Annotated in this window: 36 protein-coding genes (1 of these 36 running past the window's edge); 18 read left to right on the forward strand and 18 right to left on the reverse strand. The window is 69.9% G+C overall.

Features of this window, described 5'->3' with window-relative positions; genetic code table 11:
- Positions 1-198: 198 nt before the first annotated feature.
- Positions 199-1143, reverse strand: a complete 945-nt coding sequence (locus IL992_RS39470; protein WP_193208414.1) for an endonuclease domain-containing protein — start codon at positions 1141-1143, stop codon at positions 199-201.
- Between the two features lie 123 nt (positions 1144-1266).
- Here IL992_RS39470 and IL992_RS39475 point away from each other — a divergent pair, with 123 nt between their 5' ends.
- A complete protein-coding gene (locus tag IL992_RS39475) occupies positions 1267-1719 on the forward strand; it encodes a hypothetical protein (RefSeq protein ID WP_193208415.1) in 453 nt (150 codons plus the stop codon).
- Positions 1720-2443: 724 nt separating this feature from the next.
- On the opposite strand, the gene IL992_RS39480 is transcribed toward IL992_RS39475, so the two are convergent.
- Positions 2444-3610 (reverse strand): tyrosine-type recombinase/integrase, encoded by a 1167-nt coding sequence (locus tag IL992_RS39480; protein ID WP_193208416.1) that lies wholly within the window; start codon positions 3608-3610, stop codon positions 2444-2446.
- A 64-nt stretch (positions 3611-3674) separates the two neighbouring features.
- Here IL992_RS39480 and IL992_RS47120 point away from each other — a divergent pair, with 64 nt between their 5' ends.
- Complete coding sequence (locus tag IL992_RS47120; protein ID WP_404804817.1) at positions 3675-4037, forward strand: transposase; 363 nt, start codon at positions 3675-3677, stop codon at positions 4035-4037.
- A 335-nt stretch (positions 4038-4372) separates the two neighbouring features.
- Here IL992_RS47120 and IL992_RS39490 read toward each other — a convergent pair whose 3' ends face one another.
- Positions 4373-5821, reverse strand: coding sequence for a methyltransferase domain-containing protein (locus tag IL992_RS39490; protein WP_193208417.1), 1449 nt, complete (start codon positions 5819-5821; stop codon positions 4373-4375).
- A 588-nt stretch (positions 5822-6409) separates the two neighbouring features.
- On the opposite strand from IL992_RS39490, the gene IL992_RS39495 reads away from it, so the two are divergent.
- Genes IL992_RS39495 through IL992_RS39505 form a run of 3 tightly spaced genes read left to right on the forward strand, consistent with a single transcriptional unit; the run spans position 6410 to position 8762 of the window.
- On the forward strand, positions 6410-7900 hold the full coding sequence (locus IL992_RS39495; RefSeq protein ID WP_226874647.1) for a PKD domain-containing protein: 1491 nt from the start codon (positions 6410-6412) through the stop codon (positions 7898-7900).
- Positions 7897-8370 (forward strand): PKD domain-containing protein, encoded by a 474-nt coding sequence (locus IL992_RS39500; protein ID WP_193208419.1) that lies wholly within the window; start codon positions 7897-7899, stop codon positions 8368-8370. The genes IL992_RS39495 and IL992_RS39500 overlap by 4 nt, the downstream gene beginning before the upstream one ends.
- The gene (locus IL992_RS39505; protein ID WP_193208420.1) at positions 8340-8762 is read left to right on the forward strand and encodes a hypothetical protein; all 423 of its coding nucleotides are present in this window, start codon (positions 8340-8342) and stop codon (positions 8760-8762) included. Before IL992_RS39500 ends, IL992_RS39505 begins: the two co-directional genes overlap by 31 nt.
- 616 nt (positions 8763-9378) lie before the next feature.
- Here IL992_RS39505 and IL992_RS48735 read toward each other — a convergent pair.
- The 3 genes from IL992_RS48735 to IL992_RS39520 form a co-directional block, all read right to left on the reverse strand.
- The gene (locus tag IL992_RS48735) at positions 9379-12072 is read right to left on the reverse strand and encodes an RICIN domain-containing protein (RefSeq protein ID WP_319019116.1); all 2694 of its coding nucleotides are present in this window, start codon (positions 12070-12072) and stop codon (positions 9379-9381) included.
- A 933-nt stretch (positions 12073-13005) separates the two neighbouring features.
- A complete protein-coding gene (locus IL992_RS39515; protein WP_193208422.1) occupies positions 13006-15891 on the reverse strand; it encodes a glycosyl hydrolase family 95 catalytic domain-containing protein in 2886 nt (961 codons plus the stop codon).
- A gap of 463 nt (positions 15892-16354) precedes the next feature.
- Positions 16355-16768 carry an RNA-binding S4 domain-containing protein gene (locus IL992_RS39520; protein ID WP_193208423.1) on the reverse strand — a complete coding sequence of 138 codons (414 nt, stop codon included), beginning with the start codon at positions 16766-16768 and terminating at the stop codon, positions 16355-16357.
- Positions 16769-17064: 296 nt separating this feature from the next.
- On the opposite strand from IL992_RS39520, the gene IL992_RS39525 reads away from it, so the two are divergent.
- The 4 genes from IL992_RS39525 to IL992_RS39540 all read left to right on the forward strand — a co-directional run bounded on the left by IL992_RS39525 (position 17065) and on the right by IL992_RS39540 (position 20625).
- Positions 17065-17805 (forward strand): VOC family protein, encoded by a 741-nt coding sequence (locus tag IL992_RS39525; RefSeq protein WP_193208424.1) that lies wholly within the window; start codon positions 17065-17067, stop codon positions 17803-17805.
- A gap of 614 nt (positions 17806-18419) precedes the next feature.
- A complete protein-coding gene (rox, locus tag IL992_RS39530) occupies positions 18420-19844 on the forward strand; it encodes a rifampin monooxygenase (RefSeq protein ID WP_226874651.1) in 1425 nt (474 codons plus the stop codon).
- Positions 19845-20017: 173 nt separating this feature from the next.
- Positions 20018-20176 (forward strand): hypothetical protein, encoded by a 159-nt coding sequence (locus tag IL992_RS39535; RefSeq protein WP_193208426.1) that lies wholly within the window; start codon positions 20018-20020, stop codon positions 20174-20176.
- On the forward strand, positions 20173-20625 hold the full coding sequence (locus IL992_RS39540) for a hypothetical protein (RefSeq protein ID WP_193208427.1): 453 nt from the start codon (positions 20173-20175) through the stop codon (positions 20623-20625). Before IL992_RS39535 ends, IL992_RS39540 begins: the two co-directional genes overlap by 4 nt.
- A gap of 63 nt (positions 20626-20688) precedes the next feature.
- Here IL992_RS39540 and IL992_RS39545 read toward each other — a convergent pair whose 3' ends face one another.
- From IL992_RS39545 to fxlM, 7 genes are all read right to left on the reverse strand, one after another.
- Entirely contained in the window at positions 20689-21363 is a 675-nt protein-coding gene (locus tag IL992_RS39545; RefSeq protein WP_226874639.1) for a hypothetical protein, read from the reverse strand.
- Between the two features lie 107 nt (positions 21364-21470).
- The gene (locus tag IL992_RS39550) at positions 21471-23429 is read right to left on the reverse strand and encodes a hypothetical protein (protein WP_193208428.1); all 1959 of its coding nucleotides are present in this window, start codon (positions 23427-23429) and stop codon (positions 21471-21473) included.
- The gene (locus tag IL992_RS39555) at positions 23426-24544 is read right to left on the reverse strand and encodes a VWA domain-containing protein (protein WP_193208429.1); all 1119 of its coding nucleotides are present in this window, start codon (positions 24542-24544) and stop codon (positions 23426-23428) included. The genes IL992_RS39550 and IL992_RS39555 overlap by 4 nt, the downstream gene beginning before the upstream one ends.
- Positions 24541-26784, reverse strand: a complete 2244-nt coding sequence (locus IL992_RS39560) for a DUF5682 family protein (protein WP_193208430.1) — start codon at positions 26782-26784, stop codon at positions 24541-24543. Before IL992_RS39560 ends, IL992_RS39555 begins: the two co-directional genes overlap by 4 nt.
- A 2-nt stretch (positions 26785-26786) precedes the next feature.
- Positions 26787-27863: an ATP-binding protein gene (locus tag IL992_RS39565; protein WP_193208431.1), complete on the reverse strand. Its 1077-nt coding sequence runs from the start codon at positions 27861-27863 to the stop codon at positions 26787-26789.
- Positions 27860-31363 (reverse strand): DUF4132 domain-containing protein, encoded by a 3504-nt coding sequence (locus IL992_RS39570; RefSeq protein WP_193208432.1) that lies wholly within the window; start codon positions 31361-31363, stop codon positions 27860-27862. Before IL992_RS39570 ends, IL992_RS39565 begins: the two co-directional genes overlap by 4 nt.
- Positions 31364-31552: 189 nt before the next feature.
- A complete protein-coding gene (fxlM, locus tag IL992_RS39575) occupies positions 31553-32773 on the reverse strand; it encodes a methyltransferase, FxLD system (protein WP_319019117.1) in 1221 nt (406 codons plus the stop codon).
- Positions 32774-32917: 144 nt separating this feature from the next.
- Here fxlM and IL992_RS39580 point away from each other — a divergent pair, with 144 nt between their 5' ends.
- Both IL992_RS39580 and IL992_RS39585 read left to right on the forward strand, forming a co-directional pair.
- Positions 32918-34390: a M48 family metallopeptidase gene (locus IL992_RS39580; protein WP_193208433.1), complete on the forward strand. Its 1473-nt coding sequence runs from the start codon at positions 32918-32920 to the stop codon at positions 34388-34390.
- Positions 34391-34585: 195 nt separating this feature from the next.
- Entirely contained in the window at positions 34586-35080 is a 495-nt protein-coding gene (locus IL992_RS39585; protein ID WP_193208434.1) for an NUDIX domain-containing protein, read from the forward strand.
- Between the two features lie 160 nt (positions 35081-35240).
- Here IL992_RS39585 and IL992_RS39590 read toward each other — a convergent pair whose 3' ends face one another.
- From IL992_RS39590 to IL992_RS39610, 5 genes are all read right to left on the reverse strand, one after another.
- Positions 35241-35699, reverse strand: coding sequence for a hypothetical protein (locus IL992_RS39590; protein WP_193208435.1), 459 nt, complete (start codon positions 35697-35699; stop codon positions 35241-35243).
- Between the two features lie 545 nt (positions 35700-36244).
- Positions 36245-38152, reverse strand: a complete 1908-nt coding sequence (locus IL992_RS39595; protein ID WP_193208436.1) for a N,N-dimethylformamidase beta subunit family domain-containing protein — start codon at positions 38150-38152, stop codon at positions 36245-36247.
- Positions 38149-39477: a condensation domain-containing protein gene (locus IL992_RS39600; RefSeq protein WP_193208437.1), complete on the reverse strand. Its 1329-nt coding sequence runs from the start codon at positions 39475-39477 to the stop codon at positions 38149-38151. Before IL992_RS39600 ends, IL992_RS39595 begins: the two co-directional genes overlap by 4 nt.
- A gap of 2 nt (positions 39478-39479) precedes the next feature.
- Positions 39480-39725, reverse strand: a complete 246-nt coding sequence (locus IL992_RS39605; protein ID WP_193208438.1) for an acyl carrier protein — start codon at positions 39723-39725, stop codon at positions 39480-39482.
- A complete protein-coding gene (locus tag IL992_RS39610; protein WP_193208439.1) occupies positions 39722-45823 on the reverse strand; it encodes a non-ribosomal peptide synthetase in 6102 nt (2033 codons plus the stop codon). Before IL992_RS39610 ends, IL992_RS39605 begins: the two co-directional genes overlap by 4 nt.
- A gap of 291 nt (positions 45824-46114) precedes the next feature.
- Between IL992_RS39610 and IL992_RS39615 the strand changes: the two genes are divergently transcribed.
- The 7 genes in view from IL992_RS39615 to IL992_RS39645 are tightly spaced (at most 18 nt apart) and all read left to right on the forward strand, a layout consistent with a single transcriptional unit that may run on beyond the window.
- Positions 46115-47515 carry a class I adenylate-forming enzyme family protein gene (locus tag IL992_RS39615; protein ID WP_193208476.1) on the forward strand — a complete coding sequence of 467 codons (1401 nt, stop codon included), beginning with the start codon at positions 46115-46117 and terminating at the stop codon, positions 47513-47515.
- Positions 47512-49017 carry a condensation domain-containing protein gene (locus tag IL992_RS39620; protein WP_193208440.1) on the forward strand — a complete coding sequence of 502 codons (1506 nt, stop codon included), beginning with the start codon at positions 47512-47514 and terminating at the stop codon, positions 49015-49017. The genes IL992_RS39615 and IL992_RS39620 overlap by 4 nt, the downstream gene beginning before the upstream one ends.
- A complete protein-coding gene (locus tag IL992_RS39625; RefSeq protein WP_193208441.1) occupies positions 49014-49967 on the forward strand; it encodes a thiamine pyrophosphate-dependent dehydrogenase E1 component subunit alpha in 954 nt (317 codons plus the stop codon). The genes IL992_RS39620 and IL992_RS39625 overlap by 4 nt, the downstream gene beginning before the upstream one ends.
- Positions 49964-50947: an alpha-ketoacid dehydrogenase subunit beta gene (locus tag IL992_RS39630; protein WP_319019118.1), complete on the forward strand. Its 984-nt coding sequence runs from the start codon at positions 49964-49966 to the stop codon at positions 50945-50947. The genes IL992_RS39625 and IL992_RS39630 overlap by 4 nt, the downstream gene beginning before the upstream one ends.
- A complete protein-coding gene (locus IL992_RS48740; RefSeq protein WP_193208443.1) occupies positions 50940-52091 on the forward strand; it encodes a 2-oxo acid dehydrogenase subunit E2 in 1152 nt (383 codons plus the stop codon). The genes IL992_RS39630 and IL992_RS48740 overlap by 8 nt, the downstream gene beginning before the upstream one ends.
- Positions 52091-57532 carry a non-ribosomal peptide synthetase/MFS transporter gene (locus tag IL992_RS39640; RefSeq protein ID WP_193208444.1) on the forward strand — a complete coding sequence of 1814 codons (5442 nt, stop codon included), beginning with the start codon at positions 52091-52093 and terminating at the stop codon, positions 57530-57532. Before IL992_RS48740 ends, IL992_RS39640 begins: the two co-directional genes overlap by 1 nt.
- Before the next feature lie 18 nt (positions 57533-57550).
- A protein-coding gene (locus IL992_RS39645) for a hypothetical protein (protein ID WP_193208445.1) crosses the window boundary here: on the forward strand, positions 57551-57671 show its 5' portion. Its footprint extends 107 nt past the window's final position; the window shows 121 of its 228 coding nt (coding positions 1-121); it begins with the start codon at positions 57551-57553; its stop codon lies off the right edge, out of view.

Genomic DNA, 57671 nt, shown 5'->3' on the forward strand with positions numbered 1-57671 from the left:
GGACGGCCCATCCGCCCGGAGGGGAGAAGAACCTGCAGCTTCTCCCACTCTTCATCGGTCAACTCGTACCGGCGAATCACGCCAAGTCATGATCCAACACCTAGATCACATTGAAGACACGGCCTAGGTCTGGAGCTGACGGACGGGGAACCAATAGAAAGCGCCCCCACCAAGGAGAGGGGGCGCCTGGCGTTGTGGCTACTTGTTTGCGAGGACGTAGTCGATCATCCTGCGCATAGTGTCGACGTTCTCGTACAGGAGGCCTAAGGCCCTATTGCACTGCTGACAGAGAATGCCGCGAACCTTCCCCGTCTCGTGGTCGTGGTCGATATGGGCGGTCGTCCTGATGCCGTCGTGCTCAAATTCCGTTAGGCAAGTCTTGCACTTATAGCCCTGAGCCTTGAGCATGGCTGCGTATTCGTCAGTGGTGATGCCATACACCGACTTGCGGTTGGTGTTGATGCGGCACGGGCGGCACCATCGTGAGCCGTCCTGATTAAAAGCCCCGTATACCGCGTATTCGTGGCCCTGAGGGCAGTGAGTCTTGTTCCCGTTCCAGATGCCTCGGGTGAGCTCGTCGGGGTTTTTCCCCTGGCTGCGCATGGCTGCTTCCCACCGACATTGCTTGCACTGGCGTCGGCCGTCGCTGGTGAGGTAGGTGTTCTCTTCAGTGAGGGGGTGGCCCTTCCAGCACTCGTTCTTGCGTGAGTTGATCCCAGCCATGGTCTTTCGGCCGGTGCTCTGGGTAGCCACCTGCAGGTGCTCTCGCTCAACGCAGAGTCGGTTGCCGCAGACGTCCTCCACGATCTGGCCCTTCGGCCAGGAGGAGTACTCTTGATCGAGTAGCCACCGCCGCACGTAGACCAGTGGCTTCTTCCCTGAGGCATAGCGGGTGCCGTCGTAGTACCGGGGGTAGCCGTCTCGGTCCGTCGCGCCGGTCCAGGTGAGGCAGCCGGCACTTTCGTCCCGGATGCTGTTCTGCTCGATAATCTCAAATCTAATCGCTGGCTTGACAGGCTCCTTCTTTTCGGTTGTGCCGTATCGACGCCAACGCCTATAGCACGCCTGGCATGCCGGTTCGCCGCTCACCTTACGGTCGGGGCGTCCCTTGCAGTGGGGGGTGGCACACTTAATCTCTTTCATTTCATCACAGTATGGGGCCTAGGCATTATGAGAGTCAAGATGGACTCAAATTACCGTTTTCCTATCCCGCAACGCCGTACCAATCTGGCGATTGCCATTCGTACGATCTTCAACGGCGGGACCATGTGCGGGGTTACCTGGAACGGCGGCACCTGGAACGGCGGGACCATCCGCGGCGGGACCATGTGCGGGGTTACCTGGAACGGCGGCACCTGGAACGGCGGCACCTGGAACGGCGGGACCATGTGCGGGGTTACCTGGAACGGCGGCACCTGGAACGGCGGCACCTGGAACGGCGGGACCATCCGCGGCGGGACCATGTGCGGGGTTACCTGGAACGGCGGCACCTGGAACGGCGGGACCATGTGCGGGGTTACCTGGAACGGCGGCACCTGGAACGGCGGGACCATCCGCGGCGGGACCATGTGCGGGGTTACCTGGAACGGCGGCACCTGGAACGGCGGGACCATGTGCGGGGTTACCTGGAACGGCGGCACCTGGAACGGCGGGACCATCCGCGGCGGGACCATGTGCGGGGTTACCTGGAACGGCGGCACCTGGAACGGCGTTTTGTGATTGGGGTGTACTGCTGGGAGTGTGATCCGGGTACAGTGCTAAGTACCTGCACGCGAGTTCCGGAGTACCGGCGCTGGTGTGTTGGCAACAGAAAGCCTCGCGCACGGGGGCCAAACCAGCGCGCGAGGCCTCTGCGTTGTTCAGACGGGCGGGCTCAGCGATTCAGCTGAGCCTGTTCCCGCTGTGGAAGACCACCTCGGCGAGCAAGAGCAGACCGCGCAAGGCGACCAGCCCTAACTCCACGAGGGCCTTCCTCTTGTACTCCTTCTTGTCCTCCATAGTCACTTCCTTCGGTGCTGAGTCCCGCTCTGGGCGGGGCCGCGCGCGGTCGGTCCACGCGGCCGCGGAGGATCGACCACCGAAGAGAGGGCTTCGGAGGGAAGAAGCTACGGATCACACCTTAAGCCGTTACGGGAATCGACGAGCGAACTCTCTCTCGCAAAGCTGCAGCTCAGATGGCTGAATGTCTGCAAACTTTCCGGTTCTCTTGGGTCGCTCGTAGGTCACTGTGACGTGCGGGAATGAGATGTCTCCGCAGGCCGCAGTTGTCACCCAGTAGGCCACCTGAACTGGGATTAGTGTGATGGAAATCACATTCGCGCCGCTCGTGTAAGCCGCTATCGAGCCAGCGTGCGCTGGGGCCGCCATGTGCGAGCTGCTGTCTGGCATGGACCGGTTTCCGGGCCGCCCACCACACCTCCACCGTGCTCAGGGCAGCTCCGCATTACCGAGCGACTTCACGGGCGCGGTTCATTCGCTCGATCCATACGTCGTCGTAGCCAGCCATGCAGCGGTGGTAGATCCGCTGCAATACCTCAACGCTGTGTCCGGCCGATTCGGCCACTTGGGCGGCCGGCACACCGGCCGACAGCCGCCAGGTGACGCCCGCATGGCGTAGGTCGTATGGCGTGGCCATCAAGGGCGTGGCGAGCTGCTCGGGTGTGAGCGTGAAGGCCCCAATCTTGCGCCATAGCCGTGAGTACGTGGACTTGGGGACCGGTCGGCCACTCTCCGAGCGGAACAGTCGGCCGTCGGAGGCGACTCCGAACTTGTCGATGTGGCGGCGGAGCAGCGTCACCAGTTCGGGCGGGATCGGCACCGGCCGCACGGTCTTCTTCGACCGGCCCTTCAATCCGCGGTTGTCGTGAAGCTCGCCGTTGTCGGTGTAATCCTTGCCGACCTCGGGAGCGGAGGCTTCGAGGATCAGCTTGCCCCACCCGGAAGCGGGGAGGTGGCAGTCGGCCTCGCGCAGCCTGCTGACCTCAGCCGGGCGCATCATCGCGTAGTACATGCAGGCAAAGAAGGCCACGAACCGGGGGCCTTGGCGGCGGCCCATGTAGCTGCATACTTTGAGCGCTTCGGCAATCTGCTGTGGATTGCCCATGGCGCGCGGGTCGACGGCGTCGTCGACATCAGGTTGGGCCCATTCGGTCTTCAGCGCCTGGGCGTCCAGCGGGTTGCTCATGAGCCGTCCCTGGTTCAGGGCATAGCGCAGAGAGTTGTAGAAGACGCGGCGACGGCGCCGGTAGTACTCGGGCGCGGCCGCCGTGCCATCCAGACGCATGGCACAGGCGCTGAGTGCCTTGCCCACGACGTTGTGCTCGGTCAGGGAGGTGATCGGCAGGGACGCCTTGCGCAGCCAGTTCAGCGCCAGGATGACCTCCTCTGGCTGTTCGTAGTTCTTCCGGGAGACGATGAACGCCCATCGCAGCGCGTCCCGCAGTTCCTCAGTCCCGGGCGCTCCACACCGGTCGCGTACGAGCACGGACGTCACGGCGACCATGCTCTCCACCATTGAGCGCCGCGAGTGGGCGGAGGCCTTCGGCCACTTCTTCACCACGTAGTCCTGGGCGTGCTCGAACCATGTCACTGCCTGCTTCTCGCGGTGCATGGACTCCGGCAGGCCGGTCTCGGTGTCGAAGGCGGGCCCTCCCCCCGGAGTGTGGACACCTTGAGTGCCAGATCATGGAGATCTGGAGACCGAGGAGTTCCTGGTGGTCATGAAGGTCTATCCGCCTGAGTTCAAAGCCGACGCGGTCGCGTTGTATCTGTCGGACCCGGCCCGGACGATCACGTCGGTGGCTCGGGATTTGGGCATCAGCCGGGAGACGCTGCGGTTGTGGGTGCGTCAGGCCCAGGCGGCGGGCACCGCTCCGGCGAAGGCGCGCCCGGTGCCCAAGCGCTCGGAGGCCCCGCTACCGTCGGGCAACGTGGAAGAGGAGAACAAGCAGCTCAAGGCCCGGATCCGGGAACTGGAGCTGGAGCGCGACATCCTGCGTCGGGCGGCCAAGTATTTCGCCGGGGAGACCAACTGGTGAGTCGCTTCCAGTTCGTCGCCGACCACGCGAGCGCCTTCGGCGTCAAGCGACTGTGCCGTGGATCGCCTGCCAGGCATCCTCGCCGATGGCGGCGATCACCGCCTTAATCTTGGGATCCATCTTCGCCGTGATCGAAAGTGCGCGCCGGCGCGGCGGCAGGCGCCGATGACGCCCGCCGCGTAGAACGCCGAGTCACCGCGCACGAGGAGGATGCCTGGTGAGTCAACCTACCCCCCGCGCGCCCGGCCGTCAGAAGGGATGAGGCGGTAGTGCCGTGGAAACGGCGGCCGGCCGGGGATGTCGTCAGCCACCCCGGCCGCCGCTCGTTCGTACCGTTAGGCCTGCCCGGCGTCGTGAACGGAGCACTTGCGATAGACCTGGGTCTCGATGTTCATGCTCCCTTCGCAGGAGGAGCTGAAATAGTGGTCCCGCGCCTCCCGATACACGTCCTCGAGACCCCGCTGAGAGCTCATGAAGGAAATGAGCTGCCAGGCGGCAGCCCGGTCGACGCGGATCTCGTCAGGGCCGAACTCCGGTTTGGCGCCACCCGTGTTGGTCACCCGCGTGGAGAAGTTCCGCACGAGTTCGAAGCCGAACTGGGCGGCACGCCGCGGCAGATCGGCCAGGATGGTCCGGTCGCCGGCGTAGGCGCGATCGTAGGACTCGATCAGCCGGCGGATCACGGCGGGACCGCGGTAGGTGGTGTCGTTGACGTCGACGACGTACAGGAGCCCGCCGGGCCGTAGGACCCGGGACATCTCCAGCAGGGCCAGATCAGGGTTGCGAAGATGGATGAACAGGAAGTTCGCCGTGATCACGTCGTGGGACGCGTCCTCCTCGCCTGTCGCGTACGCGCTGCCCTGGCGGAACGTCAGCTCAGGGAAGCTCGCGCGGGCCTTGGCGAGGAGCTGGGCGGCGGGTTCGACACCCCGCACGCGATACCCGGCGAATGGGGCTTCCTGGCTGATCGCCGCCAGGTACGTGCCGGGGCCGCTGCCGATGTCGAGCAGCGACGCGGGCGCGGGCGGAAGCGGGGTCGATGCCAGCCGCGCCCGCTGCTCGGCGAGCACCAACCGGTCCTGCGCCGTCAGCCGCGGCAGTTCGGTGTCGAGTGACAGTGGTTCCACGTAGAGGTTCTCCGCTCCGAGGCCTGCCACCGCCAGCAGATCCTCACGTTTGTCGTCGGCCAGAAAACGTACGAGCGAGGGGAAGGACATCGGGGTGCCGCCAGGCGGGCACACGGCCATCAGAGCGCGGTACTCGAGGTAGAGCTCCTCCAGGGCCTTGTCGCCCTCCACCTTCATCACCATGACCGGGTCGTCGCCGGACCCGGACTCGGCGTGCTTGACGAAACCTCCTCTGCTGTACCGATCGGTCAGATGCCGGTGGTCTCCCTTCAGGACGAGGAAGAACCGGTCCGGGCGCAGTGACTCGTAGACCTGCCGGACCACCGCCATGCCCAGTCGCTTGCTGATATAGCGACCGCGGAACGCGGGGGCCTCCACTCGTTTGCTGAGCTGCACCGTCAGGCCGTCGGTTGCCGGAAGTCCCAGGGCGGCCAGCTCGGGTGCCCCGGGCTCGTACACGTACGCGGAGGTAACCGCTACGATCTCCCCGCCGGAGATGGCGCACAGGTGCAGCCCGTCGGGGTCCATGGGATGACGCACCATCTCCTCACCCCAGCCCTGTTCGCCGGTGAACGCGCGTCGCCGCAGGTCGAGGATTTCGTCACCGCTGTCACCCCAGGCCATCCAGCGCGTTTCGATGTTGATTGCGTCATCCATTCGGCAACGTCCCCTCGATCAATGACTCAACTGCTCGCCGTCACGGTCTCGGCCGCGTGGGAATGTCGCTGCGAGAACGAAATCCGGGTCGAGGCGGCCGGACGGCGGCGGACAGGTCGCCATGCGTCCATGACGGTTACCCCTCTCTTCCTGGGGAACCGGTTCTGGCAACGCCGCGTCAATCAGCGTTCCCTTGCTCGGGGAGGCCTAGGGAAGCCTCTGCCGGAACCCCGACCGTGGCGAGGCTAAAGGGCCGGCTTGCCGTCGGCTTGTGCCCTCCCCGCCGTGCGACCGGTAATCCCCGTAAGTGGTTTCAAGTGATCCGCAAGTCGGTGCGGGATCATCTGCTGAATTTCCTGGTCCCCAAAGGGGCCCCGGCTCCGGCGCCAAGATCCGGTTCACATCGCCGGCCGCGCCGGCCTGCTGTGGTGCGGCTACAACGAGAAGAAAACGATCAAGCGCGCCTATGCCTGGAAGGACGGCGATCCGACCGATCTGGGTGTGGGTGAGGCGACCGCGGTCAACGACAACGACGTGATCGTCGGTTAAGAGCCGGGGCCTTATCTCAACTCGAAGCGGTCGCCGGTGATGTGGGTGGACGGCACGAAGTATCCGCTGGCGGAGGTGTTGTCCCGGCCGTGGCTGCCCGGAGGACGGCAGGAAGACAATCCAGCCGTGCGTGGGCATGTGGCAGCGACACGACGTCAACTCCTCCGGCCAGATCCTGATGCAGGGCTTCATACGGGAGCCCGCACCGGTCGAGGAGGGGGTTTCACCCAGAAGGACCGCGCGTTCCTGCTGACCCCCACCAGCGCCAAGGCGGATCTGCAGGTCACCACCAAGGTGTCGACGGCCGAGCCGGGCCCGACCTCGACGGTGACGTGGACGGCCACGGTGACCAACAAGGGTGACGACGCGGCCGCCGATGTGCGGTTGGATGTGCTCGTCCCTCAGGCCGCGGGCGCGAGCACGTGCGAGACCTTCCGGGGTATCTGCACCGCGATCAAGGGCGGGTTCCGTAACACGGTCAAGGTTTTGGAGCCGGGCTGGAGCGCCACGGTCGAGGTGACGGCGACGATCCCGGCGGATGCGGCGGACGGAACCGAGTTGAAGGCCGAGGCCCGCGGATACAGCCTGGAGGTGCCGGATCCGAAGCCGGGTGACAACGCCGCGTCGGTGTCGGCGACGGTGCGTCCGTTGCTGGACAAGACCGGGGTGGTCCGGTCGGAGCCGGTGCGGGTCGGGTCGACGAGTTACGCCAACACGGTGACGTTGACCAACCGGCTCAACGATCCGATTCCGTTGAAGGCGATCGAGGTCGAGGGTCCGTTCTCCCAGTCCAACGACTGCCCGGTGGAGTTGCCGGTGGGGGAAAGGTGTGTGGTGAGCGTGACGTTCACCCCGACGGCGGAGGGTGCGGCGAGTGGGAGGCTGACGTTCACCACCGCCGACGGCGGCGAGCCGGCGTATGTGGTCTCGTTGTCGGGGACCGGTGCGCCGGGGAACGCGGTGCCGGTGATCCAGGTCCCGGAGGCTCCGTTGAAGGGCACGGTGGGCCAGCCGTTCACGTTGAAGGTCGACTTCACCGACGCCGACACCGCGGACACGCACACCGCGCAGGTGGCGTGGGGCGACGGTCCTCCGGTGGACGCGCAGGTGGAGCAGAAGGCCGGCGGCGGGACTGTCACCGTGACCAGGACGTTCGCCGAACCCCTCGAAGGTGCGGCGATGGTGATGGTGACCGATAGCAAGGGTGACACCGGCTGGGCGGACGTCGTCCCGTACGTCATCGACCAGGGGGTGCCGAATGCCGCCCCGGTGGTGAGCGCCGGAGGCGATGTCGAGATTCGTGCCGGTCAGCAGTGGGGGCGCTGGGCGACCTTCACCGACGACGCGGGCTCGACGGCGTGGACGGCGAGCATCGACTATGGCGACCGCACCGGCCCGCAGCCGGTGACGCTCGAAGGGCACGACATCTCCATGGCCCATGTGTGGGCCACCGGCGGTACCTATACGGTCACCGTGAGGGTGAAGGATGACGGCGGGCAGGAGGGCACGCCGGCTTCAACGTCACCGTGATACCCCCCGACGCCCCCAACCAGGCGCCGCAGGTGGCGCTGAGGGCGAAGACCACGATCGCGGCGGGGAGCTACTGGTGGGGGGCGGGTGGTTTCACCGACCCCGACTCCACGTCCTGGACCTACAGGGTCGATTACGGTGACGGTGCCGGGCCGCAGCCCCTGGAGCTGACGGCGGGTCAGTTGAAGCTGGAGCACGTGTTCACCTCCGCCGGTGACTACACGGTGGTGCTGACGGTGACCGATGACAAGGGCGCGTCCGGCTCCGCGCAGGTGCTGGTGCATGTCACCGATCCCGTGCCCCTGCGTCTGAAGGCGCCGGTCGCGGTGGCGAAGGTGGGTGAGCCGGTGGCGTTGACCGCCTCGTTCACCGACCTGGACGGCAGGGGTGACACCCACACCGCCACCTGGGCCATCGGCGGGCAGCAGGTGCCGGGGCGGTGGCCGAGCACGACGGCAAGGGCACGGTGACCAGGCCGCACGTGTTCACCAAGCCGGGCCTGTACCCGATCTCGGTGACGGGGGCCGGGGGCCGTGGAGGCCGCATGACGGCCGACACGGTCAAGGGAGAGAAGGTGTATGTGCTGGTGCACGACCGGAGCGGGTCTCTGACCGGGACGGGCAGGCTGACCGTCCCCGCCGGGACGTGCACGGTGAACGCCGCGTGTGCCAAGGAAGGCGAGGCGTCCTTCACGGTCACGGCCCGCTACCCGCGCAAGGGCAAGACGCCCACCGGCGAGGTGAGTCCGGCGGACAAGACCGACCAGCTCCACCTGAAGGTCTGGGACCGCAAGGGCAAGCTGGTCTACGACAACACCGGCTCCGCCCAGCCGGTGAGCGGCGTCATCCGCGTCAGCGGCTGACCCGCAAAGCACACCACCCCGCGCGCTCGTGGCACCACCACCAGCGAGCGCGCGGGCTCTCCTGGATCCTGCCGACCCCTCGAATGGGCTGATCCATGTGTCTCGCCCTCCTCGGTCGGGCCGGATCACGGCCGTGGTGGGCCATACGGCAGGGCCTCGGCGAACAGGGCGGGGGAGAAGTACGGTCAGCGGCGGACGCTGACGCGAGCTTCGACGATCAGGCTTCGTCCGGGTATAACCGCTGGCGGAGCCGGCGCAGATCTGGTTGGTGCCACGCAGGGGGTACCAGATCAAGACCAGTCCACACGCCGTGTGAGCCGGTCTTTTTCATGTCCTACGATTGTCGCGATCTTGCCGTTCTGCGACGGTGTCGGACGCGTCGCGACAGGGTCTGCGGGCAGCACGCGGGCAGAGATCGCGCCAAAGAGAGCGCAAGGCCCGCGTGGCCGTCTCCGCCGGAGCCTAGGAGGACTTTGTCAGGTCGGCATGGTGCTCGTCGGTGGCAGGTGGGGCATCCGTCTGTCCGGCAGCGCCTTCGGATGGAGTCCCGACCGTCGGCAGGGTGCGCCGCGGGCGGTGCGCGTATGACCGCCCGCGGCCCCGGTAGGACCTCACATCAGCTGCGCAGGCTCCACTGCTGGTTCGTGCCGCCATTGCACGACCACAGAATGATCTTCGTACCGTTGGCGGTGCCGGCGCCGTTGGCGTCCAGACACAACCCGGACTGCACACCGGTGATGCTGCCGTTGGAGTTGAGGTTCCACTGCTGGTTGGTTTGTCCGTTGCAGTCCCAGATCACCACTTGGGTGCCGTTCGAGGTGCCCTGGCCGTACGCGTCCAGGCACTTGTTGCCGAACACCTGCAGCTGCTTGCCCGACGTGTACGTCCACCGCTGGTTGGTCTGTCCGTTGCAGTCCCACAGCTGTGCCTGAGCGCCGTTGGTCGCCGTGCCGCCGCTGACGTCCACGCATCGACCCGACTGGCCGCCCACGATCGTGACGTTCTGCTGGCCGCTCCCGCCGCTTCCTTGCCTGACGAGCGATTTCGACTCAGCCGATCGATTCCCCTGGGCGTCCACGACGTAGAGCCGATACTCACCGGTCGACGTCGGAACGGCAATGGAGGTCGCGGTTCCGCTTGCCCGAGTCATCGTGTTGCCGACGGTGAAGGAGGTCGTACCCGAGGGGGCCAGCCAGACCGTCTTGCTCGCATCGCCGGTGCTGCGGATGGGAATCGATGTCACACCGGCGCCGACGAACGTGCTGGCGGGCAGGACGTAATCCGGCAGAGAAAGATTGCTCTGAGGGATGATGTTCCTGTACGCGTCCTCGAGTCCGGAGTTCACGGCGATGCTGTATGCCTGCGATGGCCAGACGTAGTCGGAGGATACGAGGATGTCCTGGACCGTGCTGTTCGGCAGGTTCTTGTTGGAGACTTTGTTGATAGGGCCGTATGTCTGCGTGATGCTCAGATCATGCTTACGCCCGAAGTCGTCGGAGTTGATGAGCCACGTGACATTCTTGTCCACGCTCAGGACGTTGTCGCGGAAGGTTATGTACGCTGAGCCTTCGTCCGGGTGGAGTCCGTACTTGTGACCGGCCGGGACGCCCTGCAGATAGTTGTTGCTGATCGTGGTTCCCGGCTGGCTGCCCAGCGTGTAGATGGGAGCCGTGTCGCCCAGGCGCTGCACCGTGTCGATGATGTGGTTGTAGCTGATGTTGTTGTTCTTCGCCGTGGTGGTGGGCCGGTTGGGCTGGATCGAACCTGACGATCCGTCGAAGTTCCACCACCCCCAGCCGAGGGTTATGCCGGACCACGGGGCTTTCTCGATGCGATTGTGCTGGATGGTCAAGGTGTCGGCGAAGTACGCCGAGATGGGGCTGTGCCCGTTGAACAACACGGCACTGTCGTAGATGTAGTTGTTCTTGATGTCGATGTTCTTGGGCGCTCCTTCGACACCCACGGGATACTTCTCGTGATTGGTGGAGGTGTAGTCCCCGATGTAGACATGCTGGGGATGGCCGACGACGATGGCGGACCCGGCGATGTCGTTGGTGTAGTTTCCGATCAACTGCGTGTTCACCACGTCGTTGGCCATGGTGATTCCGTCGACGCCGGTGTGCTGTATCCGGTTGTTCTGCAGGACGAGCCCGTCGGCGTTGTCGATCTGAATGGCGCCGGGCGCCATGTCGACATTGCGGTAGTAATAGACGTGGAAGTTCTGCTTGGCATATGCGAGCGCGCCGAGATTGCCCTGCTGGGCTTGTTTGAGCACCGAGCCGGCCACGTTGAACAGGTTCCAGTCGGAGTGCTGGACCGTGAGGCCGGCGAATGTGATGTTCCGGACGCGAGCGCTGGTGGAGGTGCCGGCGACCCTGAGAAGGGTGGACACGTTGTTCGGCGCGAAAACCGTCGCGGTCGTCATGTCCTCGGAGGTTGCCTTGTAGTAGTACAACGTCCGGCTCGTCTTGTCGAAGTAGAACTCGCCCGGCGTGTCCAGGAACTCGTAGGCGTTCATGACCTTGTGGGCGCCGCCGACCTGGGCGTTCCCGTTGAAGGCGCCCTGGGCGATAGCCGCTCCCGGCTGCTGGAACTGAGCTATACGGTTCGTGCCGTCAGAGGTGACCTGCCGGACTCCCACGATGGCCGTGGTCCAGGTCGTCGCCGTCTCTATTTCGATGTCGTCCTGATTGGCGGCGATGGCGGGAAAATCGCTCAGACTGTACTTCGCTCCCGCGCACTGCGAACCCGATTCCCACGCCCAGGGCGCCTGTCCCGCCGTGATGGTGTAGGTTCCGTAACACCCCTGCGAGTTTATTGTTTTCGAAGCCATGTACGCTCGCTTGTCGTTGACATAGAGCGCACGGAGCTTGTTGCTGCGATTGAGCGGTGCTTTCCAGATGTTACCGCTGTGCTGCGTCCATCCGGTTACCTGAACGCCTCCGCTGAGGATCGGCGTCTCGTTCTGGTACGCGGCGTATACGACCCGGAATCCATTCGTGCCGGAGTCGGCCGGCGTGAAGTCGATTGTGCTGCCGACCGGATAGTTGCCCCCGCGGAGGTACACGTAGATGTCGCCTGTCATGTCGGCGTTCACCGTGCGAACGACATCCCTCGCGCGCTGCAGGGTTCTGAACGGTGACGTGATCGTTCCAGGGTTGGCGTCGTTGCCGTCGGGGGCGACGTAATAGGTTGCCTGGGTCGCTGCCGAGGCCGCGGTATTACCTGTGAAGGCCGACAGCAACACGGCGGCGACGAACACCGCAAGCGCTGCTAACGCCTTCCCAGTGGTGGACAGGGCTGACTTCACGCTCTGTTCCTTTCGCTGGTTCCGAGCAGATTTTCGCCGCGAAATCACCCCGCCGTAGCAGAACTCATCGGGGTGTGCCATTGCGCGGGCGTGACGCCTTGTCTTGCAGTTGCGGACATCGATCGGAGGGTCGTGCGCCTTTGCGGGCCGAGGGGCCGGCCGCCCTCACGCCATGCGCGGCAATCGCGGAGAGCGTGGGCCTCGGCAGGCTCGTCGTCGGGAAGGCCGAATGTTCTTACCGCGGGATGAGCGGTGCCGGCCGGTCTTGCGCACCGAGCATTCGTCACAGGCGGCTCATGGACCCTCCAGTACGCGAAGGACGAGCCTGCCGGTGCTGAAGGAGTCCTGGCCGTCCGCCCCGGCCCCGCGCTGACGAGGGTCACGCCGCCGGGGCCCGAGGTCTCCTCATAACACGCCCTAAGAATTTGTGGCAGACGTGGCGTTACCATTTCGAGACGACACGTATTACGTATGCCGACTGATGTCTACGGGTAATGTCGCATCAACAGGGGTGTCGTGCAACAGTCGATGGAGCGCGGGAAGGCCCACCTTCGTCGACCCCCAGAGCCGGCGACGCCGAGTGATCTTCCGCGACATGGTGGGCTTCCCGCGGGTTGAGGCGGGACGCCGCCGGTCGTGCGTCCTGCGACCTGGCGGGTCGTGGTCCGATCTGCCAGGTCAGGGCCGGTGTCTCCGTTTCCGCGCCGGTGGTCGTCGGCCCGGCGCGATCCTCCATGCGGTGCCCGCGGCGCACCGGATCCCTGCTGGATCAGCCGCATTCCGGGCAGGTTCAGGGAGGCAACCGCGTCATCCCAGCAGTGGTGAATCGCATTGCTGATGAAACTTTCATCCGCAAAATTGATCACATTCCACCTGCTGCAGAAACGGGAAGCTAGCGGGGTAGTGCGACAGAACGCGGCCGGGTCCCCGGTGTCACACAGCGGTGATCTGCCATTCCTGGTTGGCACCGCTGTTGCCGGCCCATTGGATGACTCGGGCGCCGTCGGCTGTGGAGCCGGCTTCGACGTCCGCACATAATCCATCGCCCACGTTGACGAGCCGGTAGTAGCCGCTCGTGGCCGCGGGGACGAGTTTCCACCGCTGGTTCGTGCCGTTGGTGTCGGTCATCTGGACGAGGGCGGTGCCCTGATTGGCGTTCGGGCTGCTGAGGACCTTGCCGCTGCCGACACTGGTCAGCCGGAACGAGCCGTCGGAGTTCTGCGACATCCGCCACTGCTGGTTGGCCCCGCCGTTCCAGGGCCACTGGACGACGGCGGCACCGTCGGCGGTGGAGCCTCCGTAGACGTCCAGCACCTTGCCGCTGTTGCGGTTGACCAGGCGGACGACGCCGGTGGACGGGCCGCCGGTGCCCAGCTCGACGGTGATCTGGGTCGTCGTACCTGCGGTCAGTGACACCTGCCGGGCATGGCTGCCCAACGGAGAGGTGGCGACGCCTGCGCTGGTGGTAACGGAAGCGATCCCGCGCCGGCTGATGAGCGTCACTGTTTGGGTTACTTCGGAGATGACGGTGGCGGTGACGGTCCGGGCGCTGATGTCCCAGGTGAGCGATTCGATCCGGATGCGGTTGCGGCCGCGCACGCCGGTGATCGTGCCCTTGGCGAACTGATCGGGCAGCGCGGGCAGCAACTCCAGGATGCCGGGCCTGGTGTAGATCAATGCCTCGGCGACGATCGCGGGCAGCGAGTTGGCGGCGTCGGCGTTGTAGATCGACAGGTTCGGGTTGTGCGAGGTCATCAACGATCGGAAGATCATGTTATTGCCCAGGATCTTCCGCAGGTTGCCGTACACGCCGGCGCCGTCCTTGAGCCGGGCTCGGGCGAGGCTGCGGTGGATGGCGCCGTGGGCCTCCCCTCCCTCGTCCCCTCGCAGATCCAGGGCGCGGCTCGCGTAGCGAATCAGGTCGGGCTTGTCCTCGGGGTTGATCTCGTGCAGCGGCCAGACCGGGTACATGTGCTGTACGTGACGGTGGTTGTACCGGTCGGTCAGGCTGGGCCACGACCATTCCGCGAGCGCCCCGTCGCCGTTGATCCGATAATCGGGCATCTTGGCCAGCAAGGCGGTCCAGCGTTGCACGCCTTGGCCTGGGCCCTGCTCGGTGCCGAGGAAGTCGGCGGCGTCGATGGCGGCCTGCAGCGCGTGCTTGCCTGCGGCGATCTCGCCGGTCGCATTGATCGACAGTTGCCTGCCCGTGTTGCCGGGGCTGTTCTCCATGGAGAAGCACGGCACGAAGATGACCTTGCCGTTGGCGTCGGTGCGAGTGAGGAAGTCCTCGTAGAACAACGCGAGCTCGATCAGGACCGGAGCGAGCTTGGTGCGGTAGAAGGCGGCGTCACCGGTGACCTGGTAGTACTCGAGCAGCGGATAGAGCAGCCAGTCGGCGCCGCCGATCCAGGTGTGGCCGGGGAACCCGCTGTCGAAGTGCAGCATCTTGCCGTACTCGCCGTCGGTGCGGGAGGGAGCGAGCAGGCCGCGAGTGCCGTAAAGATTTCTGGCGTTGGTGCGCCAATCGTTGATCTGGCCGAGGATCAGGTTGAAGTAGCCGTCCATGGCTTCGGTGAGAGACAGGATGTTGCCGCCGGCGACCTGGAAGTTGACGTTGGCGTCGGTGGTGAAGTCGCCGGCCCACGCCGCGTCCCAGGCGCCCGTCCACAGGCCGGTCAGCCGCGGTGGCAGGACGCCGCTGGAACTGAGGAATAGGTAACGGCCGGAGTCGTACATCCGCTCCAGCAACGCGAGGTCGATGACATTGCGATTGGAATTCTGCCGCGCGATCAGCTCACTGGTCGACAGTTGCCGATCGGCGGCGCTGACGTTCAGGTCGAGGCGTGACCGGTCGTACAGCGGGGTGTGCAGGGCGGTATGCCGCGTGAGCAGCGTCGCGTAGTCGGCGCTCAGCGCGGCCAGCGCCATGTGCAGCGGTTTCGCGTCCCACGCGGTGGACGACTCGTAGCGGTCGAGTTTGGTCAGCAGCACGAGTTTGGTCGCCGCGGCCACGACGATGGCCGACCCGCTCACCCGTACCGAACCGCCGGTCGCGACCACCCGGGTGACGCCCTCATAGCCGAACGCCCCCTGCCCGGCGGGGTATGTGCCCCGCAGGTTCAGGTAGCCGTCACCGTTGCCGACCGTGGCCAGGGTGGCGAAGCCGACGGACCCCGGCACGCCGCTCAGGGCCGTGTTGACGCTCAGCGTGGTGTCGATCGTCCGCCCCGGCGCGGGAGTGAGTTCGTGGACGATGACCCGGTCGGCTCGGGAGGCGAAAGCCCGGCGCGTCCACGCACCATAACTGTCGGTCCACGTCGAGGTGACCTCCCCGGTCCTGAAATCGGTGATCCGGGCGTAGTTGCTGACGGTCGTCATCCCCGGGGTGCTGATCTGCAGCTCATAGCCCGGATGGAAGGTCTGGGTCCAGCGCAGCGACCAGCCGGAGGTGAAGTCGCCGGTGGCACCGTTGAAGTCACCGGCAAGCGCCTTGTCCCTGACGCCCGGCAACCGGCCAGACAGCACCGGCGGAGTCAGGTTACGGGTGCCGTTGGGCATCACGAACCGATGATGCGTGAAGACCACCTTCTCCAGGGTGGGCGCGCCGTAGAGCATGGCACCGTACTCGCCGTTGCCGGTCAGGAAGGCATCGGTCCAACTCACGGCGGAGGCCGTGTCGTAGATGCCGCGTTGCGGCAGTTGCGGCGGCACGGCGGCAGCCGCTCGGTCAGCGAAGATCGCCGAAGGAAGCGCGGCAGCGCCGACGGTCGCCGCCGTGGTGGCGATGAAGCGTCGACGGTTCAGCGGCATGTTCATTGAAGCTCCTGGTGGCGAGTTGGGCGTGATGCTCGCGGCCGAGTGCCGGCTGTGCCGCCACGGCTGGTCCACCTCCGCGGTACGGCCGCGATTCGACGGGACACCCTGATGCAGGGCATGCGGTCAAAGGGGTGCTTCTGAAGGCAGGAACACACTTGGGTTTGTCGGGAGGACATCCCATGAATAGGTGCGGTTTCGCGCAACGTATGACGTCTGATGTATCGAGTCAAGAAACGATCTCGAGCGCCGCGTAACCTGGTCTCGGTTTCCAGGACGGCCGACGACTCCTTCGGGAGCTCGGTGAAACTTTCATCGGCAGGAAGGTTGAGCGCCAGAACGGCGACCGCGAGGTGTGCGCCTACCGCCGGCTACTTCCTTCATTCATCCGTGGGCGCGACGCGCCCGCAGGGAGTCATCCCACCTCTGGTAGGCGTGCGGCGAAGAATTCAATGCGGCATGCCGTTCACTCCGGGCGTGCCCGGCGGTCCCGCCCCTCCACCACCGGGCGCCCGAGCAGTTTGTCGATACTGCGGCGCTCGCGTTTGGTGGGACGTCCCGCGCCACGAGCCCGAACGGCCACCGTCACGGCCTCCTCGCGCGGAGGAGGCGGAGGGCTCTTGTCGACGTAGCACTCGGCGGCCACGGCGGCGCCGACGCGCTTGGTGATGATGCGGGAGACGACCACAATGCGTTCGCGCCCCTCGTGCCGCAGCCGGATCTCGTCACCGACCCGGACGACGTGCGCGGGCTTGACCCGCACACCGTTGACCCGGACGTGACCGCCCCGGCAGGCGTCGGACGCGATCGAACGCGTCCTGGTCAGCCGTACTGACCAGATCCAGATGTCCACCCGCGCACTCACCTGCTCACCCGACACTCCGACACTGTACTGAGAGCGGCGCCCCGCCAGCAGGCAAGCCCGCCTGGCCAAGGGCTGCAGGGACTGCAGCACCCGCCCCGTAGCGGCCGGCGGTGAGGACGCCTTCGAGCAGGACGTGATACCCGTGGTCGAGGGAGCACCGGACGATCGCGTCGATGAGGCCGATGTTCATACCGCCGCCTACGTCCCGCTCCCGCAGCAGCTCGGACGGCGACGAGCGTGACGTCACCTTCCAGGACCTCCTGATCAAGGACTGACCCTCCGGTTGATCTGGTGAACATAGGGTGGACGGCATGGCGCTGCGACTTGGTCTGCTGAATATCAAAGGTCGGGATAGCTCGGCGCTCGGCCGGTTCTGGGCGGAGGCGCTTGGTTGGGGTGTTTTCAGCGAGGGACCCAATGTGACAGGCGTTGGGCCCGTGGGCTTCGTCTGGCCCGACCCCGTCGCCGTCTGCGTCTGTGTGGTCACCGTCCCGGACCCCGGGACGGTGAAGTACCGCGTGCACCTCGATCTCGCCACCACCTCTGCGGCCCATCAGGCGGAGTTGGTCGCGCGCCTGAAGGAGCTCGGTGCGACGCCCGCCGACGTGGGCCAGGGCGACGTCCCGTGGACGGTTCTGGCCGACCCGGAGGGCAACGTGTTCTGCGTGCTGGAGCCTCGGGAGATCTACCGGGACACCGGGCCGATCGCCGCGGTGGTGGTCGACTGCGCGGACCCGCGGGCCATGGCCCGGTTCTGGGGCGAGGCGATGGACTGGACCCTGCACGAGGTGACCGACGACCATGCGCGGCTGCGCTCCGCCAAGGGAGTCGGGCCGTATCTTGAGTTCCTCCGCACAACGCCCGGCGTGAAGACCGTACGGAACCGCGTCCATCTCGACCTGCTGCCCCACCCCGCTGAGGACCAAGCGGCGGAGGTGGCCCGGCTGCAGACCCTCGGCGCGACGCTCGCCGACGTCGGGCAGGGCGATGTCCCGTGGATCGTCCTCGCCGACCCGGAGGGCAACGAGTTCTGCGTCCTCGCTCCGGCCTGACCCGGAGTCCGGGTCGCCTCACCGCGCCTTCGCGCTGCGAGACCAGACCGTGGCCGGAGCGGGAACGCCTGGGGGGATCGCGGTCGTCGCCGCGTCGCACACCGGGCGACGGATGCGGTCAGCCACGGAAACCGACGCGGGCTTCGACGGTCAGCCTTCGTCCGGATACAACCGCTGGTGGAGCCGGCGCAGATCTGGTTGGTGCCACGCAGGGGGCACCAGAACTTGACCAGCGGATCAAGTCGCTGAGCAGGGCGAATCGGATTCGCCCTGCAATCGCAGGGGCCGTTTGGGGCCGTGATCACCTGGCTGGGAAAGGATTGGACGGGATGATGCTCGGGCTTGTAGCTTGCCGTTGACCGTGACACCGCCCGAGGAGGTGAGACCCATGAACGCTGTATCGATGTGGGTGCTCCCCTTCCCGTCACGGTCGGGCGATTGACGTAGGTGTCGCCGGGAGCGCCTCGACAACACGGCACTCCCGAAAGGCAACACCTATGCACACTCCGCAGTTCCCGGCCGAGCCGTCGTCGAACGATAGGGTCGAGCGCGACTTCACCGTGGGCGACGTCCCCGGACTCCGGTCGCCGGCCTCCGGCGCCGATCGCGCGCCCATGTTCGACGTGATCATTGCCGGGTGCGGGCCGACTGGTGCGATGCTGGCCGCCGAACTACGGCTGCACGATGTGCGGGTACTCGTTCTGGAGAAGGAAACCGAGCCCAAGTCGTTCGTCCGCATAGTCGGTCTGCATATTCGCAGTATCGAGCTGATGGCGATGCGCGGACTGCTGGAGCGCATTCTCCAGCTTGGAAGACAGCGTCCGGCCGGCGGTTTCTTCGCCGCCATCGACAAACCCGCGCCCAAGGATCTGGATTCCGCGCACGCCTATCTGCTGGGCATCCCGCAGCCGGTCATCGAACGCCTGCTTGAAGAACATGCGATCGAGCTGGGTGCGCAGGTCCGGCGCGGTTGCGCGGTCGCCGGTTTCGAGCAGGACGACGAGGGGGTGACCGTCGAGCTGGCCGACGGGGAACAGCTGCGTGCGCGCTATCTCGTCGGCTGTGACGGCGGGCGCAGTACGGTGCGCAAACTGCTCGGCGTCGGCTTCCCCGGCGAGCCCTCGCGGAACGAGACGCTGATGGGCGAGATGGAAGTGGGTGTGCCGCAGGAGGAGATCACCGCCAAGGTGGCCGAAATCCACGCGACCCATCAGCGATTCTGGCTCAGGCCCTTCGGCGGCGGGGTCTACAGCGTCGTCGTCCCCGCCGCGGGAGTCAGCGACCGCGCGGTACCGCCCACCCTCGAGGATTTCAAACAACAGCTGCGCACCATCGCGGGAACGGATTTCGGCGTGCACTCTCCGCGCTGGTTGTCCCGCTTCGGGGATGCCACCCGGGTAGCCGAACGCTATCGGGTCGGGCGGGTGCTGCTGGCCGGCGACGCCGCACACATCCATCCACCCATCGGCGGACAGGGCCTCAACTTGGGTGTTCAGGACGCGTTCAACCTCGGCTGGAAACTGGCCGCACAGATCCGCGGCTGGGCGCCGGAAACACTGCTGGACACCTACCAGGCCGAACGCCATCCGGTCGCCGAGGACGTGCTGGACAACACCCGAGCCCAGATGGAACTGCTGTCCACCGAACCGGGCCCGCAGGCCGTGCGCAGGCTGCTCACCGAACTGATGGACTTCGACGAGGTGAACCGCTACCTGATCGAGAAGATCACCGCGATCGGCATCCGCTACGACTTCGGCGAAGGCCCCGACCTGCTCGGCCGCCGCCTGCCCGACATCGACGTGAAACAGGGCCATCTCTACGGTCTGCTGCATCGCGGCCGCGGCCTGCTGCTGGACCGCACCGAACGCCTGACCGTCGGCGGCTGGTCAGACCGGGTCGATTACCTCGCGGATCCCACTGCGGTGCTGGATGTTCCATGCGTCCTGCTACGCCCCGACGGCCACGTCGCATGGATCGGCGACGATCAGCAGGACCTGGACGACCACCTCTCCCGCTGGTTCGGAAAACCCGCCAACTGATTTCGCCGATACCGCGCGGCCTGCTCACCCGACAGCCTCGCCCATGGCCGTCTCCGCCGTGGACACTGGCCCGCTCCGGGCTCGGCCCGGCTCCGACGCCACGCGCTTCAGGTTGGGCCGCGCGCACATTCACTGACGATACGTGTCAGTGGATGGGCCGTACGGTCCCGGGCATGACGTTCATCCAGAAGATCACGCTGCCACTCGACCCGATCGCGGTCGACGACTGGTTTCACGACGACAGGCCCGGGCGGGCATCCGAGCCGAGGGGCGGTTCTCCGGACCGCGGCGACCACCTGGCCGGCACCCGGCCGGAAGGGGCGGGACTGTGAACGACTTCGACTTCCTCGTCGGCACGTGGGACGTGGCCAACCGGAGACTGCTGAAGCGGGGTGTCGGCAGCGACGAGTGGGAGGAGTTCCCCGGCCGCTGCGTCGCGTACGGCTTCTTCGACGGTGCCGGCAGCTTCGACACGCTCACGCTGCCGACCAAGGACTTCGACGGCGCGACGGTCCGGACGTACGACGCCGACCGGGACGAGTGGTCCATCTACTGGGTCAACAGCAGGCGCGGCCTGGATCCGGTCCCGGTCGTCGGCCGCTTCGTCGACGGAGTCGGCACCTTCTACGCCGACGACACCGACGACGGCCGCCCGACCCGCGTCCGGTTCATCTGGTCGGGAATCACGCCCGACTCGTGCCACTGGGAGCAGGCCTTCTCCTACGACGGCGGCCAGACCTGGGAGACCAACTGGACCATGGACTCCACCCGCGTCGGGTGATGCTTCGACGGTCAGCCTTCGTCCGGATATGACCTCTGGTGGAGTCGGCGCAGATCTCTCTGATCAACGGCGGCACTGGCAGTACTCGACGTGCAGCTCCGCCCACGGACGGCGGCGGTCCGGATGCATCCTCGCCCGGCCCATGGTGATTTCGGCGCAACAGTGGGTGCCGGGGCCTGTCGCGAGGTGCGCCGGGCAGTCCTCGGCCAGGGCACGCACCGAATCCGCCTCCAGTTCGAACGCCTCGCGGCTGCCGATCAGGAAGAGGGTGTCCGCGGCGATGTCCCAGCGGAGATGATCACGAAAGCCCTGATGGGCCCACCGTCGCTGATCAGCATCGGCGCGCCGACGAAACGCCTGAGGGGGAAGGGTCACGCCATGCGGCCTACCCGCTCCCAGCCTGGCGCGGACCTGCTTCCAGCGGGAGACCGGGAACGCCAGGCGATGATGCAGCAGGACCAGATCCAGCAGCCGCTCCTGGTTCGCCGAGTCAGCCGGGCGGGCCGTGCGCAGCGGCAGGTAGATCAAGCTGTGCGGGGAGCGGGCGGCCAGCCCCCAGGCCATCGCCAGCACCACGGCCGCCTGCTTGTCCACGCTGAGCTCCGCGCCGAGCCGGCCTTCGTACAGCATCGCGTGCTTCACGGCTCGAGCCGGCCGGACCACTCGGTACTCGTCGCGGCCCAGGCGAACCTTGCTGATCAACGTCGACCAGGTCTGCTCCGTAAGGCGCACTCTCACCCCGTCTCGTGTCCTGCTGGGAAAGCATGCTAAGAGCGACGTGCCGGCTTGACGAGCGATTTTGTCCGCACCGATTCACCGTGATTCCAACCACGGCGCCACATCGGTCAGTTCAGGTCCAGAGCAACCTCCAGGCGCAGGTACGCGTCGATCCAGGCCTGCTCGACCGCCTCGTCGGAGCCGTGGGTCCGCGCCGCCGCGAAGGCTGTGACGGCCTTCGCGACGCGGTGCAGTCCGAGCACGGTCAATCGCTGCGCCGCGGCGGCGAGCCGGTCGTCGTAGGTCGGCGGCAGGTGAGACAGGCCATGATGGGCTGCTTCGGCGAGCAGTCCTCGGGTGTCGATCAGAGCGGCGGTGAGTGGTTCGTGCCGGTCGTCCTCGGCCACCATGAGCCTGCCGCTCCCACCGGCTGGCTGGAGGTCGGGGACGACGACTCGGCCGCCGACAGCCAGACCGACCGGTTCGATGACGACACCGCCTCCGGTACGCCCGACCACGCCGCTGACGAAACGCAGTTCGCCCTCCTCTCCGGTGAGCGCGGCGGCCAGCGAGTCGAGGCGTCCGGGGGCGGCGCCGGTGTGAGTGGCCCTGACGGTGGCGGTGTTACCCGCCTCATCGGCGATGACGGCGTCGAGGCGCTGGTCTCCGGGGGCATACGTGACGGCCTCCACCCGAGCGACGGCGACGACCCGGACCAGTTCCGCTTCCACTCTCGGGCGGATGGGCCGGAGGGTGAGCGTGTCGAGCTCACGGCTGAGCGCGGCGATGTCGGTCACCAGCAGAGACGGCGGCAGTCCGCCCCAGTCGCCCCGTGACGGGCTGACCATCGTCGTGGAGATCCGCCCGGTGGCCAGCCGCACCGTACGGCTGGCGCTGCGGACGGCGGACTCGGTGACCACGTTGCCGGTGGCCAGAGCGGCCAGCGTCGACGTGGCGATCCTCCGCCGGGCCAGCGCCGCCCCGTCGTCGTCGCCGTCCCACTGACGGCGGAGAACCAGCACCATGGCGCTGTCGCTGTGGGCCAGGTAGACCTCGGCGATCCGCTGGTCGCCGAGACCGCGGATCCGGCAGCCGAGGCTCTCCAGGCGGGCCCGGCGCAACGGGGTCTCGGCGGCCTCGGTGGTGCCGAGCACGCTGCTGCGCAGAGTGGCGTCCGGCCGCGTCACCGCCCGGTGCCGGGCGTGGAGTTCGGCGAGGTGGCTCGCGAGAAGCTCGGGACGGTAGTGGGAGCTACGGTCGCGATAGGAAGTCAGCTGCTCGGCGAGGTCGCCGACGGCCAGCAGCGGCCAGCGCAGTCCGGCGGCGTCCAGGTGGCGCCGCACGTCGGCGATGGTGGCCTCGAGTCCCTGACCGAGATGCGCCGCGCCCTCACGCAGGACCGTGCCGGCCAGGCCCAGGGCCCGCTCCAGCCCGGATCCGGCGCCGGCTTCGGCCTCGCCACCGACGTCGACCCGCACCTCGGGGACGCCGGGGTGCAGCTCGTCGGCGATCCGGAACGCCCACACTGCCAGGGCGATGACGTCATCGCGGCTGCCGGCGACGGTGTCGGTGTGGACGAACCCGAGATCGCCGGGGACCAGGAAGCGCACCGTCGCGGTGGCCAGCTCGACCTGCGGCACCGGATCGGTGGAGGTCGCCCGGCGGATCCGTGCGGTGAACCCGGTTCTCTCCGTACGGCGAGCGGCGGCCATCAGCCGGGCGCCGATCCTGGCGGTGAGTTCGTCGTCGGTCACCTGCCCCGGTGACCAGGGCACGGGCTCCGCGGCAGCCTCTACGGGCACTGTGTCAGCCTCTATCGGGGCAGCCTCGGCGGGCAGGCGCTGGTAGGCGAGGATCACCCCGATGACGTGCCGGCAGACGCCAAGGGAACCACAGGTGCAGCGGGCCAGGTCGAGGCCGCCGGGCGGCAGGGTCGCGGTCGGGCCGTCGGAGAAGCTGCCGTGAACGGTGCCGTCAGGGTCGGTCCGAAGCTCCGGCGCGGCCTCCTTGCCGGCACGTTTGACCAGTCCGCGATTGGTGAGCGCGGCGAGGGAGTCCGCCGTGAGCCCGAGTAGATCTGTCCTCATCGGCCCACGTGCTCCGCCACGAAGGAGGCCAGTTCGCCGGGTGTCATCGCACCCACGTGGGCTCCGGCGTCGGCCAGGCGCTGCGCCAGCTCCCGGTCGTAGGCGGGATTGGCCTGCTCGTCGAGGGCGGCCAGGCCCAGCACCTTGCTGCCCTGCGCCACCAGGTCGCGTACGACCCGCACCAATCGGCGTGGATCACCGCCCTCGTAGAAGTCGGAGATCAGCACGACGATCGCCCGGCGCGGCTGGTCCACCAGGCCCGCACCGTACGCCGCCGCGCGGGCGATGTCGGTGCCGCCGCCGAGCTGGACCTTCATCAGCAACTCCACCGGATCGTCGACGTCGGCGGTCAGGTCCACCACTTCGGTGTCGAAGGCGACCAGGTGGGTGCGTACACCGGGCAACCCCCACAGACAGGCCGCGGTGACCGCCGAGTGGATCACCGAGTCGACCATCGACCCGGACTGGTCGACGAGCAGGATCACCTGCCACTGCTCCAGGTGGCGGCGGGTCCGGGAGAAGAAGAACGGCGTCTCGATCACCACCTTCCCGGTCTCCGGCTGGTAGCGGCCGAGGTTGGCGCGCAGGGTCCTGACCATGTCGAAGTTGCGGGCCAGCCGCATCCGGCCGGGCCGTCGCACCTTCGTGCCGGAGAACGCGCTGCGGACCTCGGTGGCGAGTTTGTCCATCAGCTGCCGGACGACCTGCTCCACGATCCGCCTGGCCAGCCGCAACACCTGCGGGTTCATCAGGTGCTTGGTCCGTAGCACCGCCTTGAGCAGTGCGGGATTGGGTTCGATGCGCGCCAGCACGGCCGGGTCGGTCACCACGTCATGGATCTCGTAACGCTCGACCGCGTCGCGGTGCAGTCGTTCGACGGTCTCCTTCGGGAACAGCCGGGCGATGTCGTCCAGCCAGTCGAAGGTGGTCAGCACCGATTCGCCCGTCCCGCCGTGCCGTACGCCACGCCGGCGCAGGTCCTCGTCGCGGCCGTAGAGCCAGTCCACGGCCGCGTCACGGGCGGCGGCCTGCGCGCCGAGCCCCTGCCCACCGAGGCACGCGCCGCCCGGCTCGCCGAGCAGCAGGCGCCACCGTTCAAGAGTGGGGTCGGTCATGATGCGATCAGTCCCTCCCGGCGCAGTGCCGCCTCGACCCGCTCGTCCAGTGCCCTACCCGCGGCCACCAGCTCCGGCGCCGCGTCCAGCCGCATCAGGTCCCATGCGAATGCGCCGCCGGCGCGCCGCTCGACCAGGCGGGTGGCGATGAGGTGGCGTTCGCGAGGCGGGAAGAAGCCGAACGCCTGGCGCAGCGCGGGCAAGGCCACCAGGAAGTCGTGATCGGTCATCTCTCCGACCAGGTCGTCGAGCAGCTCCAGCATGCCGGCGGTGTGCAGCACCTCCTCCCGGGCGAGCGCGAACAACCCGGCCAGCCAGTCACCGGCCGACGCGGGGACGAACGCGCCGCGCACCGCCCGGGCGGGGTCCGCGGCAGCCGTGCCACGCAGTGACCAGCCCAGACCCAACGACGCTCCACGCAGGTCGGGTGGCGCGTCCTGACAGGCGGCGAGCCGGTCGGCGACGCCAAGCGCCGCCTGCGTGTCCAGTCCGAGCGACGGGCCCGCGTGCCTGAGGGCGTCGCGGACGGCGGTCATGGCGTTGATGCGCTGAAGGTCGGCCGGTGCGGGGCCGCCACGCACACCCTCGGCCAGCCACAGCGCCCGGCGGGTGGCGGCCTGGACGACCCTGCCCACGGTGGTGCTGCCGCCGGTGCGGAACAGGTCGTCGTGGCGCCACATCGCCAGGGCGACGGCGAGGGTGCGGCCCAGCGATCCCAGATCGGCCGCCCCGCCGACGGCCCGCGCCAGGTCGTCCAGCACCTGTCCGGTCAGTTCACCGATGCCGCACAGCGCCGTGTCGAACAGGACGTCGGCCAGCTGGTCCAGGTCCGCTCCCGGAATCCGTTCTGCGAGGGCGGCAGCCGCCGCCTCCTGCGGATCCACGCCGTACCCGCCGGCCTCGATCAGTGCGGGCAGCCGGTCGTCGGACTCCGTCAGCGTCCATCGTTCGACCAGTTCCGGACCCCCGGCCAGGCGGGGTCCCGAGGTGCGTACCACGCCGGGGATCCGCAGCACCCGCAGCCGGTGCAGCAACCGGCTGCGCTCGCGGCCGGCTTCCTCGCCAAGGTCGAGCCGTTCCTCACCCGGGCCGCCCAGCACCGCGAGAACCGCGTGGACCAGCGGTGGCAACGGAGTCGAGCGATGCAGACGGCCCACCCGATCGCCGCTGAGGGCCGCGATCATCTCCACGATGACGGGGTGATTGCCGGCCTGCAGCGGGCCACGGGTCGCCCAGGGCAGCGGGGCCTCGATCGCCTCGTTGACCAGCGCACTGGCCAGGCCGTCCAGCACGTCGACCCGGGCCGGATGCGGATGACCGCGCATCAACGCGATCCCGTCCGCGGTGGCCCGAGCGGCGATCAGGTCCGCGGTGGACACGGGCTGACGCCGGGCACGCAGCCGGGCCGTCACCGCCTCGGTGAGCCTGCGGGCGGCGTCGGCGGGACCGGACTCCCACAGGTGCTGGTAGTAGCCCGGCGACGGCATGCCCGACTGGTAGCCGTCGAAGGCGTCCAGCCGCCGGAACGAGTACGGCACCAGGTAACTGCCGACGACCGCGTCCGCGGGCGGCCGCGGCACCTCCGGCCAGTTCCGGTCGCCCTGCTCGGTCAGCCGGATCAACGCGGGGCGGTGGAAGCCACCCGTGACCACGACCACCGGCCTGTCGCCCGCGTCGGCGACGGCGGCCCGGATCCACTGCGCCATGTACGCCTCGCGGGCCATGTCGTCCGAACCGGTCCGCGTGTCGCCGCGCACGAGGTCGAAGTAGGTGGCCAGCCGTTCCGCCAGCCCGTCGGCCGGCTCGATCTCGAACAGGTGGTCCCACAACGCGTCCACGTTGTCCACCGAGAACGTACGGCACAGCCGCCCGGTCACCTCGCTGTAGCGGGCCTCCGCGTCGGCGTAACGGTTGCGGACCTCGGCCAGCGCCGGATGCCAGGCGGGCAGGTCGATGAAACGCAGCTCGGAGCCGACGTCGTGGCCCGCGGTCAGCGCCGTCCACTCCGGGGAGTAGTCGCACAGCGGCGTCCATGAGCCGTGCCGCCGTTCCGAATCCCGATAGCTGGTGTAGACCGCGATCGGCAGCTCGTGCCCCAGCAGGAGCTCGTCCATCCTGTGGTTCATGTCCGCCGGGCCCTCGACCAGCACGTACGCGGGCCGTACGGAACGAATGGTGTCGGCGACCAGCCGGGCGCAGGCGGGGCTGTGGTGCCGCACGCCGAGGAACGTGACCGCCATCGTCAGCCCGGCAGCAGATGACGGGCCTCGTACAAGGCCTTCCACTGGTCCCCGGACCGCCTCTGCTCCAGATATCTGCGGAGTTTCGCCAGGTCCTCCGGGTTGTCCTTGGCCGCCGTGCCGGCCAGGCAGGAGACAAGGTCGGCGGCGTCGCCGGGCTCTCCGCGCAGGAACCACCCGCGCAGCCCGACGGCATGCGCGACCGAGACGGCCTCGGCGGTGCTCATCACTCCCGACAGGCGGTCGGTGGCGTCACCGCGCGCGGTCTGCCCCTCGCGCAGCTCCCGGAACGCGGTGACCAGGACCTCCAGCACGTCGCGCCGTGGCGGCGCGCCGACGCCCGACCGCTTCAGGAGAGCGGTGGCCTCCGCCTCCACCAGCAGCAGCTCGGTGTCGAAGTCGGCGATGGGGAAGACCGTCTCGAAATTGAACCGGCGCTTGAGCGCGGCGCTCATCTCGTTGACGCCGCGGTCGCGCGTGTTGGCGGTGGCGATGACGGTGAACCCCTCCCGGGCGAACACCATCGCCTCCGGACCGGTCAGCTCCGGTACGGCGAGCACGCGGTCCGACAGCGGCGACAGCAGGCAGTCCTGCACCTCCAGCGGGCATCGCGTGATCTCCTCGAAGCGCACCACCTTGCCCTCGGCCATGCCGCGCAGCAGCGGAGCGGCCACCAGTGACCGGGTGGACGGGCCCTCGGCGACCAGCAGCGCGTAGTTCCACGAATACTTGATCTGGTCTTCCGTGGTGGCCGCTCCGCCCTGGATGGTGAGCGTCGAGGTTCCGCTCACCGCCGCGGCGAGCAGCTCGGACAGCAGCGACTTCGCCGTGCCCGGCTCACCCACCAGCATCAGCCCGCGGTTGGTCGCGAGCGTCACCAGGGATCGGTCGATCAGTGAAGGATCACCCACGAACTTGCGGCTGATGCCCAGCTTCTCGTCCCCGAGGACGAAGCGCCGGGCCGCACGCAGGCTCAACGCCCAGCCGGGCGGCCGGTCGTCGGTGTCGTTGTCCCGCAGCCGGGCCAGCTCGCCGGCGTAGCGGATCTCGGCCGGGGGCCGCTGGACGTGTTCGTTCATCGGGTGATCTCCCGCAGGTCTCGCAGGATCTCGGAGACGGTGATCGGATCGAGGCCGTCGAGGGACACGCCCATCAAGGTCTGCTCGTCGGCGACGTCGAGGTAGCCGACCGAGATGCCCGGATCGAGACCGATCGTGATGGTCCCGCCGCCGGGTACGTCCCGTTCGATCCAGCCCTGCCAACCGGCGTCCTGCGGCGCGCCTCGCCGCCAGCCACGCCGTTCCAGACCGACCACCTTGACGGTGGGGACCTTGGCGGAGCCGATCTCGGCCAGCAGCGTCTCGTCCAGGTCGTATGTCTCCCGGCCCAGTTGCGGGAACGGCTGCAGGATCTCGTAGTCGGCGAACACCTCGGCCCAGGCGGCCAGGCTCTCCGTCAGCTCCAGCGGGTGCGCCACCCCGACGACGGCCTCGTCGGGCAACGTCAGCGTGTCGTCGTCGACATCGGCGAAACTGCGGTCCTCGGCCACGCGCAGGGCGCCCGTGAGCCGGCCCGAGGGATCGTAGAGCCCCCACACCAGCCGCCGCACGATGTGCCAGAGCAGCGGGTGGCCGACGAGCAGCCGCTTGAACTCCGCACCGCTCCAGCGGCGCCGGTTCACCATGGCCTGCTCCAGCCGGCGGATGTTGTCCGCGGCCACGGCGCGCACGTCCTTCTTCAGCCCGGCGAACCGCTGGTAGGCGGCAGGCGCGAGCTCCGGATCGTCGTTCGCCCCCGGCTTGGGCAGGTTCTTGAGCCGCTTCCCCGCGGCGTCGGCCACGTAGGGCTTGAGCTGCTCGTCGAAGCCGACGACGAACTGCCTGCGGCCGTAATCGAGGGTCAGGCTGCCGTCGGCGGACAGCCCGAAGTCCGGCACCAGCCGGTCGGCCAGTTCCTGCGGCGTCAGGCCGAGCTCCGCGGCGACCTCGTCCATCTTCTGCCTGGCCCGGTTCTTGAGCCCGCTGAACTTGACCTTCTCGGCGATGCCGTGCAGGTGCATCAACGCGACGTCGGAGCCGATGGAGGCCAGCAGGTCCAGACCCGCGACCGCACGCGCGTGTCCCCCCTCACCGGGCCAGGTCCTGATCAGCGGCGTCAGCCGCCGGACGGTCTCGTCGTCGCCGAGCAGTCCCAGCGCGTCCATCACCCAGCTCTCCTTGGACGGGTAGCCGGCCGCCTGCCAGCGCTGGAACAGCGCCCAGCCGAAGTCCGCGAGGCTGCGGCTGTCACAGGCCTCCTTGACCAGGGCGAGACCGGCGTACGGATCACCGGGCCGGGAGATCGCCAGCATCGTCATCACATGGCGGACCGCCTCGGGCGGCAGCGCACCCGCGTCGCCGCGCAGGTGGATCGGCGTCAGGATCGCAACCTCCGCCCATTCGGGCAGCACGGGCATCTTGCCGGGCAGCGCGTCGAGCGGGTCGGCCGCGAGCAGGTCGGCGACCGCGGACTCGGCGACGGGGCCGTAACCCTCGGCGGCCTCCGCCACAGCGTCGCGGGCACCGCCCGCGGCCAGCACCGCCAGAGCCTGCTCCGCCTGTCGCCGGGCCACGCCGGGCTTGCCCAGGGCCGGCGGGATCAGTGCCCCCGCGGCCGCCTCGGGGTGGCGGGCCAGCCACGCCAGCGCGGTGGCGCGCACCGACTTCAACCGGGCCAGCCACTCGGCCATCAGCACGGCGATCTCCGGGCCGGCGAACGGAAGCAGCGCCGGAGCGACCGCCACGGGGCTGCGCCGGGCGCTGTCCAGCACCGCGGGCAGCGCCGCCAGCTCGAACCTGGCGACCACCCTCGGCATCCATTCGGAGGTCCCCCACAGGTCGGCCGGGCGCCACTTCTCGATCAGCGGTCCGGCCAGCTCCTCGGGCCCGGCGACGAACAGGGCGATCTCGTCGTGCCACTGGGCCCTCCGGCCGTCGGCGATCTGGGCGGCGATCTCTTCCCAGCTCTGGTACCAGGCCCGATCCCATGAATCGTGCCCCGGCCGGACGGAACGCCAGTTGTCCCGCTCGCCCGGCGCCCACACCACGGCCGGCTCGTCGGCGCACACCAGGTCATTCACGACGACCGGCTTGCGGGCCGTACGCGGACGGGTCCAGGGCGGGGTGACCAGCACCTCGGGCAGGGCCTCGACCGGAGCGGTGGCGACGGTCGCAGCCGTTGCGATCCTGTTGATCCGCTCCGCGGTGGCATCACCGACGGTCGCGATCACCTTGGCCACCAGGTCGGGATGGGCCAGCACGTGGGCGCGCAGCAGCAGGTCCGCGACCTTGCCACCGTGGGTGGCCAGCATCCGCATCGCCCGGCGCGGGAAGCGGGCCGCCGCGCGCAGGAGAGCCGTCTGGGTGTACTTGTGCTCGATCCGGTCGAGAAGTGCTCGCATCGCCGCGTCGCCGGGCAGTTCGGCGAGCATGTCCAGCAGCCGCCGGCGGCTTTCCGCGTCGGAGACCTCGTCGAACCACCCGGCCAGCACCGGCACGGCCGCGCCACCCATGCCGTCGACGACTGTGGCGAGCAGAGCGAGGGAGTCCGTCACCCAGTAAGTCGGCACGTGGTTCGCGATGAGCGCCGCGTGCTCCGGCGTGCTGATCGCGGCGACCAGGTTGAAGGCGAGATGCGGGTTGACGCGGCTCACTTCGGCGCAGTCGGTCGTGACCCAGTCCACTTCGGTCGGCGCCAGGTAGGAAGCCGCCACCCGATGGTGGAGCCCGCCTTCACGGCTCACCGCCAGCGCCGCGACGACCTCGGCATACTCGGCCTCCGATGCGGCCGAGAGGACGGCACGGACCCGCGCGGCGAGCTCCGGCCGATTCCAGCCGTACCAATGCTGGTGGGGATCATCGGCAGCAAGTCGTTGAACTCGCAGCGTGTGCCCGTCGGACCCGAAACCCAGCGAGACCAGTTCGGTCACGGCCACCGCCGCGAACACCAGGCCGCGTTCGACCAGCCAGGCCTCGGCGAACAGCGGCAGCGACGTCCGAACGTCCCATGGCAGGGACGCGGCCACCACGTGGGCGACCACCGCGGCGCCCAGCGGTGGGGCGGCGGGCTCCCCGGCCAGGTACGCCGCGCCCGCGGCGGCGAGCTCCGGGTCGGAACACCTTGCCAGCGAGTCGAGGATCGACTGCCGACGCTCGTCCAATCTCGCAGCGAGTTCCTTGGGCGCGCCCGCGTCCAGCCTCTTCACGGCGACCTTCACTCCACCCCGCCGCGGATGAAGAGCGCGCAGCCAAGCGGCCGGCATCGTCAGCCGGTCCTCATCCCCGGCGCTGTCGATCCCCGCCGGGGCGGTCACCGGCGCGGCGACCGCTTCGTCTTCCGTGTAGCCCTTGCGTAACTTCTCCGCCACCAGTTTGTCGGCCGCCGCCGCGGCGGCGGCAGCGGAGTCGAACGACTTCACCTGCGCCTGACCGGCTGCGCCCATCCGCCCATACCGAATGTTCAGCTCCGTACCGTTCTGGCGCACTTCCCAGAACTTGGCCGAACCGCCGCCGACATAGGTCAGCATCCGATCTGCGCTCATGCCGATACCTCCACGGTGTGCTTGATGTAGGGCTCGTCGTTCAAGCGACACGACGGAGTGACCGCGCCGGCTCGGATGCCTCATCCTCGTGATCGCCAGCGGCGAGTATTGCGCGCAAGACCGACAAATTGGCGCGCACCGCATTGCCACGGATTCACAGCGCGGAACCTGACATGCAGGCTGCGGGGCTCAGGCCCAGGCCATGACCAGTTGCGTGTGCTGCTTTCGGAAAATCCGGCCGACAGCTGGATGCGGCACTGTGGCGTCGGCGGGGTGGAGGCTGAAGGCCGGCCCGGGGTGGTGGCGCCAGGTGCGATCCCAGACCTTGATCTGGTCACGGAGCGGGCGGGCGAGCTCGGCGCCGTGGCGGCCGTGTCCGTATACCCCGAGCTCGTAGTGCACCGCCGCGGTCGCATGTGGCTGGGCGTCGCGAAGGGTGAGGTAGGCGAAGCTGTCGCGGGAGATGAGGGCCGGGCAGTACCAGCGCAGGGCGGTCTGGACGAGATCGCGGTCACGATCGGGGTCCTGCCAGATCATGCCGAACCTGTCCTCGACGGTGGCCAGCCACAGGTTGAGGGTGTCGAACGGCTCCCCTCTGCCGACCTCGACGCCGGTCCACAGCTCGGTGCGCGGCTCGACCAGCGCCCGGCCGAGAGCGTCGATGTCGAGTTCGGGGCCGTCTTCGATGGTCAGCTTGACCGCTCCGTCGGCGAGGACGGCTTCCCGGTCCTTGTACGCCCCGGCGCCCTGCATGGGGATGAACCCGCACACGGTGGCGTCCAGGCCCTGGAGCCGGTCGCCGTCGCGGACGAAGGTGATGGACCTGGTGATCGTGGCGAAGCGCAGGGGAACCACCATCCGGCCCTCCGGGGCGAGCAGCCGCCCCCAGGGGCAGTCCCAGGCGCCGGCGGTCACGAGGATGGCGTCGTACGGGCCGTACTCGTCGGCGGCGTGCTCGGCGTCCCCGAGAACGACCTTGACCTGGGGATATCCGGTGTCGGCCAGGAAACGGGCCGCCCGCTCGGTGACCCACGGATCGATGTCCACGGTGACCACGAAGCCGTCCGGTCCGACGATTTCGGCGATGAGCGCGGCGTTGTAGCCGCCGGAGCCGATCTCCAGGACTCGCGCGCCGCGGGTCAGCCGGGCGGCCTCCAGCATCTCGGCCTGGAGCCAGGGCGCGCTGATGGAACTGGTCGCCCTGCCGTCGGGGTCGCGTTTGGTGACGACGACATCCCGGGCGGAGTAGGCGGCGTCGAGCGGCGCCTCCGGCGCGAACCTTTCCCTGGGGACCTTCGTGAAGGCTGCGGCGACCTCGGGGGAGCGGATCGAACCCCGCTCCCTGAGCGCGGCGACCAGGTCGGCACGCAGGCGATCGGCGGACTCCGGTGAACGAGCGTCGGCGGTCACTCGCGCGACGTTAGCGAAAGACCCCTATATCCAGCGCGGTTTCGGCTGCGCGCGGGCCCCGCGATCTCTCGCAATCCGGGTGACAGGTCCGGCAAAATCCGTTAATTTCGCCCTCCCGTCCTCACCTTTACCGGAAGTTAAGACATGGTCACCGCCTTCCGCGCGACGATCGCGTTCGGCCTGCTAGCGGGCTTCTACGTGCTGGTCGCCGCCGTGTTCGGGGCCGCGGTGCTCGTCGACGTCGCCGTCCTGCGGCACGTCACCGCAGGCTCGCTGAAGATCGCGATCGTGCTCACCCTGGCCGCCCTGGCGCTGCTGCGCGGCCTCATCCTGGTCAACCGCCGCGGACGCCAGGAGGAGCCGGGCGTTGCGGTCGGCCGCGGGGATGAGCCGGTGCTCTGGCAGACGGTCGAGGGGCTGGCCGCACGGGTGGGGACCCGCCCGCCGGACGAGATCCGGCTGGTCGCCGAGGTGAACGCGGCGGTGCGGGAGGACACGAGCTGGCTGGGACTGCGGGCGGGTCGGCGCATCATGTACGTCGGCCTGCCCCTGTTGATGACGCTTTCGGTGGACGAGATGCGCGCGGTGCTGGGACACGAGCTCGGCCACTACAGCGGTGCGCACACGCGGCTGGGCGCACCGGTGTATCGCGGCAGGATCGCCGTGCTGGCGGCGGTCGCCTCCCTGCGGAACCACGCCTTCATCCAGAAGCTCTTCTCCTTGTACGCCAGGCTCTTCCTGCGGGTCTCCCAGGCCGTCTCCCGACGGCAGGAGCTGGAGGCCGACCGGTTCGCGGCCGCCGTCGCGAGCCGTGAGGCCGCCGGGAACGCCCTGCGCAAGGTGCACGGCACGGCGGACGTCTGGAACCTGTTCATGGAGCGGTACGTCGGCATGACCGGCATGGCGGGCAGCCGTCCGGCCGACCTGTTCGGAGGCTTCCATGCCCTCGCCGATGCGCATCGGACGGAGATCGCTCAGGCGGACGAGGGCGGCGAGGAGGCCGGGCCGTACGACTCCCACCCGAGCCTGCCGGAGCGGCTGGCCGCGATCGCCGTACTGCAGGACGTCCCGCACGCCCGCGACCCGCGCCCCGCGCTGGCGCTCCTGCGGGACCCCGCCGTCGCCGCGCGCGCTGTGGAGCAGACCTTCTGGACGGAGGAGGCGCTGAAGCTGCGCCCGCTGCCTTGGGAGGAGATGGTCGCCCAGGGCATGTACATGGGCGTCAATGACGAGGCGCTGCAGGACCTGTCAACCGCGGGTCAGCGGGTCGCGGGCGGGCCGGAGCCGTCCCTGGACGCCGCCCTGGAGGCGCTGGCCCGGGGCCAGGCCGCCGCCCTCCATGAGGAGCTCGTCCGCCTCGGGTGGCGGCCGTCGCCGGACCTGGTGGCCAAGGTCCTCGCCCGCGCCGTCGAGGGCGTGCTGATCGGCAGCGGCAGGGCCCGGTGGACGCTGTCGTGGACCGGGCCCGCCACCTTGCGCGACACGACGGGCGCGGAGGTCGACGTCGAGGAGTACGCGGCCCGGGTCGCCGCCGATCCCGCGCAGGTGCCAGGCGTGCGCCAGTGGTTCGCCCAGATAGGCGTGTCGCTGAGGCCGCAGGCGCCCGTCACCTCCTGACGCCGGCCGAGAGCCGGGACAGGGCGTCCAGCGCGTGTTGTAGTGCTGTCCTCGGTCGGCGTCCGGGGGCGGCACGCCGTCTTTTCCTCCCTGCCGGCCGATGACGTCCCGGCCGGTGGTGTACGGGCTGCCTCCGAGTGAGGTTTTGATGTACGCAGGCGCCAGGCCATGCGCGGGTCATAGTGTCGGAGCGTCATGAGTGACTCTGCGTCCTACCTGGCCTACGTCGCCTCCGTACCGCGCCTTCGTGCTGCGGCAGGCGCATTGCTCCGAGACCACGAGGGGCGGGTGCTTGTCGTGCACCCGGTCTACAAGGACGACTGGGACATCCCCGGCGGAATCGTCGAGGCAGGGGAGTCCCCCGTCGGTGCCTTGCTCCGTGAATTGCGGGAGGAGCTGGGCATAGCGCCGCCGGTGGGTCGGCTCGCATGTGTCGACTGGGTGCCACCGGCACCGCCCTGGGACGCCGGGCTGATGTTCGTCTTCAACACAGGCGTGCTCACCGATTCCCAAATCGCGGCGCTCCGCCTGCAGCCCGAGGAGCTCGACGAATACGCATTCGTTCCTCCCGCAGACCTGACCAAGCTCTTGCCGCCGGGCCTGGCGCGAAGGATGAACGCAGCGATCTTGGCGGCGGACGCCGGCCGGACCGCTTATCTGGAGGACGGCCTCAGCCGCCTGCTCCCGTAGCTCGGACCCACGCGCGGGCTTGTAGCTTGGCGTCGCTGTTGCGGCCGGCGAGCACCACGGTAGCCAGGCAGTGAAGTGGCCGGTCTCGACCCGCCACGGCCCCAGAGCCCGTGAACCAGACGTGCGGATTCCGGGGATGGATTTGTAGGGGTTCGCGTCCTTACGCGGTGCCGGTGTACAGGGTGGCGAGGCTGCCGCACATGACATTCGATGAGCCGATCCACAGGATCGTGAAGCGGTAGCCGTTGCTTCTCCTGATGACGGCGTCGGCGCAGAAATCGGGACGGATCTCGTCAGGTGCGAGTCCCGTGGGGACGTCGAACGGCAGCCTCCTCAGCAGCCAGCAGACTCCGCTGTCGACCAGCGCGTCCAGGTCCCCGCGGACGACAGCGACCATGCCGATCGACCATGGGGCGTTGTCGTGGTGGTACACCCCGATCGCCAAGTGGTCGGTCTCATAGGCGCACTCCGCCGCGTCGTTGACCGCGTTCACCCTGGTGATGAACCGCTCGAGCCCGCCACGGAACTCTCTGAACTCCTGGGAGCGCCCTTCGGGGATGAAACCGAGGACGTCCTCGGCCAGGCCCGCGATGCTGATGCAGGGGTTCTGTGTGATCACACTGACCCCGTCCGCCGACGGGAAGTCGGGGAGTTGGGACCTCGTGATGGGTCCCGGAGTGGGGCAGACCGGGCCCTTGGGTTTCTTGGACGTCTTCGGCTCCTGAACCTGCCCCTTCTCGGTCTCCGCGGCGTTCGAGCCTCCCCCGAACTCCTCGTCCAGACATGCTGTGCTGAAAAGGGAAAGCGACAGGAGAACGATCAGAAACCTGCATGTAATGGAACGACCAGCGGCGAACGCTGAAATGCGAGATCGACGATGCATCCGGCTTCCCTCACCAATGTCTGGTAGTCACCCCGGCCTGCTTACCGCCGTCACATCTTCATTCAGATCGACCGGCGGAGCGACGTTCCGGTTCGCTCAGCGGACCGTTGCCGGTCGTGATCTCAGCGGAAGCCGCGCCAGGACGGGTGGGAAATCGTTCGGTCTCGCCCTTCAGCGGTTCGGCGCCGGCGCGTTCGAAATCACGCTCCGGCAGGTCGGCCGCTCGCGTTCGCGGCGCTTCGCGTCATCGAGGATCGCCGAAAGCGGCACTGGGGCAGCCGTCAGATGTGGCGCCAGCGGAGGGGGGTGCCGCGTCCGGCGGCGATGACGAGCCCGGCATGGGCGGTGAACGTGGTGCCCGGCACCGCTTCCGCCCGGCTCTCCCATTCGGGGTCGTCCCGCACGGGCGGGGGAAGCCGGGTCAGCAGACGGCCCTCGGAGTCCAGCGCGAAGAGCCTGCCGTTCATGCCGCCGAGGGCGACGGCGCCTCCCGACGAGCCGGCGGGCTCCCAACCGCCGCTGCCGAACGGCTGCCGCCACAACTCGCCGGAGGACGTGGCCACCCAGAACGTGCAGTCGGCCACGGCCAGGCCGACCGCGGACTCGGGCGCGGGGCCGACCTCCCGCCATCCCGGCTCGTCGTGGTGCAGGAGCCGCCCGTCATGTGTGACGCCGTACAGACCGACGGCGAGGCCGCCCGCGGCCTCGCGCGGGACGGCCAGGCCGCGTACGCCCTCGGCGGGGCCGACGGGCCGCCAGGGCAGGTTCTGGCCGCACAGCTCCCGGGCCAGCAGCGTGCCGTCCGCGCTCACCGCGTACAGCGTCCGGCCGAGCACCGCGAGCGCCCGCAGGTCGGCCGGCGGGCCGATCACGTCCCAGCGCCCGCCGTCGGCGGTGGCCGACAGCCGGTCGATCACGTTGCGGGTGATCCGGTCGACGACTGGGTCGTGCAGGCCGTTGCCCCAGTTCACGGTCGCCGCGGTGAAGACGGTGCCGAGACCGCTGGTGAACACGCCCATGGTCGCCATGCCACCCTGGCCGTACGCGCTCCAGTGCCGCAGGTCCGCGGTGGCGAGGATGACGAACGACGGCGGGGTGCCGTCCCCGCCGGTCGCCCGGGGGACTCCGCCGACCTCCGCGAACTCGGCGGCGTCGGTCTCGTAGCCCAGGCAGCCCTCGCCGAACTTGTCGCCGTCGGTCAGCCCCGTCCCCTCGAACACCCAGTGCGCCGCGAAACGCGTCGTGTACGACTCCTCCAGCATGCGCGGCATGTGCGGCCCCCAGGCTCCCGCGCCCGCCCGGAAGCTCACCCCGGTCAGCGCGTTTTCCGGGCGGTTCACCGGCGCCGCCGACCACTCGACGGTCGTCTGACGGGGGTCGGCGGCGGTCATGGGATCGGTCACCGCGTCGCGGTGGCAGACCATGGTGCGGCCGCCGTCCTCCAGCCTGATCTGCCACCAGCAGGTGTTGCCGGAGAAGAACGCGACGTTGCCGCCTCGCCGTACGAACTCCTCCACCGCGTCGCGCATCCCGAGCGACCAGTACTCGTCGTGCCCGTTGACGATCAGCAGCCGGTGCCGGGACAGCAGGCCGAGGCCGCCGTGCAGGCCGAGGCCGCCGTGCAGGTCGAGGTCACTGTGCAGGTCGAGGTCACTGTGCAGGTCGAGGCCATCGTCCAGGTCCAGGTTCGAGCAGTACGCGACGTCGTAGCCGCCGCGGCGCAGCCAGCGCATCAGCCCCTCCTCCCAGCGTTCGGGAGGAGGCCCGCCGCCGGGCCGGTCGAAGGTCACCCGTGCGGCTCGCGTGGGCGACTCGGTCCAATAGATGCTCTGCCCCGGTTCCCCCGCCCTGTTGTACGCCTGCCAGGTGGTGAAGGGGACGCTCACCAGCACCGGCGAGCTGGGCACGGCCTGCCGCACCACGAAGTGGACCTCGTTGTCCGGGCATGGCGCGCTCCCGGGCAGTCCGAACGGCCACGGCTCCTCCGGCCCGAAGCGCGCCCGGTAGAGCGAGCTGCGCCAGCCGGTGGGGATGTCCAGCTCCCATCGAGGCGCGGAGGCGCATCCCTCGAACACCACCCGGTCGTCGGTCGCGTCGGTCACCACCACGGGCGCCGGGCGGTCGAGGACGAAGCCGAGCGAGGCCCCCTGGACGCAGGATGTCGAGGTGGCGTAGGCGCGGACGGTCATCGGACGGCCGCTTCGACGAGGAGGGACTCCAGTTCCAGCAGATAGCGCTCCATGTCAGGACGGGACAGATACCGGGTGTCGGCGGTGAGCGAGACGCCCTCCGTGGTGAGGTGGACGCAGAACCGGCAGTTCAGCTTGTCCTGGCTCATCGGCCAGGTCACGGACGTCCGCGCCAGCTCCGCGGTGATCTCGGCCGGATCGCACCGGGCGGGTCCGGGGTCGGCGAAGCGCATGTCGTTGAAGCAGCAGTACGGGTGGACCGGCTCGCCGCGCTCGGCGCCTACCGACGCGGTGATCCGGTTCCGGTCGGCCGGGTCGTGGTAGGCGCTGCGGTAGGCGCGCAGCGCGGCCGGTCCGGCGGCCCGCAGCAGGCCGGCGAAGGACGCCCCGCGGCGGTCGAGCGTGAACAGCCCCTCCTGTGACATCGTGGCGACGATGTCCGTCGTGTCCCGCCGGAATCTGTTGGCCGAGATCGGCAGCACCGCGCACGTCTCGTGGCCGGTGAACCGGCCGACCAGCTCGGTCACGGCGGTCAGCAGCACGGTCGAGGTCGAGGCGGCATGCGCGGCGGCGATCGAGCGGACGGCGAGCTCCAGGGCGGGGGAGCGCAGCAGCGCCCGCCACACGGGCGGTCCGGCCGGAGAGCCGCTCGGCGTGGAGAACATCGTCGGCGGGATTCGCCGATATTCGCGCTCCCAGTGCGCCGCCGCCGTCTCCGCCGCCCGCCGACCCTCCGCACCGGCCTGCCGGCGCGCGAGATCGAGCGGCTGCGGAGCGCCGGGTCGCCGGACATCAGGACCCCTGAGCAGCAGCATCCGCAGGTCGCGCAGCGCGACCTCCGCGCCGAGCCCGTCGGCGGCCAGATGGCAGAAGACCAGCACCACATGGGCGACCCGATCGCCGTCGAGGACCAGCGCCACCCGCACGGGCCATTCGCCGAAGTAGTCGAACGGCCGCGCCGCCAGCTCGCCCAGGACCCGGTCGGGGTCCTCGGTCGTGACCTCGACCGGCAGCCGGCCCTTCTCCGCCAGCCGCTGGTACGGCTCGGCCCGCCCGAACGGCTCGGCCGGCCTCGTGCGAAACGCGTCGCTCATCGTGGTGCGCAAAGCACCGTGCCGCTCCACCAGGGCGGTCAGCGCCGCGCACACCTCGGCGACGGTGCGGGAACCCGGCACCTTCAGCACGCGGCCGAAATTGAAGTAACGATCGTCGGGGGCCGTCCGCACGATCGCCTCCCAGATGGCCCGCTGGCCCCACGTCAGCGGTGCAGTGAGCGGCGCGGAGCCCGGCCCGGCGAACTCGACGTGCGGCATCCGGCCGGTCATGTTCACCGGGAGGCCAGGGAAGCCAGGTGCGCGGCCAGCCGGTCGAGATCGTCCAGCAGGCTCATGCCGTCCTCGCTCAGATCGAACTCCACGCCGAACTCCGACTCGATCGCGTCGATCAGCCGCAGCATCGTGATCGACGTGACGCCCAGGGCCGACAGCGGCACGGTCGCGGCCAGCACCTCGTCGGCGGTGACGGCGCCGTCGGACGACTCCGCGACGAGTTCCGCCAGCCTCTTCTTGGTCATTTCAGCTCCTCGGCGAGGCGTTCCGCCTCCTCGTCCGACATCTGGTCGAGCTCGGCGATCAGGAGTTCCTCGACCGCCCGGGCCAGCCCACCGACCGTGGGATGGGTGAACAGCGTGCGGATCGGCAGCTCCAGGCCGGTCGTGCCGCGCAGCCGGGCGACGATCCGCACGGCGAGCAGCGAGTGGCCGCCGAGCGCGAAGAAGTCGTCGTGAATCCCGGCCTTCTCGACGCCGAGCACCTCGCCGAAGACCTCGGCCACCAGCTCCTCGGCGTCGGTGCCGGGTGCGACGTACGCCTCCCGGTGCGCCTGCGGGGCGGGCAGCGCGGCCCGGTCCACCTTGCCGCTCGGTGTCAGCGGCAGCCGGTCGAGCCGTGCCCAGGCGGTCGGCACCATGTACGGCGGAAGCGCCGCGCCGGCGAAGTCCGCCAGCTCGGTGAAGTCGGCGGATCCGGTGATGTAGGCGGCCAGCGTGTCGCCGATCGCGACGACCGCGGCCTCGCCCACCTCGGGATGGGCCAGCAGGCGCGCCTCGACCTCGGCCGGTTCGATGCGGAACCCGCGTACCTTCACCTGGTCGTCGAGCCGGCCCAGGAACTCCAGCTGCCCGTCGGGCCGCCACCGCACCCGATCGCCGGTGCGGTAGACGCGCTCGCCGTACAGGTCGGCGAACCGCTCGGCGGTCAGCTCCGGGCGGCCGAGGTAGCCGCGGGCCACACCCTCCCCGCCGATGCACAGTTCTCCGGCGGCGCCGGGGGGAGCGAGCCGCCCGGCCGCGTCGAGGACGTGGACGCGGGTGCCTCCGATGGGCCTGCCGATCGGCGGACGCCCGGGTGAGCCGTCCAGCTCGGCGAGCGTGGCGATGATCGTCGCCTCGGTCGGGCCGTAGGTGTTGACCAGCCGCACTCGGTCGCCGAACCGCTCACGCCAGCGGGTCACCGCGGCCTCGTGCACCTGCTCCCCGCCCAGGATGACCAGCCGCAGCTCCGGCGGCCAGGCGATGGACTCGATCTGGTCGACCAGGTGGTGCCAGTAGGCGGTCGGCAGATCCAGGACGGTGACGCCGTCGAGATGGTCGGTGAGCGTCACCGCGCCGTCCGGCAGGAGCGTCAGGCGGGCGCCGGCGGCCAGCGCCGGATAGATCTCCTCGGCGTGCGCGTCGAAGCCGAGCGAGGCGAACTGCACGACCACGTCCTCCGGCCCCAGGCCGTACTCCCGGACCATCCAGGAGACCCTGGCCACGAGGTTGCGATGCTCCACGACCACGCCCTTCGGCGTCCCGGTCGAGCCGGACGTGTAGATCACGTACGCCGCGGCGTCGCCCGTGACCGGCACGGGCGCGGGCGCGCTCCCCAAGACGGAGACGGAGACGGCCTCCGACGTGTACGCCACCGGGACGCCCGGCGGCAGCTTGCCGGCCAAATCAGTGGAGCACAGGTCGGTGGAGGTCAGAACGAGGGAGGCGGCGCTGTCGTCGAGCACGAACGCCAGCCGCTCGCCCGGATGTGCGGGGTCGAGCGGCAGGTAGGCCGCCCCGGCACGCCAGATCGCGAGCAGCGCCGCTATGGCGTCCGGCGTCCTGCCGAGGAGGACGCCCACGATGTCACCGGGGCCGACGCCGCGCGCCTGAAGCAGCGCGGCCAGCTCGTCGGCGCGCGCGTCCAGCTCGCCGTAGGTCAGGTCGTCCACTGCGCAGGAGTCCCGATGCGCGCGTACGGCCGAGGCCACCAGCTCGGGGACATACGGCTCGGGCGCGACGTCGGGCCCTCGGCCGATCTCCATCAGGCGGGCCTCTTCCGCCGCGGTCGTCAGCCGCGGGGGAGCGGCGAAGTCCTGCCGCAGCACCCCCTCCAGCCGCGCCGCCATCGCCTCGATGGTGCCGTGGTCGAACAGCGCGGCGTCGTAGGAGAGCACGACGAGCAACTCGCGCTCGTCCTGCCACGCCTCCAGCATCAGGTCGAACTTGACCTGGTCGAAGCCGTGCGGGAACGGCTCGGCCACCAGCCCGGAGAAGGCGGCCGGGTTGGCGCCGGTGTCCTGGTTGTGCAGGATCGCCATCGTCTGGAAGGCGGGCACACGCAGCCGCTCGAACGGGATGCCCTGGTGCTCGAACGCCGACAGGACCGCGTCGCGGGTCCGCTCCAGCGACTCCCCGAAACTCGGCTGAGCCGCGGCGGTCAGGTCGGCACCAACCAGCAGGACACGGATCAGCAGGACGTCGGCCAGGTAGCCGACCGTCTTCTCGAGCTCGACCCGTTCCCTGCCGGAGGCGACGGTGGCGATCGTGATGTCGCTCTGCCCGCTCTGCGCGGCGAGCACCGTCTGGTAGGCGGTCAGCAGCGTCATGAACAGCGTCGCGCCGTGTTCCCTGCCCCGCTCGACCAGCCGCGCCACGTCCTCGGCGGGGAGCCGGAACGTGTGGAAGCCGCCCTTCCTGGCGGGAGGCGAGGTGCGCGGCCGGTCGGTCGGCAGGTCGAGCGGGGGTGCGCCGGCCAGCCGCTCGCCCCAGTAGGCGACGAGTTCGTCCTGGTTCCGCTCGCGCTGCCATCGGGCGACGTCGCCGAACTGCAGCGGCACCGGGTCGAGCCGTTCGCCGGAGTAGAGCCGGGCCAGCTCGTCCAGCATGACGTTCAGCGACCAGCCGTCGCCGAGGATGTGGTGGAGGACCAGGCACAGGACGTGGTCGCGGGGGCCGAGCCGGATCAGCGTCGCGCGCAGCGGCGGCCGGGAGGCCAGGTCGAACGCCGCGTTCGTGCGCTCGGCGACCAGCGCCTCCGCGTGCGCGACGTCGGCGGCCCCGACCACTTCGACGGGCACGGGCCCCGGCGGCTCGACCACCGCGACCGGGGCGCCGTCGACCTCAGGGAACCTCGTGCGCAGGATCTCGTGTCTGGCGACCAGCGCGGCCAGGGCTCGTTCCAGGGCCTCCGCGTCGAGCGGCCCGCGCAACCGCCGGACGATCCACATGGCGTACGACGCGTCATCCGGGTCGAGCCGGTGCAGGAACCAGAGCCGTTCCTGGCCGTGCGACAGCGGCGCGGGCTCCCCGGCCGGGCGGGGCCGCGGCCCGCCGTCGTCCCCCGCGGCGGCCCGGTCTCCTGCGGCGGCCCCGTCGAGCAGTTCGGCCAGCGCCGCGACGGTCGAGCGGGTGAACAACTCGCGCACCGGGATCCGCACCGGCAGCCTGGCGGCGACCATGGTGGCCAGCAGCGAATGACCGCCGAGCGCGAAGAAGTCGTCGTCCGCCCGGACGTCCTCGGCGCCGAGCACCTCGGCGAAGACGGCGGCCACCAGCCGTTCGGCGTCGGTGCGCGGCGGGATGGCCGCCGATCTGGCGACCCGAGGCTGCGGCAGGGCCTTCCTGTCGACCTTGCCGTTCGGGGTGAGCGGCAGCGCGTCGAGCGTCACGACGGTCGCGGGGACCATATAGCCGGGCAGGTGCGCGGCCACGTGCCGCCGGAGGTCGAACACGTCGCCCTCGGCCGTTGCAGCGCCAGAGCCGCGTTCGGGGATGACGAAGGCCACGAGCAGGTCGTCGCGTACGGCGACCACGGCCTGCCGGACGGCAGGATGCGCTTCGAGCACGGCCTCGATCTCGCCGAGCTCGATCCGGTGCCCGCGCAGCTTGACCTGGTTGTCCGTGCGGCCGATGAATTCCAGTGTGCCGTCCGCCAGCCATCTGACGACGTCGCCGGTGCGGTAGACCCGGAGGCCGCCATGCTGAACGAACCGCTCCGCCGTGAGGCCGGGACGGCCGAGGTAGCCCGCCGCGACGCCGGCACCGCCGATCAGCAGCTCACCGGGCACGCCGATCGGCACCTGGGCGCCTTCCGCGTCGACCACGTGGACGGTGGTGTTCGCGATCGGCCGGCCGATGCTCACCCGTTCGGGCCGCTCGGGCACCTCCCAGGCGGTCGACCAGATCGTGGTCTCGGTCGGGCCGTACATGTTGACGAGCCTGCGTACGCGCGCCCGCAGTTCGGCGGCGAGCGCGAGCGGGAGGGGCTCTCCGCCGGCGAGGGCGACGACCGGCGGGAGGTCGCCCGCGAGCAGCACCCGCCAGCCCGACGGGGTGGCCTGGACGTGGGTCACGCCCGCGTCGGTGATCAGCCGGGCGAGGGCCGCGCCGTCGCGTGCCGTCTCCGCGCCGGCGACGACCACCCTGCCGCCGGTGACCAGCGGCAGGTAGAGCTCCAGCGCGGAGATGTCGAACGACAGCGAGGTGAGCGCGAGCCAGACGTCCGACGGCTCCGATCCGACGCGGTCGCGCATGGCGAGCAAGAAGTTGGTGAGCGCGCGGTGCGGCACCACCACGCCCTTCGGCCGTCCCGTGGAGCCGGAGGTGTAGAGCACGTAGGCGGTGTCGCCGGGTGAGGGTCCGTCGACGGGTGCCGCGCCGGTCAGATCGTCGCCCGAGAGGACGCGGGCGAGGTCGGCGTCGGTGAGGACGAGGGCCGCGCCCGAGTCCTCGATCATGTACTCCACGCGGGCCGCCGGGTAGTCGGGGTCCACCGGCAGGTACGCCGCACCCGACATCGCGACGCCGAGCAGCGAGACGATCATCGCCGGGCCGCGCGACATGCGCACCGCGACCACGCTGCCGCGCCCGACGCCCCGGTCGCGCAGCCGCGCCGCCAGCCCCGCCGCCCGCACGGCCAGCTCGCGGTAGGTGAGCTCCCGGCGGGGTGTGCCTTCGGACACCACCGCGACCGCGTCGGGAGCGGCGGCCACCCGGTCGAGCACCAGGTCGACCAGGGTGAGCGGAGGCAGCTCGGCGGCGGTGTCGTTCCACGCGGCGAGCCTGGCCCGCTCCCGCCCGGTGAGCAGTTCGAGCCGTCCCACGGGCAGCGTGGGGTCCGCGACGGCCGCGGCGAGGAGCACGAGGTAGCGCTCCGTCATCAGCTCGACCGTCTCGTGGTCGAAGAGCTCCTCGCTGTAGATGGCGACGCCGAGTACGCCGCCGTCGTCCTCCGCGTACAGGTCGAGCGACAGGTCGACCCTGGCGGGGTGCCAGCCGAGCGGGAACGGCTCGGCGACCAGGCCCGGCACCGGATCGGCCACGTCGCCGTGGGTGTGCAGCGCGAACATGGTCTGGAACAGCGGTGTCCTGCTCGGGTCGCGTTCCACGCCGAGCACGCCGATCAGCCGCTCGAACGACACGTCCCGATGGGCGAGCGCGTCCAGGACGGCCCGGCGGGTGCGGCGGAGCAGTTCGGCGAAGCTCGGCGAACCGGACAGGTCACATCGGAGCACCATGGTCGTCGACAGGTAGCCGATCATCTGCTCCAGCTCGGTGCTGTCGCGGCCCGCCGAGGGGGTGCCCACGCAGAAGTCCGCCTGCCCGCTGTGCCGGGAGAGCAGCACCTGGTAGGCCGCGAGCAGCAGCATGTACGGCGTGCAGCGCGCCTGCCGGGCCGACTCCGCGACTTCGGCGGCCAGCTCGGGTGGGATGCGGAAACGGACCTCTCCGCCCGCCGTGCCCCGCGTGGCCGGACGCGGCCGGTCGGCGGGCAGCTCCAGGACGGGCACCCCGGACAGCCGCGACACCCACCAGTCCAGGTCAGCCCGGTTCAGGTCAGTGCAGTCGTCGCGGGCGAGCACGTGGTCGCCGTACTGCGGCGGGAGCGTCTCGGGCAGCGCCCGGCCCGCGTAGTGGTCGGCCACCTCGGTCCTGAGCACGTTGAGCGACCAGCCGTCGCCGTTGATGTGGTGCAACACGACGCACAGCACGTGGTCGGCCGGGCCGAGGCGCACCAGCGTGACCCGGAACGGCGGCCGCTCGGCGAGGTCGAACGCGGTATTGGTGCGGGCGCGGACGATCCGCCCGGCCTCGTGTTCCGATTCCGCCGCGACCTGCTCGATCGTCACCGGCGCGGGCGGCTCCACGACGGCCGCCGGCCGTCCGTCGACCTGGACGAAGCGCGTGCGCAGCGCGTCGTGCCTGTCCGCGACCGCGCTGAAGGCGGCTTCGAGGGCCGGGATGTCGAGTTCCCCGCGCAGCCGGTAGGCGTAGGCGGTGTTGTACGAGGGATCGTCGGGGTCGAGTTGGTTCAGAAACCAGAGTCGTTCCTGACCACGGGACAGCGGACCTGTCTTCACGTGCCTACCCCCGGGGCAGGTGGCCTTCTGGAAAGATTCTTAACTGTTCTCGGTTGGCCGCAGTCTTCCACGGATCTTCAGCCACCCGCAAGGCACCGCCGGTGCGCTGCCGGACCGGTTCGACTGAAGGGGGTTGCCCCCCTCGGCGCGCTCGTGTCAGACTGGCGCCGAAATTTAATTAGGAAAGTTTCTTATTAGAAATCCCCGTACGGCCACGCGTGTCCGCGTGGCCGGGTGACCTCTGATCTGGCGATTCTCGTCCTGGCGACTTTCCGGGGGCCGATCGTGAGTATGACTCTTCCCGGCCTGCTTCGACAGCGGGCCGCCGCCGACCCGGGCCGGGTGGCGATGACCGTCCACGGCTCGGGCTCGCTGACCTTCGGCGAGTGGGAGCGCAGGTCGTACGGTCTGGCCCGCGCGCTTCGCGGCCGGGGGATCCGGCGCGGCGACCGGGTGGGCCTCGTGTTCGGCAACGGCGACTGGCTGGACTACGCGGTCGCGTTCTTCGGCGTGCTCAGGGCGGGGGCGGTCGCCGTGCCGCTCTCCGACCGCCTGGCCGGCGGGGACGTCGACGCGATGCTCGCGCACTGCGGCGCCACGGCGGTGCTGCGGCCGGGCGATCTGCCGTACACCGAAGGCGGCGGGGACGAGGATCTCGAACCGGTGGCGCCCGGCGACCCGGCGCAGATCCTCTACACGTCCGGCACCACGGGCCGGCCCAAGGGGGTCGCCGCCACCCACGCGAACCTGGCCTACGGCTGCGGGGGCCGCCGCAGGCCGTTCACCCACTCCACGCACCTCGCGCACGCCTTTCCCGTCGGCACCAACGCCGGCCAGTGGATGCTGGTCAACGCCGTGGACGCGCACCCCGAGGTGGTCACGCTGCCGCGTTTCACGCCCGGCAGGTTCGCCGCGCTGATCGAGCGCTACCGGGCGGGCACGGTCTTCGTGGTCCCCGCCATGGCGATCGAGATGCTCGCCGCCGGGGTGCAGACCAGGCACGACCTGTCGAGCGTGCTGCTGCTCGGCTCGGCGGCGGCGCCGCTGCCGGCGCGGGTCGCGGGCGATCTCGGCGCCGCGTTCCCCAACGCGACGATCACGAACTACTACACCTCGACCGAGGCCGCGCCCGCGCAGACCGTGATGATCTTCGATCCCGAGCGGCCGTCCAGTGTGGGCCGCCCGGTCTCCGGCGGTGCCGTCAGAATCGCCGCGGCGGACGGCGGGGCGCTGCCGCCCGGCGCGACCGGCGAGGTGTGGATGCGGTCGCCGGCCGTCGCCCGCGCCTACTACGGCGACGAGGCCGCCACCGGCGAGGTCTTCCGCGGCGGCTGGGTGCGCATGGGAGATCTCGGCTACCTCGACGACGACGGCTACCTCTACCTGGTCGACCGCGAGAGCGACGTGATCAAGTCGGGGGCCTACAAGGTGTCCACGATCCATGTCGAGGAGGCCGTCCACCGGCACCCCGGCGTCGTCGAGGCGGCCGCTTTCGGGGTGCCGCACCCCACGCTCGGCAAGGCCGTCGCGGTCGCCGTCGTCGGGACCGTCCCGCACGAGGAGCTGCGGATCTTCCTCAAGGACCTGCTGGCCCCGCACGAGCTTCCCGTACGGCTCATCACCCTCGACGCCCTGCCACGCAACCACGGCGGCAAGGTCGACAAGCGCTCACTCCGAGAGGTCGCAGCATGACGCAGGTCTCGTTCGCCCAGCACGGAATGTGGGTCACCGAGCGGACGGGGGCGGGGTCGGCGTACCACATGCCGATCGTGATCCGCTTCGACGGTTCGCCGGCTCCCGATCCCGCCGTGCTGGCCACGGCGTGCGCGAGCGTGGTCGAGCGGCATCCGCTGCTGGGCATGGCCGTACGCGAGCACGACGGCGTGCCGCATCTGGTGCCCGCCACCCGGCCCCCGTGCCTGGAGACGGGCGGGTCGGTGGAGGAGGCCGTCAGGCGTCCCTTCGACCTGGAGAACGGCCCGCTCGTCCGCTTCACGCTCGTCGGCGACACCCTCGTGGTCGTCGCCCACCACCTGGTCTTCGACGGCGGGTCCAAGGACGTCCTGGTCGCCGACCTCGCCGCCTTCGCGGCCGGTGCCGTACCGCCGCCGCTCGAGCCCCTCGACCACGCCGCCGGCCAGCGGGAGCGGGTGGCGGCCCTGCTCGGCGAGGCTCGCGCGTTCTGGGCGGACAGGTGGCGCGAACCGGGCGAAACTGTCTTGCCGGGCGGTGTGCTCCGCTCCCGCCGGGGCGGCCCGGGACGGCTGCTGGAGTTCACGCTCGACGTCCCCGGCCTGCCCGGCCTGACCAGGTACGAGGTGCTGCTCGCGGCGCTGCACGCGCTCCTCATGTCGTACGGCAACGCCGACGTCGTCACCGCGATCGACCTGTCGACCCGCACCGCCGAGTCGGAGGGGCACGTCGGCCCCTTCGTCAACGAGCTGCCGGTCTTCTCCAGCCCGCCGCCCGACGCGCCGTTCACGACGTTCGCCGCCGGGCTGCGCGCCGAGCTCAGGAGCCTCTACACCTATCGCGAGGTCCCCCTGGCCCGGGCGGTCGCCGGGCTGAAACCGCACGCGGCGCTCGCTCCCGTCTCGGTCAGCTACCGGCGCGGTCCGGCGCACGGCACGGGTTCGGCGGAGGGGTTCGGCCAGGTCGACCGGCTGGCGTTCAACCACGCGGTGCGCGGCGCCCTGCAGCTCCAGGTCCTCGACCATGCCGGCCGTTCGGACGACACGGCGATGCCGGCGCCGGGAATGACCGCAAGCCTCCGCTACGACCCCGGCGAGCTGACCGATCCGGTCGGGTTCGCCGACGACCTGCGGGCGGTGCTGGCGGCGATCGCCCAGGATCCCACCCGGCCCCTGGAGATGCTGCCGACGCGGGAACCCGTGGTCGCCTGGCCCGTCCCCGGCGCCGAACCGGCGACCGCCGCGGTGGAGGACACCGTGGACATCGGCGCGGGCGCGGATCTCGACGATCCGCTGGCGGCCGAGATCCGCGCCATCTGGGAGGAGGTGCTCAAGCTCGCTCCCATCGAGCCGCACGACGACATCTTCGAGCTCGGCGGCCACTCGCTGACCATCACCCAGATCATCGCCCGCATGCGCAAGCGGCTGGGCGTGGAGGTCGACCTGGACGACTTCTTCGACAACCCGACGATCGCCGGCGTGCTCCAGGTGATCCGGCGATGACGCGGCCGGTCACGGCCGATCCGGCCGTCTTCCCGGCGGAGGCGGTCGGTCCGGACGACGCCGATCTCTCGCTCATGCTGATGATCCGGGCGTTCGAACTGAAGCTGCTCGACCTGTACGGCAGGGGCCTGCTCAACGGCACGACCCACACCTGTCTCGGCCAGGAGTACATCCCGGTCGCCATGGAGGCCCTGCTCGACCCGCGCGACCATGTCTTCAGCAACCATCGCGGGCACGGCCACTACCTGGCACGCTTCCACGACCCCGCGGGACTGCTCGCGGAGATCATGGGCCGGGAGGGAGCCGTCTGCGCCGGGGTCGGCGGCAGCCAGCACATCCGCAGGGACCGCTTCCTGTCCACCGGAGTGCAGGGCGAGAGCCTGCCGGTCGCCGCGGGGGTCGCGCTGCACCTCAAGCGGGCCGAGCCCGGCCGCCTCGCCTGCGTCTACATCGGGGACGGCACGTTCGGCGAGGGCGCGGTCTACGAGGCGTTCAACATCGCGTCGCTGTGGGCGTTGCCGCTGCTCGTCGTCGTCGAGAACAACGGCATCGCCCAGTCGACGCCCACGTCCCGGCACCTGGCGGGGAGCATCGCGGGCCGGGCGGCGGCGTTCGGCATCGACCACCACCTGGTCGAGACCTCCGACGTCACCGAGATCCGCCGCACGCTCGAACCCCTGGTGTCGCGAGTCCGCTTCCGCCCGGCGCCTCTCGTCGTCGAGTTCGTCACCCGGCGCCTCGGACCGCACAGCAAGGGCGACGACACCAGACCCGCCCAGGCCGTACAGGCTCTGCGCGAGCAGGACTGGTACGCCCGGTGCGCGGCGGCGTGCCCCGGCCGTTTCCGGCGGCTCGACGCGGAGGCTCGGGCGCACATCGACGCGGTCGCCGCGGAGGTCACGGCGCGGGGCCCGTCACGATGGGAAGGGGCAGGGTGGGAGGGGTCGTGAGGGTCGCGGAGAACCTGAACGCGGCGCTGGCCGCCCTGCTCGCCCGGGAGCCGAACCTCTACCTGCTGGGAGAGGACGTCGTCGACCCGTACGGCGGCGCCTTCAAGATCACTCGGGGGCTGTCCACCGGCTTCCCCGACCGCGTCCTGTCGACCCCCATCAGCGAGAACGCCGTCACCGGCGTCGCCGCGGGTCTCGCGCTGTCGGGAGGCCTGGCGATCGTCGAGATCATGTTCGGCGACTTCGCCGCGCTCGCCTTCGACCAGTTGCTCAACTTCGCGTCGAAGTCGGTCTCCATGTACGGCTCCCGCCTGCCGATGCGCATGGTCGTACGCTGCCCGGTCGGCGGCGGGCGCGGTTACGGGCCGACCCACAGCCAGAGCCCGCAGAAGCACTTCGTCGGCATCCCCGGGCTGGCCCTCTACGAGCTGTCGCCGTTCCACGACAACCTGGCCGTGTTCGAGGAGATGTTCGCCCGGGCGGAACCGTGCGTGTTCTTCGAGGACAAGGTCCTCTACACGCGCCGGATGGGCGTGGTGGAGCCGCCGTTCTCGGTGGAGACCTCCGACGGGGTGGCCAGGGTGTCCCTCGACGGTCGCCCCGACTGTGTGATCATCGCCCCCGGCGGGGCGGCGCACCGGGTGCTGGCCGCGATGCGCTCGCTGCTGGTCGAGGAGGAGATCGCCGGCACGCTGCTGGTGCCGTCCAGGCTGTATCCATTCGACCTGCCCCATGTCTTCGACGCGGACGTCCGCGCGGCGCGCCGGGTGTTCGTCGTCGAGGAGAGCACCGCCGGGGGGACGTGGGGCGCCGAGGTGGCCCACGTCGTCCATCGACGGCACTGGGGGCGCCTGGCCCTCCCGGTCACGTTGATCCACTCCCTCGGCGGGGTCATCCCCACCGCGGCTCATCTCGAGCGGGCGGCCCTCGTGAACGAGTCCACGATCCACAGCGCGATCAGGGAGACCCTCCGTGGCTGAACTCCGCGTGCCGAAGCTGAACAACAACGACACCGAATATCTCCTCGTCGAGTGGCTCGCCGCCGACGGCGCGCAGGTCGCCGAGGACGACGCGGTCGTGCTCGTGGAGACGTCCAAGGCCGCCGAGGAGCTCACCGCGGGCGCCTCCGGCGTCCTGCGCCACCGGCTGCGGCCGGGGGTCTGGTGCCGTCCGGACGACGTGATCGCCTCGATCGGCGAGACGGCGGAACCTCCCGGCCCCGAACCGGCGTCCCCGGTCCCGGCGTCCCCGGTCCCGGCGTCCCCGGTCCCGGCGTCACGGGTCACGGCACAGCGGGGTAAGGCCGACGACTCGGCGCCGCTCATCACGGCCCCCGCGCAGGCGCTCATCGACGAGCTCGGCATCGACCTCGAACGGATCAGGACACTCGGCATCCCCGTCGTCCGGCGGGCCGACGTCGAACGCCTGGCCGCCACGCCTGCCCGCGATGAGACCTCCGCCGCCGAGCACCGGCTCACCCGGGTGCAGCGGGCCGTGGCCAGGTCCGTCGAGCTGTCCCACCGGACCATCCCCGCCGCGTACGCCGTCGTCCGCATGGACCTCGGCCCGGCGCTGGAGTACGCGGCGGCCACGACGAGGGAGATCCGCCGCCCGGTGGGGCTCGCGGAGGTGTTCGTCCAGGCCGTCGCGGGCCTGCACGAGCGGTTCCCGCTGTTCTTCGCCACCGTCGAGGGCGCCGCCGACGGCACTGTCGGTGGTACTGGCGACACCACCAGGGCGTTGCTGTCCGAGGCGCCGAACATCGGCGTCACCGTCGACGTCGGCGAGGGGCTGTACGTCCCCGTCGTCCACGACGCGGCGAGCCGTACGACGAAGGACATCGCGACCACCCTCATGAAGCACCGGCTCGCCGCCGCCACCGGCGAGTTCACGGAGAGCGACCTGTCCGGCGCCAACTTCGTCGTCACCCTGCACACCGAGCACGGGGTCGTGCTGGCGATCCCGTTCGTCTTCCCCGGCACCGTCTGCGCGCTCGCCGTCGCCGGGCCGCGCGACGGAACCCTCGCCGACATCGGCCTGGCCTACGACCACCGCCTGATCAACGGCAGGGACGCCGCCCTCTTCCTCAACGCGCTCAAAGCCGCCGTCGAAGGGCTCACCTGATGTCCGCAGCCGACCTGTCCGAGGCGAAGAAGGAACTGCTCAGACAGCGGCTGCGGTCCAGGCAGGCCGATCGGCCCGGCCAGACCGGTCACGCCGCCCAGGCGGATCGGGCGATCCCGCGCCGCCCCGAGGGCGCCGAGCCGCCGCTCGCCCCCGCCCAGGAACCGATCTGGTTCATGGAGCACTTCACCCCGGGCACCGCCACCTACACGATCGCGATGGCCGTACGGCTGCGCGGGCCGCTCGACGCGGACGGCCTCAGGGAGGCGCTGGCCAGGCTGCCCGAGCGGCACGAGAGCCTGCGGCACCGGTTCCCGGCGACGGACGAGGGGCTGCCCGCCGTACACGTCGTGCCGGAGGCGGACGTGCCGTTGCGCGAGGCGGCGGCCACGACAGATGAGGAGGCCGTCGCCCTGATCGACGCCGAGAGCGCGATCCCGCTCGACCTGGCGGCCGGGCCGTTGCTCAAGGCGCTGCTGGTGAAGAAGGGCCGGGACGAGCACGTCCTCGCGCTGTTCGTGCACCACATCGTCGCCGACGGTCAGTCGGCGCACCTGCTCATGCGCGACCTGCTGGCCCTTCATCGCGGGGAGGACCCGGCCGCGCCCGCCGTACGCTACGGCGACGTCGCGCTGTGGCAGTGCGGGCGGCGGTTCGACCGCGAGCTGGCCTACTGGCGGCGGGAACTGGCCGCGCTGCCGAGGGCGGACCTGCCCCTGGACCGGCCCCGGCCGCCACGCCAGTGCTTCGACGGCACGTCGCACGTCCACGAGCTCGACCCCGAGCTGGTCGACCGGCTCACCGAACTGGGCGGACGGCACGGCGCGACCAGGTTCATGACGATGCTGGCCGCGTTCCAGCTGTTGATCGCGCGTTATTCGGGGCAGGACGACTTCGCGGTCGGCACCCCGGTGGCGGGGCGGACCCGGCCCGAGCTCGACGACGTGGTCGGTATGTTCGTCAACACGCTGGTGCTGCGCGCCCGGCTCGACGGCGACCCGAGTTTCGCCGAGTTGCTGGCCCGCACCAGGGACACGGTGGTCGAGGCGCTGGACCACCAGGAGCTGCCGTTCAGCCGGCTGGTCGACGCGCTCGGCGTGCCGCGCGACCCGAGCAGGCAGCCGCTGGTCGACACGTTGTTCTCGATGCACGACTTCGCCAACCGAAGCGACGACGGCGAGGTGTCGGATTTTCCCCTGCGGCCCGGCTCGGCCCGGCATGACCTGGAGCTCTACCTGGTGCCCACCCCTGGCGGCGGCCTGGCCTGCACGTTCACGTACAAGACCACGTTGTTCGACGCCGGCACGGTCGAGCGGATGGCCGGGCACCTGGAGGCGCTGGTGCGGGCGGCCGTCGCCGAGCCCGGCGTGCCGGTGAGCAGGCTGCCGTTGCCGCTGGGGGAGGACGCCGGGCTGATCGCGTCCTGGAACGACACCGCCGCCGATTTTCCGGCGCACGCCACCTTGCACGGCCTGGTGGAGGAGCAGGTCGCGCGTACGCCCGGCGCGACCGCCGTGACGTTCCGGGGCGCGTCGGTGACCTACCGGGAGCTCGACGAGCGGGCGAACCGGGTGGCGCACCGGCTGATCGGTTTGGGTGTGGGCACGGGCGCGCTGGTCGCGGTCTGCGCGGAACGCTCGATCGAACTCGTGGCCGCCCTGCTCGGCGTGCTCAAGACGGGCGCGGCGTACGTGCCGCTGGACCCGGACTACCCGGCCGACCGGCTCGCGTTCACGCTGTCGGACTCGGGTGCGCCCGTGGTGCTGGCCCAGCGGCGTCTGGCCGACCGGCTGGGCGACGCCGCCATGGTTCTCCTGCTGGACGAGCCGGCGGAGGCGGCGGACGTGCCCGTGACCTCGCCCGGGCCTGCCGGAGAGCCCGGCACGGCCGCGTACATGATCTACACCTCCGGGTCGACGGGCAGGCCGAAGGGGGTGCCCAACAGCCACCGCGGCATCGTCAACCGGCTCGACTGGATGCAGAAGCGATACGGCCTCACCCCGGACGACGTGGTGCTGCAGAAGACCCCGGCCGGCTTCGACGTGTCGGTGTGGGAGTTCTTCTGGCCGCTGACGACCGGGGCCAGGCTGGTGCTGGCCGAGCCGGGAGGCCACCGCGACCCGGCCTACCTGCGTGATCTGATCAACGCCGAGGGCGTGACCACCACGCATTTCGTGCCGTCGATGCTGGCGGTGTTCCTCGCCGAGGAGGGCGCGGCCACCTGCGCCTCGCTGCGCCGTGTCATCTGCAGCGGTGAGGAGCTCCCGGTCGACCTGGCTGTCCGCTGCCTGCGGACGATCCCGGCGGAGCTGCACAACCTGTACGGCCCGACCGAGGCCGCCATCGACGTGTCCTCCTGGGAGTGCACCCTCGACCGGCTCTCGGGACGCATACGCGTGCCGATCGGCTCGCCCATCCAGAACATCACGCTGCACGTCCTCGACCGGCATCGCCGGCCGGTGCCCGTCGGGATGCCCGGCGAGCTGCACATCGGCGGGGCCGGCGTCGCGCTCGGCTACCACGACCGGCCGGAGCTGACCGCCGAGCGGTTCTTCGACGGTCTCTACAGAACCGGTGACGCGGCCCGCTGGCTGCCCGACGGGACCATCGACTTCCTCGGCCGCCTCGACAACCAGGTCAAGCTGCGCGGGCTGCGCATCGAGCTCGGCGAGATCGAGGCGGCGCTGCGCGAGAAGGCGGGCGCCCGCGAGGCCGTCGTCGTCGTGCGGGCCGACCGGCTCGTCGCCTACCTGGTCGGCGTCCCCGAGGAAGCCGCCCAGGCGGCCGCGATGCGGGCGGCCGTACGCGACATGCTGCCGGAATACATGCTGCCGTCGCAGTTCGTCTTCCTGGAGGCTCTGCCGCTCACCCCGAACGGCAAGCTCGACCGTACGGCGCTGCCCACCCCGGCCGCCTCCGCCGGCGACACCGAGTATGCCGAGCCGGCGACCGGCGCCGAGAAGACGATCGCGGCCGTCTGGGCCGAGATCCTGGGAGTCGAACGGGTCGGCCTCGACGACGACTTCTTCGACCTCGGCGGCCACTCGCTGCTCGCCATCCGGATCGTCGCCAAGCTGCGCACGGCGGGCGTCGGCCGGCTCGGCCTGGTCGACGTGTTCTCCCACCGGACCGTGCGCGAGCTGGCCGCCTTCGCCGAGCGGCCGGTCCCCGCGGGTCCGCGCCCTTTGCTCCAGCGCCTCACCCCGGCGGGGCGGACCGCCCGCCTCACCTACGTCTGCGTGCCGTACGGCTCGGGCAGCGCCGTCGTCTACCAGCCGCTGGCCGACGCGCTGCCCGGCGACCACGCGCTGTACGCCGTCGCCATCCCCGGCCACGACATCGGCCTCGACGAGGAGGCGATGGAGTTCGACGCCCTCGCGGCCCGCTGCGCCGAGGAGATCCTTTCTATCGAGGGACCGATCGTGATCTACGGCCACTGCGGGGTGGGCGCGGCCCTCGCGGTCGAGCTGGCCCGGCGGGTCGAGGCGGCCGGCCGGGAGGTCGAGGCCCTCTACATCGGGGCGATCTTCCCGTTCGCCCGGCCACGCGGAGTGCTGGGCAGGCTGTCGAGCCTCGCGGACGTCGACCGGCTGAGCCGCAGCCAGACCGACATCAACCGGCTCAAGGCTCGCGGCGTCGACCTGGACGAGCTCGACCCCGGCGTGGCCGACCGGATCATCCGTACGATGCGGCAGGATTCGAAGGCGGCCGAGAAGTTCTTCACCGAGCTGTTCGACTCCCCGGACCGGCAGCGGCTGAAGGCGCCGATCATCTCGGTGGTCGGCGAGCGCGACCCGGCGACCGACTTCTACGAGGAGCGCTACCGGGAATGGGCCTTCCTCTCCGACACCAACGCGCTCGTGGTGCTGGACGAGGGCGGCCACTACTTCCTGCGCTACCGGGCCGCCGAGCTGGCCGAGATCCTGCGGACCCACCGCTCGCTGGACCGGCCCGCCCCGCACGAGCCCGACGACTCGTGGTGGGTCCACGGCGTGAGCACCTCGGTGACGCACAATGCCGATTCGGCGTCGGGGACGCACAGTGCCGACCCGGCGTCGGGGACGCGCGATTCCGGACCGGCGGCCGAGCCCGCCGTCAGGCCCGGCATGACCCGGTTCCTCACCGTCTCCGCCGGTCAGCAGATCTCGATGATCGGATCGGCCCTGACCGGATGGGCGCTGCCGCTGACGATCCTCGTCGACTCCGGCTCGATCGCGCAGTTCTCCATCCTGGCCGTGCTCAACCTGGCCGGGCTGCTGGTCTCGCCGCTGGCCGGGGCGATCGTCGACAGGGGCGACAGGCGGCGGGTCATGCTGCTGGCCGACTTCGCCTGCGCGGGCATCCAGCTCGTGCTCGCCTGCCTGATCCTCTTCGGCGAGCTCCGGCTCTGGCAGGTCTACCTGCTGATCGTCGCGTTGTCGATCGCGACGAACTTCCAGCGCCTGGCCTACACGTCCGCCATTCCACAGCTGGTGCCCAAGCGCTATCTCGGGCACGCGATGGGCGTCACCCAGATGGCCAACGGTGTCGCACAGCTCGTCGTGCCGCTGATCGCCGCCGGGCTGCTCGCCTGGATCAAGCTGGGCGGGATCGTGATCATCGATGTGGCCAGTTACGTCTTCGCCATCGCCGCCGTGCTGGCGGTCCGGTTCCCGGACACGCTGCCGTGGCGGCCGCGCGAACCGCTGAGCACCGAGATCCGCAAGGGCTTCGCCTACACGTGGAACGAACGCGGCCTGCGGGCGATGCTCGTCTTCTTCGCGGTGCTGAACATCTTCCTGTCCCCGCTCCTGCTGCTCGTCTCTCCGCTCGTCCTGTCCTTCGCCACGCTCACCGAGGTGAGCGTGATCTCCATGGTGACGGGCCTCGGCGTGATGCTGGGCGGGCTGACGATGGCCGTCTGGGGCGGGCCGGCCAAGTGGCGCTTCCGCGGGGTGCTCGTGTCGACGCTGGCCATCGCCGCCGGCAGCGTGGTCACCGGGCTCCGCCCTTCACTGCTCGTGATCGGTGCGGGCGCGTTCTCGCTGACGTTCTTCCTGACCCTGATGAACGCGATGTACTCGACCATCGTGCAGATCAAGGTGCCCTACCGGTATCACGGCCGGGTCTTCGCGCTCAACACGCTCGTGGCCTGGTCGACCCTGCCGATCGGGATGGGGCTCGTCGCACCGCTGGGCGCCGCGTTGTTCGACCCTTTGCTGGCCCCCGGCGGGGCGCTCGCCCCGACCGTCGGCGCGGTGATCGGCGTCGGGCCCGGACGCGGGATCGCGTTCCTCTACCTGGTGTGCGCGCTGGGCATGGCGGCCGTCGTGGCGGGTGCGCTGCGCGTACGGCGACTGGCCCGCTTCGACGCCGACATGCCCGACGCGCTGCCGGACGACCTCGTCGGCATGGAGACCATCGAGAAGCGCCGCGAGGCGAAGACGGCCCCGGCCGCGTAGCCGCCGCCGACTCCATCTGTGCCGGGAGCTGACCGACGACCGTGTGACCTTTCTCCACACGCCGGCGACCGGTCCTCGTGGCCGGTCGCCGGCGGCGGTGAGGGGCTGCTCGCCGCGATCGGCCTCCGGCAGCACCGAC

It is taken from the genome of Microbispora sitophila (assembly GCF_014892245.1).
In the GTDB taxonomy this organism is placed as follows: Bacteria; Actinomycetota; Actinomycetes; order Streptosporangiales; family Streptosporangiaceae; genus Microbispora; species Microbispora siamensis.

Coding starts and splice junctions, on each gene's coding strand:
- IL992_RS39625 (WP_193208441.1), top strand. CDS start 49,014: ATGACGCGGCCGGTCACGGCCGATCCGGCCGTCTTCCCGGCGGAGGCG.
- IL992_RS39490 (WP_193208417.1), bottom strand. CDS start 5,821: ATGGATGACGCAATCAACATCGAAACGCGCTGGATGGCCTGGGGTGAC.
- IL992_RS39475 (WP_193208415.1), top strand. CDS start 1,267: ATGTGCGGGGTTACCTGGAACGGCGGCACCTGGAACGGCGGGACCATC.
- IL992_RS39555 (WP_193208429.1), bottom strand. CDS start 24,544: ATGACCGACCCCACTCTTGAACGGTGGCGCCTGCTGCTCGGCGAGCCG.
- IL992_RS39600 (WP_193208437.1), bottom strand. CDS start 39,477: ATGACCGGCCGGATGCCGCACGTCGAGTTCGCCGGGCCGGGCTCCGCG.
- IL992_RS39515 (WP_193208422.1), bottom strand. CDS start 15,891: ATGAACATGCCGCTGAACCGTCGACGCTTCATCGCCACCACGGCGGCG.
- IL992_RS39470 (WP_193208414.1), bottom strand. CDS start 1,143: ATGAAAGAGATTAAGTGTGCCACCCCCCACTGCAAGGGACGCCCCGAC.
- IL992_RS39525 (WP_193208424.1), top strand. CDS start 17,065: ATGGCGCTGCGACTTGGTCTGCTGAATATCAAAGGTCGGGATAGCTCG.
- rox (WP_226874651.1), top strand. CDS start 18,420: ATGTTCGACGTGATCATTGCCGGGTGCGGGCCGACTGGTGCGATGCTG.
- IL992_RS39620 (WP_193208440.1), top strand. CDS start 47,512: ATGACGCAGGTCTCGTTCGCCCAGCACGGAATGTGGGTCACCGAGCGG.
- IL992_RS39605 (WP_193208438.1), bottom strand. CDS start 39,725: ATGACCAAGAAGAGGCTGGCGGAACTCGTCGCGGAGTCGTCCGACGGC.
- IL992_RS39570 (WP_193208432.1), bottom strand. CDS start 31,363: ATGAGCGCAGATCGGATGCTGACCTATGTCGGCGGCGGTTCGGCCAAG.
- IL992_RS39560 (WP_193208430.1), bottom strand. CDS start 26,784: ATGGCGGTCACGTTCCTCGGCGTGCGGCACCACAGCCCCGCCTGCGCC.
- IL992_RS39565 (WP_193208431.1), bottom strand. CDS start 27,863: ATGAACGAACACGTCCAGCGGCCCCCGGCCGAGATCCGCTACGCCGGC.
- IL992_RS39640 (WP_193208444.1), top strand. CDS start 52,091: ATGTCCGCAGCCGACCTGTCCGAGGCGAAGAAGGAACTGCTCAGACAG.
- IL992_RS39595 (WP_193208436.1), bottom strand. CDS start 38,152: ATGACCGTCCGCGCCTACGCCACCTCGACATCCTGCGTCCAGGGGGCC.
- IL992_RS39585 (WP_193208434.1), top strand. CDS start 34,586: ATGAGTGACTCTGCGTCCTACCTGGCCTACGTCGCCTCCGTACCGCGC.
- IL992_RS39480 (WP_193208416.1), bottom strand. CDS start 3,610: ATGCACCGCGAGAAGCAGGCAGTGACATGGTTCGAGCACGCCCAGGAC.
- IL992_RS39550 (WP_193208428.1), bottom strand. CDS start 23,429: ATGAGGACAGATCTACTCGGGCTCACGGCGGACTCCCTCGCCGCGCTC.
- IL992_RS39580 (WP_193208433.1), top strand. CDS start 32,918: ATGGTCACCGCCTTCCGCGCGACGATCGCGTTCGGCCTGCTAGCGGGC.
- IL992_RS39535 (WP_193208426.1), top strand. CDS start 20,018: ATGACGTTCATCCAGAAGATCACGCTGCCACTCGACCCGATCGCGGTC.
- IL992_RS39615 (WP_193208476.1), top strand. CDS start 46,115: ATGACTCTTCCCGGCCTGCTTCGACAGCGGGCCGCCGCCGACCCGGGC.
- IL992_RS39495 (WP_226874647.1), top strand. CDS start 6,410: ATGTGGGTGGACGGCACGAAGTATCCGCTGGCGGAGGTGTTGTCCCGG.